Origin of the sequence: Stenotrophomonas sp. S49, assembly GCF_016624905.1 — a bacterium.
In the GTDB taxonomy this organism is placed as follows: Bacteria; Pseudomonadota; Gammaproteobacteria; order Xanthomonadales; family Xanthomonadaceae; genus Stenotrophomonas.
The window spans coordinates 1-47,923 of sequence record NZ_JACVUD010000027.1 but is presented as its reverse complement, the minus strand read 5'-3'; the positions used below and the strand labels follow the sequence as shown (position 1 = coordinate 47,923).

Sequence of the window (47,923 nt, the reverse complement as noted above, 5' to 3'; positions counted from 1 at the left end):
TCGCCGCCCCCCCCCCCCCCCCCCCCCCCCCCCCGCCATCCCAGGGATACCCAGCTTTTGCCGTTGCCGTTGCATTGAGCAGGTGCAGGGCTGCAAGCCCTGCAAACAAACTCCCCCCTGAGCATTGCGCGCACTGCTTTGAGCGCATCGCGCGCCGCCCGCACGGCACGCTGCCCAGCGACGGAATCCTCCGCCTCACCCAGGACACCCCATGACCCCGCGTCACCTGCCGCTGTGCGGCGCCCTGCTGCTGGCCATTGCCGGCCTGCCCACCGCTGCGCTGGCCGAAGCCACCTCCCCCGCCCCCACCCAGCAGGTGCCCGGCGTCTACCACCAGCGCATCGGCAACCTGCAGGTCACCGCGCTGTTCGACGGCGTAGTGGCACTGGGTCGACAGGAAGTGGTGGACGTACCGCCCACCCTGGTCAGCCGCCTGCTGGAAGGCCGCTACGTCCCCGAAGACAGCAAAGGTCTGCAGACCGCGGTGAACGCCTACCTGGTGCGCCAGGGCAACCACCTCACCCTGGTCGATACCGGCACCGCGCAGTGCTTCGGCCCCGGCCTGGGCCAGGTGCTGGCCAACCTGCGCGCCGCCGGCGTCGACCCGGCGCAGGTGGATGACATCCTGCTCACCCACGCCCACCCCGACCACATGTGCGGCGTGCTCGATGCGCAGGGCCAGCCGGCCTACCCCAATGCCACCGTGTGGCTCACCCAGGCCGATGCCGATTACTGGCTGGACCCGGCCAGCGCGGCCAGCGCGCCCGAAGGCGTGCGCTTCGCCTTCCCGCTGGCCCGCACTGCGGTGGCACCGTACCAGGCCGCCGGGCGCCTGCGCACCTTCCAGCCCGGCGACGCGCTGCCCGGTGGCGCGGTGGCCATGGACACCCACGGCCATACCCCTGGCCATGTCTCCTACCGGTTCGACAGCCAGGGCCAGTCACTGCTGGTGTGGGGCGATGTGCTGCACTTCCACGCGGTGCAGTTCGCGCACCCGGAAGCGGCGTTCGAAGCCGATGCCGATCGCCCGGCGGCCACCGCCAGCCGGCGCAGCGTGCTGCAGCAGGCCACCGCCAAGGGCTGGTGGGTGGCCGGCGCGCACCTGCCGTTCCCCGGCCTGGGCCACGTGCGCAGCGAAGGCCAGGCCTATGCCTGGGTACCGGCGGAATATTCGCCGCTGAAATGAGGTGACGCCGGGCATGGCCCGGCCCTACCGGTACCCTTCAGCAGGTGCCGCCAACGGGTAGCGGCCGGGCCGGGCCCGGGGCCCCCACCCCCCCCGCGGTTTTCAACCCCCCCGTCCCGCGGGCCCCCCCCGGGCGCGCGGGGGCCCCCCCCCCGGCGAACGCAACGACAGCCTCTTATTCCAGCCCCAGCCAGCCGCCGATCACCCCGCGCGCTTCTTCCACGCCGGTACGGTCTTCGCCGGAAAACACCTGCACGCTCACCGTATCGCCATAGGCCGAATGCAGTTCCTTGCGCACCTTCTGCAGGGTCTGCATCTGCTGGCTGCGGCTGAGCTTGTCGGCCTTGGTCAGCAGTGCATGCGCCGGCAGGCCACGCTGCACGGCATAGGCCAGCATCTGCCGGTCGTAGTCCTTCAGCGGGTGGCGGATATCCATCACCACCACCAGGCCACGCAGTGCCTCGCGGGTGCGGAAGTACTTGTCGATGAAGGCCTGCCAGTGCGCCTGCAGCTCCAGCGGCACCTTGGCATAGCCGTAACCGGGCAGATCGACCAGGCTGGCTTCCGGGGTGATCTGGAAGAACACCAGCTGCTGGGTGCGGCCGGGCGTCTTGGACACGCGGGCCAGCGCGTTCTGCCGGGTCAGCGCGTTGAGGGCACTGGACTTGCCAGCGTTGGAGCGGCCGGCAAAGGCCACTTCGGCCCCTTCATCGGGCGGCAGCTGCCGCGCGTTGTGGGCCGAGAGGTGGTAGCGGGCGCGTTCGATGAGCAATGACATGTACGTAGGATCGCATGTTGCGGCGCCGCGCGCCCGCCCGGGGCACCGTGGGTCCGGAAAATGCTGCGCTGCTTCGTTGACCGTGCGCGGAAACGGCGTTGATAATCCGGGCGATGCCGGTCGCTGCCGCCCGGCCCGGTCCAAACGGAGCTTCAGCATGCGCCACGCTCGCGTTCTTGCCGTATCCGCCCTTGCCATGGCCGTGGTGGTTGCCGCCGCTGCCTTTGCGCAGACCACCCTGGTCCCGCTGCCCGACAATGGCCCGATCCAGACCGCCTCGCTCGAGGTGGATTTCAGCAAGACCACCTGGGGCAACGCCAAGGAAGGCCAGGGCAAGGCGGCCGCCTGCGCGGCCTGCCACGGCGCCGACGGCAATTCCACGGTCGAGATGTACCCGTCCATCGCCGGCCAGAGCGAACGCTACGTGGCCCAGCAGATGGCGCTGATCGCCAACGGCCAGCGCAGTTCCGGCGCCGCCGTGGCCATGGTGCCGTTCGTGCAGAACCTCACCCCGCAGGACATGCGCGACATCGGCGCGTTCTTCGCCACCCAGAAGGCCACCGCCGGCATTGCCGATGACACGCCGGTGGCCGACGGCCCCTACAAGGGCATGAAGTTCTACGAAATCGGCCAGCAGCTGTACCGCGGCGGCGATGCCCAGCGCGGCCTGCCGGCCTGCATGGCCTGCCACGGCCCCAGCGGCGCCGGCAATCCGGGCCCGGCCTATCCGCATATCGGCGGCCAGCACGCCAGCTATGTCGCCCGGCGCCTGCAGGAATACCAGGCCGGGCAGACCCACGAAGCAGACAAGGCGCACTTCCAGATCATGGCGGCCATCGCCCAGAAGCTGACCGAACAGGAAGTCCAGGCCCTGTCCAGCTACCTGCAGGGCCTGCACAACCGCGCCGACGACGTGGCCGCGCAGACCACCGCCATGCCACCGGCCGCCGCCCCCTGACGGCCATTGGTCGGCGCGGGTCGCCACGGCGGCCCGCTGCTGCGGTATGTTTCCTTCACGCCGGCGGCTGCGCCGGCGTTGTTATTTTCAATGGAGATGCACGTCGATGAGGTTGATGTCCCGCCTGTTGCTGTCCCTGCTGGTGCTGCTGCCGCTGGCGGCCTGCGCCGCCACCCCCGCCAACGCCCCGCTGGTGGAAGGCAAAGATTACGAGCGCATCGCCCAGCCCGGCCCGTTCCAGCCGCTGGCTGGCAAGATCGAAGTGGTGGAAGTGTTCGGCTACACCTGCCCGCACTGCGCCCACTTCGAGCCGCAGCTGGCCGCCTGGGCCGCCAAGCTGCCGGCCGACGTGCGCTTTACCCCGGTCCCGGCCGCCTTCGGGGGTCCGTGGGATGCCTGGGCCCTGGCCTATTACGCCGCCGATGAAGTAGGCGTCGCCAAGCGCAGCCATGCAGCGGTGTTCAAGGCCCTGCACGAAGACGGCTCGCTGCCCATGCAGAACGTGTCGGCCGATGAATTGGCCACCTTCTACAAGGCCTACGGCGTGGCCCCGGACCGCTACAAGCAGGCCCTGCGCGGTGAAGCCGTGCAGCAGAAGGTCGCCGCCGCCCGTGCCTTCGCCAAGCGCACCCAGGTGCCGGGCACCCCGGCCATCATCATCAATGGCCAGTACCTGGTGCGCGGCAACAGCTTCGAAGACCAGCTGCGCATTGCCTCGGCGCTGATCGCCCAGGCCCGCGCCAGCCGCGGCCGCTGAACCAATCCCGACCCTGCACACGGCGCATCCGCCGCCGCGTGTCATCATTTCCCCCTGGCCGGCGTTCACCCGCCGGCCCCACCATTCCAGATGCTGGAGACGTTTCCATGAAGACCCGTTACGCCGCCCTCGCACTTGCAGCGCTGCTGCCGATCCTGGCCGCCTGCAAGGCCGACGACGGCACCGCCAACACCACCGCGCCGGCTGAACCGGCAGCGACCCCGGCCGCCACCGAGACCCCGGCCCCGGCCGCCGGCAGCGAAGGCGCCGCCCCCGCCGCTGAAGGCAGCACCGCACCGGCCGACGCCGCACCGGCGGCCGCACCGGCCCCGACCACCACCGCGCTGACCGGCCCGGCCCCGGTGGAAGGCGCCGACTACCAGCTGATCCCGAACGGCCAACCGTTCCAGCCGGCTGCCGGCAAGGTGGAAGTGGTGGAAATCTTCGGTTACGTCTGCCCGGCCTGTGCCGCCTTCCAGCCGCTGGTGGGCCCGTGGAAGGCTGGCCTGCCCAGCGACGTGAACTTCGTCTACGTGCCGGCCATGTTCGGCGGCACCTGGGATAACTACGCCCGCGCCTTCTACGCCGCGCAGACCCTGGGCGTGCAGGAAAAGTCGCACGAAGCGCTGTACCAGGCCATCCACGTGCAGAAGACCCTGAAGGGCGAGCGCGGTGCTGACTCGGTGGAAGATATCGCCAAGTTCTACGGTGCCTACGGCGTTGACCCCAAGCAGTTCGCCGCCACCATGGGCAGCTTCGCAGTGAACGCCAAGACCAATTCGGCCAAGCAGTTCGCCCAGCGCAGCCAGATCTCCGGCACTCCGTCGATCATCGTCAACGGCAAGTACCTGGTGAAGGGCAAGGGCTTCCCGGACATGCTGCGTATTGCCGACCACCTGATCGCCCGCGAGCGCGCGGCCGCCCAGGCGCATTGATTCCAGAGACGTTTCCCCGGCCGTGACTTCCCCCCACACACGGACCCTGCGCTTGCTGACGGCCAATATCCAGGCCGGCTCAAGCACCCGCCGCTACAGCGACTATGTGACCCGCAGCTGGTCACATGCGCTGCCGGCGGGGCGCAAGCGCAGCAGCCTGGATGCGATCGCCACCCTGGCCCGCAACCATGACATCGTCGGCCTGCAGGAGGCCGACCCGGGCAGCCTGCGCTCCGGTTTCACCAACCAGACCCACTACCTGGCCCAGCGCGCCGGCTTCAATTACTGGAGCCACCAGCCGAACCGGCGCATGGGCGGCGTGGCCTCCAGTGCCAACGGCCTGCTGAGCAAGCTGGAACCGGTGGAAGTCCAGGACCACGCCCTGCCCGGCCGCATCGGCGGGCGCGGCGTGCTGCTGGCCAAGTTCGGCGATGGTGCCGACGGCCTGGCCGTAGCGGTGGCCCATCTGTCGCTGGGCGCAGGTTCGCGCATGTCGCAGCTGGGCTTCATTGCCGAACTGCTGTCCGACCACCCCAACGCGGTGCTGATGGGCGACTTCAACTGCCTGGCCGAACGCCCGGAAATGCAGGTGCTGTACCAGAAGACCCAGCTGCAACCGCCCGGCTGCGCGGTGCCCACCTTCCCCAGCTGGCGCCCGGACCGGGCGATCGACCACATCCTGGTCAGCAGCAACCTGCAGACCCGCAGCGTGGAAGCCGTTCCCGCCGCGTTTTCCGATCACCTGGCCCTGGCCATGGCGATCGACGTGCCGGTCGACGCCCTGCGCTGACCGGCTTTCGGTAGAGTCGAGCTTGCTCGACTGACCTTCGCGCCATGCAATGCAGTCGAGCAAGCTCGACTCTACACTCGGTGGCATGAGCACTCCGCCCTCCCCCGCCCGACGCCTGCGCCGCTGGTTGCTGCGCGGCCTGCTGCTGCTGATCGCCCTCATCGCCGCACTCGCCGTCTGGAACAGCCCCTGGGCCGCCGCACCGAAGCTGCTGTGGTCGCTGTCGCGCATGCCGCCGGCGCAGCAGCTGCCGGTGCCCGTGGACGGCGTACGCCCCCGGCAGATTGCCGATACCTTCGGCGCCCCGCGTGGGCGCGACCGTACCCACGCCGGCATCGACATTTTCGCCAAGCGCGGCACGCCGGTGCGCAGCGTCACCGCCGGGGTGATCGCCGATGTGCGCGACGGCGGCCTGGGCGGGCGCCAGGTCTGGGTGATCGGCCCCGCACGCGAGCGCTACTACTACGCCCACCTGGACAGCTGGGCCGAGGGCCTGGCGCGGGGCCAGATCGTGCAGGCCGGCGACCTGCTGGGCCAGGTGGGTGACAGCGGCAACGCCCAAGGCACCCCGCCGCACCTGCACTGGGGCATCTACGGCGCCGACGGCGCACGCGACCCGCTGCCCCTGCTGCGCTGAGCACCAGCGCCTGGCCTGACCTCGTCTCGCCTGGCCTCCCTTTCGTAGAGTCGAGCTTGCTCGACTGATCGCAAACGGCAGTCGAGCAAGCTCGACTCTACCGCCGGGCAGGCCACGACCGGCCCATTTGTAAATAGAAACAATTCCCATTACGATATTTGCGTTTTCCGGGCGGCCAGGACGGTCGTCCACCATCACAATGCCCAGCCCCCGTCCTGCCCGCAGGACCGGGCCAGCGGCGTGAGAACCCCACCAGCCGCGGCGCCAGACCATCCGGGAAGCCGGTCGGACGCACGCACGTGCCCGTCCAGGAACCCCCATGATCCGTTCAACCCCTGTCCTGCTGCCGCATCGCTTGTCCGCGGCGGTGCTTTCCGCCCTGTGCCTGGCCGCCGCGCCGGCCGCCTTCGCCCAGACCGCCGCTGCCGACCCCACCACCCTGGACAAGATCGTGGTGAAGGGCGAGCGCGCCGAAGGCTATTCCGTGCGCCGCACCTCGGCCGCTACCCGCTTCGACCTGGCACCGCGCGAGATTCCGCAGTCGGTCAGCATCATCAGCCACCAGCGCATCGAAGATCAGAACCTGGATGACATCATCGACGTGCTGGCCAACACCACCGGCGTCAGCAGTACCCAGTCCGATACCGAGCGCACCGAGTTCTACTCGCGCGGCTTCTACATCGACAGCTACCAGTTCGACGGCCTGCCCACGCAGATGGTGCAGAACTGGAGCTACGGCGATTCCGGCCTGGACCTGGCCCTGTACGACCGCGTGGAAGTGGTGCGCGGCGCCACCGGCCTGCTGACCGGTGCCGGCAACCCGTCGGCGTCGGTGAACCTGGTGCGCAAGCACGCCGACAGCGCCGAACTGACCGGCAGCGTGTCGGTGAACGTGGGCAGCTGGGGCCGCACCCGCAGCACCGTGGACGTGACCACCCCGCTGAACAAGAGCGGTTCGGTGCGCGCCCGCGTGATCGGCAGCTACCTGGACACCGACGCACAGATGGACCGCTACAACCAGCACAAGACGCTGGGCTACGCCGTCATCGATGCCGACCTGACCCCGGACACCCAGCTGAGCGTGGGCTACGACTACCAGCAGAAGCGCGCCAACGGCGCCACCTGGGGGGGTTTCCCGATGCTGTTCTCCGATGGCACCAGCACCGGCTACGACGAATCGTTCAACGCCAGCCCGAACTGGACCTACTGGGACACCACCAGCAAGCGTGCCTTCGCCACGTTGGAACATGCCTTCAACGAAGACTGGAAAATCCGCATCGGCGCGACCCATGACGAGACCAAGGCCGACGACAAGCTGTTCTACCCGGCCTACAACGACTGGGTCACCGGCGCTTCGTACTTCGACAAGAACACCGGTGCCGGCATCTCGCCGTCGGCCGGCTTCTACAACACCGAACGCAAGGTCAATGCGGTGGACGGCTACTTCAGTGGCGCGTTCGAGCTGTTTGGCCTGAAGCACGAAGTGATGGGTGGCCTGAGCTACAACAAGCGCGAGTACGCCAACTACGGCGACTACCAGATCGGCGGTGCAGGTCTCGCCTGGGATCCCTTCTCCAGCTACCTGAACTGGAACGGCAACATCAGCGAACCGAACTGGAATCCGCTGGCGCTGGCCAGCGAAGGCACCATCACCCAGAAGGCCGCCTATGCCGCTGCACGCCTGTCGCTGGCTGATCCGCTGAAGCTGATCGTGGGCGCGCGCTACACCGACTGGAAGAGCGAAGGCGAAGGCGCCGACCGTTCGCACAAGGTCACCACCCCGTATGCCGGCCTGGTGTTCGACATCAACGACACCTACTCCACCTATGCCTCGTACACCGAGATCTTCCAGCCGCAGATGCTGAAGGACCGCAACGGCAGCTACCTGGACCCGGTGGACGGCAAGAGCTACGAAGTGGGCGTGAAGGGTGCCTGGTTCGACAACCGACTGAATGCTTCGGTGGCCGTGTTCCGCATCGAGCAGGACAACGTCGGCCAGTCCACCGGTGAGCCGGTCATCGGCGGTACCGGTGGTGAAACCGCCTACGTGGCCGCACGCGGCACCGTCAGCCGTGGCTTCGAATTCGAACTGAACGGCGAACTGGCCCCGGGCTGGAATGCCACCTTCGGTGCCTCGCGCTACGTGGCCAAGGACATCAACGACGCCGACATCAACACCAACCTGCCGCAGACCGCGCTGAAGCTGTTCACCAGCTACACCCCGCAGTCGCTGCAGGAACTGACCGTCGGCGGTGGTGCCAACTGGCAGAACCGCATCTACTACGCGGTGCCGGCCTACGGTCGCATCGAACAGAGCGGCTACGCCCTGGTCAGCGCGTTCGTGCGCTACCGCCTGTCGCCGGAATGGAGCGTGCAGGCCAACCTGAACAACCTGCTGGACAAGAAGTACTTCTCGCAGATCAACGGCTACGGTGCCTACGGCGACGGCCGCAACGGCTCGATCACCTTCACCTGGTCGTTCTGATGCAGACGCGGCGCCGGCTCAACCCGGCGCCGCCATTGCGCAGCGTCGAGCCATGCTCGACCGCCCTGCCCTTGTAGAGTCGAGCTTGCTCGACCGCCCTGCCCTTGTAGAGTCGAGCTTGCTCGACTGCCCTGCTCTTGTAGAGTCGAGCTTGCTCGACTGCCTTGCTCTTGTAGAGTCGAGCTTGCTCGACTGCCTTGCTCTCGTAGAGTCGAGCCATGCTCGACTGAACGGCGAAAAGCAGTCGAGCATGGCTCGACTCTACCAAAGCGCCACAAGCACCGCGCCGGGATGATCCCGGCGCGGTGCCCTCCCATCAGAACCGCAGATCCGCGCGCAGGTACCAGTAGCGCCCACGCGGAATGTCATACGTCGAGGCGTCGTAGCCGTTCAACGAGCACGACAGGCAGATCGGCGGATCCTTGTCGAACACGTTGTTCAGGCCAGCGGTCAGCTGCAGCCCCTTCATCCATTCAATCCGGTAGCCCACCTGCGCATCGTGGAAGGTGGTGGCCGCCAGCGTGTTGGTGCCCGCTGCCTGGTCGCTGCACACCGCGAACGCCACCGCATCGCCACAGTCTTCGGTCAGCTCGGAAATGTGGCGCATCGTCCAGTTCGCGCTCCAGTTGCCCAGCGTCCAGCCCAGCGACAGATTGCTGGTCCATTCGGGAATGGAGCTGTCAGCCACTTCAATGCCCGGCCCCTGCGGCTGCTTCTGCCCGGCCGCACCGGTAGCCTCGTAACGGCCCACGAAGGTGTTCTGCCAGCCGATCTTGAACTGGCCGGCCGCGCTCTGCGGCAGCGTCCAGTGCAGGTCCACGTCCCAGCCATCGGTCTTGATCGAGCCCAGGTTGGTCAGGCGGTTGTTGAAGCCGTTGATGCCGCCGGTGCTGGCGCGGGTGATGCCATCGCAGTACAGCGGGTCCAGGGTATCCACGCACAGGTCCAGCTGGGTCTGCGCATTGATGGCCTGGATCGCGCCGTCGATGGTGTGCCGGTAGAAGGTCACGTCCACGTCGAAGCGCTCGGACCAGCTGGCGTTGTTGCCGAACCACGGGCTCCACACGAAGCCGGCGCTGAAGCTGCGCGAACGTTCCGGGTCCAGCTCGCGGTTGCCGCCGGTGGTTACCGAGATCTGCGAATTGGCCTGCTGGAAACCGGTCGGCACGCCCAGCGCGGCACAGTTGGCCGCACTGCCACGCGGTGCGGTGCCACCCAGGCCGATCGAGCACGGGTCGAAGATCTGCAGGTCGGCACGCGCGGCCGAACCATACAGTTCACCGATCGACGGTGCGCGGAACCCCTCGGCATAGGTGGTGCGTAGCACGAAGTCGTTGGTCACCTGCCAGCGCAGGCCGTACTTGGGCGTGAACTCGCCACCGAAGGTGGAGTAATCCGAATAGCGGCCGGCCACGCTCAGGTCCAGCTTGCCGCCATAGGACGGGGCGGCGAACAGCGGCACGTTCAATTCCAGGTACGCTTCATTCACATCGTACGAACCGGACGTCGGCTGCGACGGCACGCCGTTGTAATGGCCGATCACCGTCAGCGGATCCGGCTGGTACCAGCCTTCGTATTTGCGGTGTTCCAGACCGGTGGCGAAGGACACCGCACCTGCCGGCAGGTTGAATAGCTCGCTGGACAGATTGGCGGTGAACAGGGTCAGCTCGTTCTGGCTGCGGTCGCGCACCACCGGCTGGATCCACTGCAGCATGGCCGGGGTGATCGAGCCGGCGCCACCGAAGATATCCAGCGGCACGCAGCCCGGCGTGGCCGCGCAGACGGCCGGATCACCCAGCGCCAGATTGATGTTGTAGATGTTGTAGCTGCCGTAGTTGGTCTGGGTGGCCTTGTTCTTGCTGTACATGCCGTTCACGTCCCAGTACCACTGGCGGTCGGCCGCCTGGAAATTACCCTCCAGGCCGGTAGCGAAGTACTGCGTATCCACCTTCTGCTCGAACACGCGCGCGCCGCCTTCCAGCGGGCGCCGGCCGATCATGATCAGGTTGTCCGACGAATCCAGGGTGAATCCGAACGGGTTGTAGGGGTTCAGTGCGGAAATGACGATGTTGTCGGCCAGCGGATTACCCGTGCCGGCTTCGGGGCCGAAGAACAACGGCTCTGGCGCGGCCTGGTTGGTCGATTCGCGGCGGTTGCCCAGCGCCTTCACGTACCACTGCACGTTGTCGCTGAAGTCGAAACGGAACTGGCCGAAGATGCCTTTGCGCTCCGACGGCGTCAGCACCATGTTGTATTCGGCGAAGTTGAAGCGATCGGCCGTGCCGAAGCAGTGGTAACCATCGGTGCGGTCGCAGCCGTCGCCGCCGTTGTAGGTGGGCCGCGTGCCGGCGTTCGGGGTCAGGTCGTGGGTGGTGCCGGTGTTGGGGTCGGTGAAGATGAAGCGGCCATCGGGCGTGGCCGAACTGCCCAGCGCCAGGCCGGTGCCTGGTACCGGGAAGCGCGACTGCTCGCGGTCACGCGCATACACCGCGTCCTGCTTGGTCCAGCTGCCGCCGACGAACAGGCTGTAGCGGTCACCGCGCGTGCCCCAGGCCAGGTCCACGCCCTTCTGCGTGCCATCGCCCTTGCTGTACTCGCCGTAGTTCAAGGTGACCTGGCCACCGTCGAAATCGCGACGGGTGATGATGTTGACCACGCCGGCAATCGCATCGGAGCCGTACAGCGACGAGGCGCCGTCTTCCAGCACTTCGATGCGCTCAACAATCGCCAGCGGAATGCTGTTCAGATCGGTGGCCGCGCCCACGCCGGAAGCAGACGATTCATTCACCCAGCGGATGCCATCGACCAGCACCAGCACGCGCTTGGCGCCCAGGTGGCGCAGATCGACCTGCGCCGAACCGGCGCCCACACCGCTGCCGTCGGGCGGGAAGCCGAAGTTGCCGGAAGAATTGAACTTGGCGTTCAGCGCCGAACCGGAACCGGTCAGCTGCTGCAGCACCTCGCCGATGGAGTTCAGGCCGGTGCGTTCGATCTCGGTGCGGGTCAGGGTCTGGATCGGCACCTGGCCTTCCACTTCGGCGCGCTTGATGCGCGTGCCGGTTACTTCAACGCGATCCAGATCGGTGGTGGATTGGGCCGCGGCACTCATCGGTGCCAGAGCCGTCACGCACAGGGCGACGGCAACCGCCAAGGGGCGGTGATGCAGGTACTTCATTCGCTCTCTCTCCAAAGGAATGTCGGGACAGTGACTGCCGCGCTCCCTCCTGCATGGCGGCAGCGTCTCCTTTGTAAACAACCTGTAAAAATGACGACGTGATGAAGAACACTCTTTCACGCGCTTTTGACGAATGAACCAACCGTATCCGCAGCGCTGGCGAACGATTAGGAATTGTTTGAAATTCAAGTGCCCCAGCAAACTTGCGTGCAGCTTCATCACAGACTGAGGCTTCAGACGCTAAACGCGAGGTCTCATCGTGAAAGCACTCAGTGCCGTGCTGTTGCCCGCAGCGCTCCTTGCAATTGCCCTGCTGTCATTGCCCACCAACGCCCGCGCGGGCGGGCTGGTCGAATGCAACAACTGTGCGTCCCCCCGGGATGCAGCGCTGCCATCGGGCGCTGGCCTGACGGTGGTCATGGACTTCGAGCGAGCACGACTTACTGCATTCAACGTCGAATACGATCGCGAGTTCAGAAAATGGCGGGCCCTTCCCACCTCGGTGCCCAATCAGATCCAGATGGCGTTCCTGCGCATCCTGGATGGCACCTCAGCGTTCGCAAAAGAACCGAACCATGCCTCGCCAAACGCCGGCGGAGGGACCGTTGTTACACTGCACCCGGATAATCCCGGAAATTCGAACGGTGTGAAATTTCCGGATTCCTATAAATCATCCACCACGTTCGATATCGTCAACTCAGCCACAATGCGAACGCGACTTGGACAGTATCTGGCCACAGAACTTGCCGGCGCGAATACCGGCAGCCCGACCTGGAACGGCATTGCACTTTCGATTCAACAGGCCGCATTGAACTGGTCGAGCATGAAGGGCGGCGGATCGATCACCATCATCATTACGTGGCGGGACGGATCGAAGACGCTCTATCGAATCACGCCCGACAATGTCGGTGAAGCCAAGTATCAGAAGGGAGAGAGCCGCGACGGCACCGGAAACATGGTTCCTGACGAGTCCATTGCTGACCGGATCACCGCTCCATCGTATGCCGGCGAGTATTATTTTGGTCGAGAGGGCGATCTCGACAGGTGGGCGCGATCTGCCCAGATGTATGGCGTACCAGTGCAGCGTGGCGACAGCAGCCGCATGTCCTGTAGCTGGGACGGCCGGACGGTCTACTGCCGCCAGTACTGAGCGCCGACCGGCGTTGAGTAGGCAGAACCCCTCAACGCCGGTCGTACCGTGTCAACGCACGAACGCGATCCGCTGCATGCCCGTGGCCTCGGCCGCGGCCAGAATCCGCGCCATGCCTTCATACTCGGCCGAAGGATCGCTGCTGATGCGCAGCTCCGGCAGGTTGCCGGCGTGCTCGCCCGCCTGTGCACGCAGGCGCTGCTGCAGATCACCGATGGCCATTGGCTGCCCGTTCCAGCTCAACTGGCTGGCCGCATCCAGGCGCAGCTCGATGGGCGGCGGCGGGTCCGGTCGCTGTACCACCCTGTCGGTGGCCTGCGGCAGATCCACCGTGATCGGCCGCGCCACGATCGGTGCGGTCACGATGAAGATGATCAACAACACCAGCATCACATCTACCAGTGGCGTTACGTTGATCTCAGCCAATGGTCCGCTTCGTCCTGCGCTACTGAATGCCATGTGCCGCTCCCTGCAGCAGGGCCGCTTGCCCTGTGGCCGAAATTACCCGGCCCATTGTCCACAGTGGCAGTGCTGCGCACGCAGTCGTTCAGCCGCCGTTTGCCAGCACCACACGTGCACGCTGCGCGAAACTGAATTCAGCCACGGCCCGCTATGCTGGGGCCATGACCCGACGCTCTTCGACCGCCCTGTCCCTGTTCCCGCTGGCCACCACGCTGCTGATCGGCTGCGCCAGCGCCCAATCACTCGACGCACAGAGTGGCCAGCTCAAGGCCGCCATCGATGCGGCCGAACGCGGCCAACTGGTGCCGTCGCAGGCCGCCGCGCTCAGCCGCCATCCGGCCTATGGCTGGGTCGAGTTCGCCCAACTGCGGCGCAACATCGACAGCGTGGACACCGGCCAGGCGCAGGCCTTCCTGAAGCGCTATGACGGCCAGGCCGTGGCCAACAGCTTCCGCAGCGTGTGGCTGCCCTCGGTGGCCCGTCGCCAGGACTGGCCCACCCTGCTGGCCAACTGGGCGCCGACCGAAAACCTGGGCCTGCGCTGCGCGCGGCTGACCGCCCGCCAGGCCACCGGCAAGGTGGACGCGCAGTGGACCAGCGAAGCGCAGGACCTGTGGCGCAAGAACGGCAAGTCGCTGCCCGATGCCTGCGATGCGGTGTTCGCCGTGCTGCAGGCCCAGGGCGGCATGAGCGATGCCCTGCGCTGGGAACGCGTCGATGCCGCCGCCGATGCACAGGAGCCGGCGGTGATGCGCAGCGCCGCGCGCGGCCTGCCCGCAGCCGACCTGGTCCTGGCCAACACCTACGCCGCCTTCGTCGACAAGCCCAATGCCAGCGCGCTGAACTGGCCGCGCAACGAGCGCAGCCGGCGCATCGCCACCGACGGCCTGGAAAAGCTGGCCAAGGCCGACCCCGGTGCCACCGAACAGCAGCTGCCGCAGTACGCGCAGGCACTTGGCCTGAGCGCCGACCAGCAGGCCCAGGTGCGCTACCAGATCGCGCTGTGGACGGTGGCCTCCTACCTGCCCGACTCCGCGCGCCGGCTCAACGCCGTGCCCGAATCAGCCTACGACGAGCGCCTGCACGAATGGCGTGTGCGTGAGGCGATGTCGCGCGGTGACTGGGCGGCCGCGCTGACCGCCATCCGCAAGATGGGCAGCAAGCAGCGCAACGATTCGCGCTGGGCCTATTTCGAAGGGCGCATGCTGGAAAAGACCGGGCAGGCGCAGCAGGCGCAGCCGCTGTTCCGCGATGCCGCTCGCGCCCCCACCTTCCACGGCTTCCTGGCCGCCGACAAGCTGCAGCAGGCGTACACGCTGTGCCCGTGGAAGCCCAACGACAGTGCCCAGGCGCAGGCCGCGGTCGCTCGCGATCCGGCCATCCAGCGCGCCATGGCGCTGTACCAGATCGACCGCACCGGCTGGGCCGTGGCCGAATGGAACAGCGCGCTGTCGCGCTTCGATGACACCCAGCGCCGCCTGGCCGTGCGCGTGGCGCAGGACAACGGCTGGTTCGACCGCGCCGTGTTTGCGCTGGGCAAGCAGCCGCAGGAACAGCGCCTGTACGACCTGCGCTTCCCGCTGCACCACGACAGCACCATCCGCCGCGAATCGGCGCGCAACGCCATCGATCCGGCCTGGGTGGCTGCCGAGATCCGCGCCGAGAGCACCTTCACCCCGCGCGCGCGCTCGCCTGCCAATGCCATGGGCCTGATGCAGGTGCTGCCCACCACCGGTGCCAGCGTGGCCAAGTCGATCGGCCTGACCGGCTACGGCGGCGCCGACAGCCTGTACGACCCGGACACCAACATCGCCATCGGCACTGCGTACCTGCGCCAGCTGATGAACAAGTACGACGGCCTGCCCTACGTGACCATCGCTGCCTACAACGCCGGGCCGACCCCGACCGCGCGTTGGCAGACCCAGCGCCCGGGCTTCGACCCGGACCTGTGGATCGAGACCATCAGCTACAAGGAAACGCGCGAATACGTGGCCCGCGTGCTGGCCTTCAGCGTGATCTACGACTGGCGCCTCAACGGCAATGCGCTGCCGCTCAGCGACCGCCTGATGGGCCGCCTGGTGGACAAGCGCAAGGCCTTCACCTGCGCCACCAATGCCGAGCAGGGCGGGGATTGATCGACGCGGCGGGTGCCGCCGGGCATCGCCCGGCGCTGCCCCGCAATGCCGTCCGAACCGGTAGCGCCGGGCCATGCCCGGCGAGCGCAGCGCGGCAAACCACGCCCATGCGATCATCCCCACCATGAAGATCTATCTTGTCGGCGGCGCCGTGCGCGACCGCCTGCTGCAGCGCCCCCCCGGCGACCGTGACTGGGTGGTGGTCGGCGCCACCCCCGCGCAGATGGAAGCGCAGGGCTACACCGCCGTGGGCCGCGATTTCCCGGTGTTCCTGCATCCGAAAACGGGTGAGGAATACGCACTGGCGCGCACCGAACGCAAATCCGGCCGCGGCTATCGCGGCTTCGTGGTCGATGCCGATCCGGCAGTCACGCTGGAAGAGGATCTGCAGCGACGCGATTTCACCATCAACGCTATTGCCTGCGACGAAGACACCGGCACCCTGGTCGACCCCTACGGTGGTGCGCGCGATCTGCAGCAGCGCGTGCTGCGGCATGTCGGCCCGGCATTCGTGGAAGACCCGCTGCGCGTGCTGCGCGCGGCGCGCTTCATGGCGCGCTTCGCGCCGCTGGGCTTTACCGTCGCCAGCGAAACCATGGCGCTGATGCGCGAGGTCGCCGCCAGTGGCGAACTGGATGCGCTGGTGCCCGAACGTGTCTGGCAGGAACTGCGCAAAGCGCTGGTCTGCGAACGCCCGTCCGCCTTCCTGCGCACGCTGCACGACGCGCAAGCGTTGGGCCCCATCCTGCCGGAACTGGAAGCCCTGTACGGCGTGCCGCAACGCGCCGAATTCCATCCGGAAGTCGACACCGGCATCCACCAGGAAATGGTCAGCGACATGGCCGCACGCCTGGCGCCGGGCGATGATCTTGTGGGCTTCGCCGCCCTCACCCACGACCTCGGCAAGGGCCTGACCCCGCAGGACGAATGGCCGCGCCACATCATGCACGAGCAGCGTGGCGTGACGCCGCTGAAGGAACTGTGCGCACGGCTGAAGATTCCCACCGAGCACCAGCAGCTGGCTGAGGCGGTCTGCCGCGAACACTTGAACGTGCACCGCATCGACGAACTGCGCGATGCCACCGTGCTGGAACTGCTGGGCCGATGCGATGCGCTGCGTCGGCCCGAGCGGGTGGCGCGCATCGCGCTGTGCTGCGAGGCCGACAAGCGCGGCCGGCTGGGTTTCGAAGACAGCGACTACCCGCAGGGCGAAACGCTCAAGCGCCTGCACCAGGCCGCGCTTTCAGTGCAGGCGCGCGATCTGGATACCACCCACCTGAAAGGCCCCGCCATTGGCGAAGCCCTGGCCAGGGCGCGGGTGAAGGCGATCGCGGCGGCGCGATGAGCGCGGTCAGTGCGCCATGCCGCGGGTAATGGCCGCGGCGCGCTCCTTCAGCTGGGCCACGGCATCGGGAATCATCTCCATGCCCACGTCCAGGCCGGGGTTCAGCACCAGGCCAACGCCCTCGCCGATGCCCGACAGCAGCGCGTGCACGGCAATCGGCATGGCATGGGCGAACTGCGGCAGCTGTTCGTGCCACAGCTCGGCGCGCTCCGGCGCGGTGAACACCGCAAACATCGGCTCGCCGCTTTCGCTGGTCAGCACCAGCGGTGAAATGCTCTCGTCCCAGGCGCCATCTTCGCCAATGGCCTTGTCCAGCAGCACGAACACCGGCGCGGTCAACAGGCCGTCCAGGAACTGCGCGGCGGTCAGCGTGCCGTCCTGTGCCTGCAGCAGGCGGACCTCCAGGTCGTTGGTGGGTTCAAACGGCGTGTCGTGGTCCATGGTCGCTTCCGGTACGTGATTGCTGGACTCCACTTTAGCAGGCCGGGAGCTCAGGCCAGATAGCCTTGCCGCCACATCCACCCCGCCACCGCCAGCCCAGCCACCACCCCCAGCATCAGCGGCAGTCCAAAGCGGTGCCGGAACGGAATCGGCACCCTGCCCAGCTGCTGGTCCAAGGTCTCGGTGTCCAGCACCCAGCCATGGCCGCAGCCGGTGCAGGCCAGTTCGTAGCGGCGCTGGTAGACGAAGCCGAACAGCAGGTCGATGCGCGCCATGCGGTAGCGCAACTGCGGGGCGAAGTCGGTTTCTGTCTGGCAGCGCAGGCAGTGGTGCGCCTCGGTCGGGCCGACCACCACCACCCGTTCCTGCTGGCCGATCAGCAGCATCCTTCAGCCTCCCTTGCACGCCGGTTGCGCCAGCAGCCACGCCTGGGCGGCGGCAACGGTGGCTGCAGCGCCGCGGGTATGCTCGTCAGGCACGATCTTCCGCCCATCGCCGCGACCGTGGCGGTCCTGCATCACGCTGGTAGTCAACACCAGGGAACTGCCGTCGGCCAGCGGCCGCACCACGTTGGCGGTGGACACACCGCGGGTGGGCTCGCCGAAACTGCGCGCCTGCGCGCGACCACGGAACGCCAGCGCCGTCGCTTCGCCGGCACTGGCGGTCTGCGGCCCGGTCAGCACAGCCACGGGCGCTGCGGCATGCTTCAGCTGATAGCCCGGCTTACCCAGATCGACGATGGCGCCCGCGCCCAGACGCAGGCCAGACGGTGTGGACTGCCAGGCGGAAGGGCCGTCGGCGGTGACGAACGCGCCCACGGTCTCGTCATCGCCGGCGGTCATCCGCAGCAACGGGGCAACGCCCAGCAGCATGGGCCACATGTTCCCGCCGGTGTTGCCGCGCAGATCCACGATCCAGCCGCAGCGCGCGCCGTTGTCCTGCTCACCGATGGTCGCCTGCCAGCGCGCGGCGCGTTGCTGCATCTTCTGCTGCAGCTCCGGGCCGGGAACAATGGAAAACGCGCCGATCTCGACCCAGCCGATGCGTGGGTCAACAGGCGGCATATCGGTCGACGTGGCTGTCATGCCTGTACCGGTGGCGTTGGCGGCGCCAGCGGTGTTGGCCCCTCCTGGCCGCTGCGCTTCCGCGCCCATCCGCTTCGGGCTGAGCCACGCACCGTGCCCGCCCGAGCTGCGGCCAATGGCTTCCTTCAGTACGTCGCGTATCTTTTCCGGGTTGCCCTGCGCTGCACTCATGCGTGCACGGATCTCCGGCCAATCCACGCGATCACGGTAGAGCGCCTCGCGCTCCAGCAGGTCCACCAGTTCGATCTGGGCCTGCCGTGTGGGCAGTTCGATGGCGTGGGCAGGTGCCGCCATTGCGGCGGTCAGTGCCAGAATCGTGGTGCGGAAACCCATGGGCATTCGACGTTCCTTCGCCGGAAGATGGAGGAACGAGGATACGCCCTTGGACGTCGCGCGACGTGTCGTGTTTCGCACTCCTGGGCCACCACACGATTTGCAACTTTGCTCATGGCTGCGCTGCAGTGAAAGCGCGAAGGTGGCTTTGCCAACGCATCCAGCGTTGGCCGGGATTGGCGTCCTGAATCAAACATTCAAGCGATCGACTTGCCGACTCAGCGGCAATTACGACAATGCATCGGCTCGCCCATGGCGGGCGGTGCGTGGGGATCCTCGCGATCCGTCGGCTTTTTCGCTTGGATTTTGACCGGCACGCCAACCCGCACCGCCCGCCACCTTGCACGCCGCAGGTGGCCTTGCCTTGTGAGGTTGCCGCCATGACCACGCTCTACCCCACCCATCCCCGTCTGCATGCCCTGCTGGGCAATGCGCTGCCCGGGTTGGCGTTGCCCAATGCCGTGGCCGAGGCCTTGGAAGATGCGTTGATTGAAGCCGCGGAAGCTACACCGCCATCGGCATTCTTCGCCCGGTTACGCGGCGTGGCACAGGAGTCTGACGATGCACGCGGGCGCGGTCTGGCGGAGGCTACGCGCTGTCTTGCCGCGCTTTCGGCCTGCGGTGATGTGCTGCTGGCGGCGCAGTCGGCGCGGGAGCTGGATGATGTGGCCGCGCAGTGCCCGGCGCAGGTGGAAGAAGGGTTGCTGCAGGCGGTAGTGGTGCTGGCCGAGCATGCCGGCGCGCTGGTTCATGACGTTGTCGATAGCCGCCGGTAGGGTCGAGCTTGCTCGAGTGCCTTGCCAACAGCCGTCGAGCAAGCTCGACGCTACGGGGTCATGGCGTGTCGACCAAGGTCGACACCTGCCAAGGGGGTTGCCCGCCGGGCATGGCCCGGCGCTACCAGTCTGCGCGCAGGCCGATGTTGCCTTGGATCACGCGCCGTTCTTCGTTGCGGCTGCCGCCCACTTCACGGGTGTAGTCGGCCACGGCATACGCGCTGACGGTGCGGTTGAAGCGCCCCGCCACGCCGATGCCGGCTTCCAGCGCGCGCGAGCGTTGCGCGCTGGTAATCACGTCGGTGTCGAACTGGATGCGGTCCTCGCCCGCGCGGCCGTGCCAGTAGTTCACCTTGAAATACGGCTGCCAGCCGTTGTCGGCCAGCTGGTAGTCGCCGGCCAGGCGCAGGCCCACGCGGCCGGTCCAGGCGTTGTCACTGTCGAACGACACCGCCGACACCGCGTCGCGCTGGTCATCCAGCGAACTGCGTTGCCAGATCACCTGTACCTGCGGTTCCAGCCACCATGCCGATTGCCCGAACTGCAGCAGGGGCTTGCCGGCTTCCAGCGACAGGCTGGTGCCGTCACCGCGCACATCGATGCCCAGCCCGCGCGACGAGCGCATGCGGCCGTCATAGCGGCTCTGCATCGCCACCGCGTCCAGGTAGCCGCCTTCGCTTCCGGTCAGCGTCCAGTACAGGCCTACGTGCTTTTCGTCCAGGCGGCTCTGGCCGACCTGCACGTTCTCCCAGCCCAGCGCCAGCCCGGTGGTCCTGCCCTGCGCACGGGTGCGGCCGACGAACACGCCCACCTGGTTGCGATGGTCATCAGCGGCGGCCGCCCACACATCCAGACCGGCCTGCACGCCCATCACATCGCCATCGAAGCCCGGCTGTGCGTCGCCCTTCCAATGGATCTCGCTGCTCTGCCCCACCAGTCGCGCCCAAGCGGTGCGGAAGGCGCCGACGCTGTAGAGCAGGCGCTGTTCGCCCTGGCGCTCGTGGAAGGTACCGAGGCTGGCCAGCGAGGTCTCGCGCAGCAGCGGCGGCACCACCGCGTAGGCAGCGGTTTCCAGGCGATACAGCGGCACCACGTCGCCCTGCGCCGGTCGTGCACCCGGGCTGGGCGGGGTCGAGCCTGCACCGGGCAGGCTGCTGCCGGCCACCGGCACATCGGGTACGGCCGGGTCGCTGGGCGGTGCCACGGGTGCCGGCTCCGGCGGTGGCGGTGGCGGTGCGGTCTCGCCAGCGGTCAGATCGGGATCAATCGGATCCTCCGGCGGCGGTGGCGGTGCCGGCGTGATCGGCGGCGGCGGTGCGACGTCGGGGCTGGGCGGCGGCGGCATGGCGTTGACGCTGCCATTCGGTGCCGGCGTCGGGCCCGCGACCAGGGTCGAACGCAGGTACCAGTTCTCGCCGGTGCCGGCGCTGACGCCACCCTTGAACAGGAAGTACTCATAGGCACCGGCCGATACCGGTGCGAACAGGGAGAACGCATTCGTCGCGGTGGTACCGCCATTCAAGGCCTGCACCACCAGGATGCCGTCGGCCAGCGTCGCCGCGCCACCGCCGCCGGCGTTGAGGATGCCGATGCCGGTCGTGCCGCTGGCCGTGCCGCCGTCAATGACCAACCGGTCGCTGTTGGAGCCATCCCCCGCCAGCACCGTGCGCAGGTACAGGCCGCCGCCCTCGCCGCGGTAATTGCCGCGGATGCTGAAGACATCGCCTGCGCCCGTGCCGGTGAGATCGATGCGCCCGGCGTTGATCACATCGACCAGTGCGCCCGCAGCGAACGGCCGCAGCGCATGCGCGCCGTTGCCGGCGTAGAGCGTGCTGGTGTCGTCCAAGGTAAGCGTGCCGGTGCCCGTCCCGCTGTCGCCGAGCACGAGGTCACCGTCGAAGGTCAGCTCGGTGCTGCTGCCCAGGCTGATCGCCTCCCAGTTCTGGAAGCGGGCCACGCCGGTGGTCTTGACGTTGTTGAAGTTGAGCCGGTCATTACCGCTGCCACCGCCAAACAGCGGCACTGCACCCAGGTTGGCCTGGTTGAGGTTGCTGAGATTGGCCACGTCATTGTCCGGCCCGCCATCAATGGCCCCGTAGACGATGCCACCGCCATTCCAGTTGAAGGTGTCGTTGCCGGTGCTCAGCAGCACCTGCCCGCGCACGGTGCCATCGGTGATGGTCACGCTGTCATTGCCGCCGCTGACGCTGATGTTGCCGCCGATGTAGGCCGTGCCGGAGATGATGATGGTATCGGTGTCGAAGCCGGTGACCACGTTGCCGTCGACCGTGCCGCCGGACTGGTCCCACAGGTTCTTGTCCAGCTTCATGTTGACCCGGCCGATGCGGCCGCCGGTCATCCACGCCAGGTCGCCATCTTCGAAGGCACCGATGATGCGGCCGCCGCTCATGCGGAAGGTGTCGATGTTGTCGCCCTGCTGCAGCGCGCCGATGGTGCCGCCGGTCATGACGAAATCATCGGCACCACTGCCCTGCGTCACCAGGCCGGTGATGGTGCCGCCGCTGACCGTCATCCGGTCATCGCCGTTGCCCTGGTCGACGCTGTCGAGCGTGCCGCCGCTGATCAGCAGAACGTCGTTGCCATCGCCCTGCAGCACACCGCCGCTGACGCTGCCGTCCAGCATCTCCAGGCGATCGTTTCCGGCGCCGAACTGCACGCCGGAGCGCCCGCTGATGGTGCCGCGGTTGACCAGCACGCTGTCGCCTGCACCGACGAACTGCAACGCGGTGTTGTTGCCGGTGCTGATGCTGCCGAGATTGTCGACGCGGCTGCCGCCGCCCAGCTGCACGGCAATGCCACCGACCGAACTGATCACCCCCTGGTTGCCGAGCTGGTGACCGCCGGCGCCGACCAGGCTGACGGCGCTGCCGCCACCGCCCTGCTGCAACTGTGCGCCACTGGCGACGTTGAGAGTGATGCCGGCCTCGCCGTTGGCGCTGACCGCCACGGTCTGCGGGTTGGGCGCTGCGGCACTGCAGGTGATGGTCTGCCCGGCGAGCGGGGCGACGTTGTCACAGCCCGCCCACGCGATGGGCACGGTGGAAGCCAATGCGGCAGGGATGGCGAGGACCTGCAGCAGGCAGCGGGTCAAGCGGTGATGGCGCGGTGCGCGCATAGCGGCAACGGACATATGGCACTCCTGGGTCGGGGGATTCAGGAATTGCGGATATGGACAGTGCGGGCGCCGCAGCGGCGCCGGAGGCTTCAGGCCTGCCGTTATGCCGGATGCAGCACGCTTTGCGTGTGAAGTAATCCATGCATCACGCCGAGTGCATGTGCATAAAAGCGTTCATCCCAACCAAGGTAGGTGCCAACCTTGGTTGGCACAAAGGGCCCCGGCCCGGTTCAGATCTTCAGGTAGATGCGACGCCGGTCCAGCCACCACGCCACGCCCCACCACAGCGCAACAAAGGCGATCGCCTGCAGCATCGAGGCCAGTTCTAGTGCGCCCGGCATCGCCGTGGCCAGCTGCTGCCACACCCAACCCCATGCACCAATGGCCAGCAGCACCACCGACATCACCGAGGCGCCAAGGTAGGCGGTGATGGCATTGACGCCGAAGCGGCGGCCCAGCGCGGGCCAGCCCCTGCGGTCGATCAGCAGGTGCCCGAGCCACAGCGCCAGCGCCGCCAGCCCGCCGGTCCACAGCACGTAGCTCGGCGTCCACAGCTGCTTGTTGAGCGGCAGCACCGTGGCCAGCAGCAGCCCCAGCACGGCACAGGCCACGCCCACCCCGGCCAGTGCAGCGCTACGGCCAGCGCGCAGCAGGCCACCGGCCAGCAGACCGAGCACAGTGGTGGCCAGCGCCCCCAGGCTGCTCAGCAGGCCTTCCGGGTCGTGGCCCAGGCCGGTTTCCGGCTGCCATTGGTAGATCCACGGTGCGAACCACGCGGTATCCAAGCGGCTGGCCGGATTGGTAAACGGTGCCAGATCGCCGCTGCCCAGCAGCAGCACCGCGTAGCCCACGAGCAGACCGACCAGCAGCGCCAGCTGCGTGCGTGGCCGCGCGTACACCGCCAGCACGCCCACCAGCGCCGCGCAAAGCGCGATACGCTGCAGCACCCCCCAGATGCGGAAGTGATGCGTGTGCAGCGCCCACCACACCAGCAGGTGCAGCAGCACACCGGCAATGGCGATGCGCAGCGCCCGCTCCAGCACGCCCTTGGCCAACGCCGGGCGCGCGGCACGGTCCTGCGCACGCGGGGCCACGCTGAAGGCCATCGATACGCCCACCAGGAACAGGAAGAACGGAAACACCAGGTCGGTGGGCGTGCAGCCATGCCACTCGGCATGGCGCAACGGCGCAAACACCGCGCCCCAGTCGCCGGGATTGTTGACCAGCAGCATGCCGGCCACGGTCAGGCCACGCAGCGCATCGATCGAGCCCAGCCGTGCCGACGCCGCCACGCCCATCACGCGGCCTCGTACTGCCCGGCAATCCAGGTGCCACGCACCTGCAATGCATCGTCCAGCAGCACCAGGTCGGCCTGGTAGCCCTCGGCGATGTGGCCCAGGCGATCATCCACGTTGAGGAACTGCGCCGGGTAGGTCGAGGCCATGCGCGCGGCCTCGGCCAGCGGCTGGCCGAGCAGCTGCACGGTGTTGCGCACGGCCGTGGCCATGTCCAGCGCCGAACCGGCCAGCGCACCGGCGGCGTTGCGCACCACGCCATCCACCGCGGTGATGGTTTCGCCGTATAGCACATAGCTGGGGTCGTCGGCACCGACCGGCGGCATCGCGTCGGTCACCAGCAGCAGACGACCGCGCGGCTTGGCGGCCAGCGCCACGCGCAGGCTGGCCGGGTGCACGTGCACGCCATCGACAATGATGCCGATCCAGCTGTCACGGTCTTCCAGCGCGGCACCCACTGCACCTGGCTCGCGCCCCTGCAGCGGCGACATCGCGTTGTACAGATGGGTGAAGCCGCGCACGCCGGCATCCAGGCCGGCGCGGATCTCTTCATAACTGCCGGCGGTATGCCCGGCGGCCACGATCACCCCGCGCTCCACCAGTGCACGGATCGACTCCAGCGGCACGCGTTCCGGCGCCAGGGTCAGCAGGGTCACGCCGTTGTCCAGCGACGCGGCCAGTGCGATTTCATCGGCATCGGGCACGCGGAACTTGCTGGCATCGTGGGTGCCCTTGCGCGCCGGGGCGATGTACGGGCCTTCCAGATGGATGCCGATGATGCCCGGCACCTGCTGCGCGATCGCCTCGCGCATCGCACCGATCGCCTCGCGCATCACGTCAACGTCGTCGCTGATCAGGGTCGGCAACATCGCAGTGGTGCCGAAGCGCCGGTGGGCCTGCGCGATGGTGCGCAGCGAGGCGACATCCGGCGTGTTGTTGAACAGCGCACCGCCACCGCCGTTGACCTGCACGTCGATGAAGCCCGGCAGCAGCCAGCCGCCGCCCAGGTCCACCTGTTCGTCAGCCTGGCCCAGCTGCGGCGCGGCGTCGGGCAGCAGCGCGATGATGCGGCCGTCTTCGATCACCACCGCCAGGTCGTCGCGGAAGTCATCGCCGGTGAGGATGCGGGCGTTGCGCAGGACCGTGGCCATCAGACCGTCTCCGTGACCTTGTTCAGGTGCGGCGGCAGGTCGGGATTGAAGCCACGGCGGATCGCCAGTGCGTTGATGGCGCGGTAGAAGCTCTGCACGGTCAGCAGAGGGGCGCACAGCGGGTGCGGCGCGACCGCCACCGGCAGGTTGCCACCGGCGCCGGCCATCCACACCTGGGCGCCGCGCGCACTGAATTCCTCGACCACCGCACGGGTGCCGGCACCGGTTTCATCGGGCTGGGCGAAGGCCAGCACCGGGAAGCCGCGGCCGACCAGCGCCATCGGACCATGCTTGACCTCGGCCGAGCTGTACGCTTCGGCGTGCAGGCTGCAGGTTTCCTTGAACTTCAGTGCGGCTTCCTGCGCTGCGCCCAGGCCCAGGCCGCGGCCGAGCACGAACAGGTTGGTGGCATCGACCAGGCCATCGGTGACTGCACCCCAGTCGCACTGCCACGCGCTGCGCATCGCGTCAGGCAGCAGATCCAGCGCATTGCGCAGGCTGCTGTCCTGCTTCCAGTACGCGGCCAGCTGCAGCAGCGCGGCCAGCGAGGCCAGGTAGCTCTTGGTTGCGGCCACGCTCTTTTCAGCACCGGCGTGCAGCGGAATGACCGTGTCGGCCAGCTGCGCCAGCGGCGAATCTTCCACGTTCACCAGCGCCACCACGCGTGCGCCGGCGGCCTTGGCAGCCTCGGCATTGCGCAGCAGGTCCGGGCTCTTGCCCGACTGCGAGATGACGATGAACAGCGCACCGCGCAGCTGCAGTGGTGCAGCGTAGACCGAGCCCACCGACGGCGAGGCCGAGGCGACCACCAGGCCCAGCTGGGTTTCCAGCAGGTACTTGCCGTAGGTAGCGGCGTGGTCGGAGCTGCCGCGTGCACAGGTCACCACGAACGGCGGCGGTGCCGCACGCAGGCTGGCGGCCAGCGTTTCCATCGTGGCGTGGTTGCGGGCGAACTGGCGTGCGACCACATCGGCCGCTTCGGCGGCTTCGGCAAACATCAGGGTGGCGGTGGGGTCTGACAGCGACATGGCGGGCTCAGGCAGGTTCGGAAGGAAGGGGACGGGCGCCGGACGGGCGCATCGGTGCGGTGGAACCGCGCACCACCAGCTGCGGCACAAAGCCCTGGTTGTGCAGCGACGCGGGCGCCTCATCGTAGGCATCGCTGCGCAGCTGGCCGATCAGCAGGCGCGCGGCGTGGCGGGCGATGTCTTCGGTGGCCTGCTTGGCGGTGGTCAGTGGCGGCCACGACTGGCGCGAGAACGGGCTGTCCTCGAAACCGGCGATGGACAGGTCGTAGGGCACGCTCATGCCGGCCGACTTCGCCGCGGCCAGCACGCCGGCGGCGATTTCATCGTTGGAACCGAAAATGGCGGTGGGCGGTTCGCGCAGCGCCAGCAGGCGGCGCGCACCGCGGAAACCGTCGTCGAAGGTGTAATCGCCCTGCACCACCAGGTGCTTGTCCACGGTCATGCCGTAGTCCTTCAGCGCAGCCTCGTAACCAGCGTAACGTTCGCCGGAGGAACGGTGCGAGGTGCCGCCCCACAGGAAGCCGATGCGCTGGTGGCCGAGCTGGATCAGGTGCTCGGTGATCTCGTAGGCGGCCTCGCGGTCGTCCACGAACACACAGGCACCGTCGGCCGGATCTTCGGTGGCCGCAATGATGCGCACCAGCTTGATGCCGCGCGCGGTCAGCGCCTGGATCAGGTCGCGGCGCTCGGACATCGGGGCGGTCAGCACCAGCCCGGCCAGGCGCGAACGCTGCACCCAGTCGGCCAGCTCGTCGGCCAGCAGTGGCGAGCTGGAATCGCAGGGGTGGATCTGCAGGCCGAAGCCGGTTTCGCGGCAGGCCGCCAGCACACCGTTCTGCACGCCGATGATGTGGTACGGGTTGGGGTTGTCATACACCAGCCCGATCACGAAGGTGGTGCCGCTGCGCAGGTTGCGCGCGGACGGATCGGGTTCGTAGTCCAGCTCGGCGATGGCACGCAGCACCCGCGCGCGGGTGGCCTGCATCACCGAGGGCTCGTTGTTGATCACCCGCGATACCGTCTTCAGCGAGACCTTGGCCTTTTCGGCAACGTCCTTGATGGTCGCTCTGCGCATCGGTTTTTCCTGGGGTTGGCTGCCGTCCATCATCGCCGATCAGCCCCGGTCCTGCGGCAGGCCCACCCGGTGGCCCACCACCGAATAGAACAGGATGTACAGGTAGCAGGGGACCATCAGCAGCACGAAGGTGAGCTGGAAATCGATGTGCTGCTTGAGCAGGGCGAACAGCTGCGGAATGATCGCGCCACCGGCAATACCCATCACCAGCAGGGCCGAACCGGTTTCGGTGAAGCGCCCCAGGCCGCGGATGGCCAGCGGGAAGATGGCCGGCCACATCATGGCGTTGGCAAAGCCCAGCAGGGCCACGAAGGCCACCGACACATAGCCGTGCGTTGCCCACGCGCCCAGGCAGAACACCACGCCCAGCACCGCCGACAGGGTCAGGTAGCGCGACTGCGACACCACCCGCGGAATCACCAGCAGGCCGACCACGTAACCGACCAGCATCGCGCCCAGGGTGAAGGCGGTGAACATCTTGGTCTCGTCCAGCGGCAGGTTGAAGCCATGGCCGTAGGTGCCGATGGCATCGCCGGCCATCACTTCCACGCCCACGTACACGAACAGGCACAGCACGCCCAGCCACAGGTGCGGGAACTGGAAGATGCTGCGGCGCTCGACCGCACCGGCGGCCACCGGCGTGGCGTTGGCTTCGGACGATTTGATTTCCGGCAACGGCGAGAACAGGATCGCCACCGCCAGCACCACCAGCAGCGCCGCCATGGCCAGGTACGGGGCGTGGATCTTGGCGGCGAACTGATTCAACAGCACGGCCTTGGTCGCGGCATCGGCCGCCTGCACCTGCACGTCCAGATCGCCAATGCCATGCAGCACCACCGTGCCGATCAGGATCGGCGCCAGGATGCCGGCGATCTTGTTGCAGATGCCCATCAACGCGATGCGCCGCGCCGCCGTTTCAATCGGCCCCAGGATGGAGATGTACGGGTTGATGGCCGTCTGCAGCAACGCCAGGCCGCTGCCGATCACGAACAGGCCGCCCAGTGCGCCGGGGTACCAGCGCTGGGTGGCGAATTCGCCGAACAGTGCCGCGCCACCGGCCATCACCAGCAGGCTCAGGCTCAGGCCCTTCTTCATGCCCGTGCGGCGCAGGATCCACGACGAGGGCAGCGCCAGGAAGAAGTAGGACAGGTAGAACACCATCAGCACCAGGAAGGCGCCGACTTCGCTCAGCTCGAAGGCGAGCTTGACGAAGGTGATCAACGGGCCGTTGAGCCAGGTGAAGAAGCCGATCAGGAAGAACAACACGCCGACGATGGCGATGGAGGTGGCCACGTTCGGGCGCGCGCTTGCAGCGGGGACGGCGGACATCAGGAGGGCTCCTGCGGCGACGGCCGCAGAACGCGGCGTCGGAGAGTGGCTGGGAACAACGTTGTCACATTCTTTCGATGGACGGCGGCGGTTTGTCAACTTCCAATCTGCACCGGTTCGCGCGGGTGCTGCACTGCGCAAGGACACCCGAGGCAATGCCGCTGAATGCGCGACAGGCCTTGACGCCTGTGGCACAACGGCCTGCGGGACCGAAGGACCATCACGCGGTGTAAACGTTTACCCGGCACTTGATTCGTTGCGCCGCAGCAACGAAAGTGTCACGAACTCGTTGACATCGTTGTCAGCGCAGTTACAGACTCCGCCCCATCGCCGGGTCTTTCGTGGGCCCGGTACCCACCTGCAGCAGGAGCCCGCGTGACCGCCAGCCATCCCGCCCCGGCCCATGTGCTTTCCCGTCACGCGCCCTCGTTCCTGGCCGCTGACGTTGGTGGCACCCATGTGCGCGTGGCCCGGGTGCAGGCCAGCGGCGATGCCGCCCATCCGGTGCAGGTGCTGGACTACCGCAAGTACCGCAACGCCGACCATGCCGGCCTGGCCGCCATCCTTTCCGACTTCCTGGGCCAAGACGCCCGCCCCGCGCACTGCGTGGTGGCCACCGCCGGCTACGCCCGCGAAGACGGCACGGTGATCACCGCCAACGTGCCGTGGCCGTTGTCGGCGCGGCAGATCGAAGCCGAGGTGGGCGTGCAGCGCGTGCACATCGTCAACGACTTCGAAGCAGTGGCCTATGCCGCCGCGCAGGTCGATGCCAGCGGCGTGCTGCACCTGTGCGGGCCCGAAAGCGCCGCGCGCGGCCCGACCCTGGTGGTCGGCCCCGGCACCGGCCTGGGCGCGGCGTTGTGGATTCCCACCGCGAACGGCCCGGTGGTCCTGGCCACCGAAGCCGGCCAGCCCACTCTGGCGGCCAGCACCGCGCTGGAAATGGACATCGTGCGCCACATGCAGCGCGAGCGTGCGCATGTGTCGATCGAACACGCGCTGTCCGGCCCCGGCCTGATGAACCTGTACCACGCCGTCTGCGCCCAGCAGGGCGATGCCCCGCAGCTGGCCAGCCCCGACGCGGTGACCGCGGCGGCCATGTCCGGCAGCGACGCACACGCACGGCAGGCGCTGGATGTGTTCTGCGGCCTGCTGGGCAGCACCATCGGTGACATGGCGCTGTTCTACGGCGCCCACGGTGGCGTCTACCTGGCCGGCGGCATCCTGCCGCAGATCCGCGAATACCTGCGCGCCAGCACCTTCGTCGAACGCTACCTGCAAAAGGGGCCGATGGGCGAAGCGCTGGCACGCATCCCGGTGAAGGTGGTCGAGCATGGGCAGCTGGGCGTGATCGGCGCCGCCAGCTGGTTCCTGCTGCACCACCCCGCCTGATCGGCAATACGCAGTACGCAACACGCTGTACGCGCTGTATCCGCACCACCGCGCAGGTTGCTGCAGAGGCAGCCGTGCGCGTTCCTACCTACCGCACGCCGCCGACACCGCAACCCAGTGATGAGGAGAGACATCATGAACACCCGCAAGACTCTGCTTTCGGCAGCCATCGTCGGCTGCCTCGCCTTCTCGGCGCATGCACAGCAAACTACCCCGCAGGACCTGGACACCGTGCAGGTGGTGGGTATCCGTGCCAGCCTGGAAAAGTCGCTGGACACCAAGCGCAACAACGTCGGTGTGTCTGAAGCGATCACCGCCGAAGACATCGGCAAGTTTCCCAGCACCAACGTGGCCGAAGCGCTTTCGCAGATTCCGGGCGTCACCCTGGACCGCCGCTTCGGCCAGGGCGAACGTGTCAGCATCGACGGCACCGACCCCAGCCTCAACCTGTCCTTCCTGGACAACCACCCGGTGGCGCAGGCCATCTGGCTGTATGGCGAACAGCCCAACCGCGGCTTCGACTACACCCTGCTGGCGCCGCAGATCCTGGGCCGCGCTGAAATCATCAAGTCCTCCGAAGCACGCCTGACCGAAGGCAGCCTGGGCGGCACCGTGCTGATGCACACCCGCCAGCCGCTGGACATGAAGCAGAACGAAGTGGCCGCCTCGGTGGGCTACAGCTACAGCGAGCAGGCCAGCGAAGGCAAGCCGAACGCGGCCGTGCTGTACAGCTGGAAGAACGATGCCGAGACCTTCGGCGTGGCCGTGTCGGCGCAGCACTATGAAGAAGCGGTGGACCGCCAGGGCAAGGAAGTGTTCGGCTACGTAAAGGCCAGCACCTTCGCCAACGCCACCGGCGTGGCCGCCGACGTGGACGTGCCGAACTCGTTCAACGCCGCCTGGTTCCAGCAGGAACGCAAGCGTGACAGCGCCGTGGTCAACCTGCAGTTCAAGCCGACCGACGAACTGGAGTTCAACCTGAGCGGCCTGTACATCAAGGAAAAGTTCGACAACTACAACCAGTCGCTCTACTCCTTCCTGACCTGGAACCCGGGCACCGTGAACGCGGTGGACCAGCTGGGCACCGTGCGCAACGGCGTGGCCACCAGCGGCCATTCCGATGCCAGCGCCACCGCCAACAGCGGCACGCTGATCTATGACAACAACGTGCGCCTGTCCGAGGTGACCACCAAGGGCGTGGACCTGCGCGGCGCGTGGAAGAGCGAATCGTGGGGCGTCAGCGGCCAGGTCGGCCAGAGCAAGTCGGAAAACAAGGACCTGGCGCAGTACTTCATCGAACCGTTCTACAACGGTGGCTACAGCTGGAACATGGACAAGGGCATCACCTTCGATGACCCGGCCGGTGCCCGCGATCCGGCCAACTGGGGTTCGGCCGGTGGCTGGTTCGGCAACAACGGCGTGTTCTCCACCGAGAGCAAGGACACCTACGCCCAGCTCGACTTCAACGTGCAGTTCGACAGCATCTTCAACCAGCTGCAGTTCGGCGTGCGCCATGGCAAGCACGATGAAGCCTTCACCCTGAACGTGTACGGCGGCGTGACCCCGGGCACCCTGGCCGACGTCGGCACCATCGGCCTGACCGATATCCAGGGCTTCACCGACGACCAGGGCCGCCACGTGCAGGCCGGCCGTGACAACGTGCTGAACTGGGTGCGCAACAGCCCGATCGACTACAGCAACCCCGATCCGGCCAGCTACCTCAACAACAGCTGGGCGCTCACCCAGACCAACAACGCCGCCTACGCGCAGTTGAACTTCTCCAACGGCCCGCTGCGCGGCAACCTGGGCGTGCGCTACGTCGATTCCAAGACCGAAGGCAGCGGCTTCGTCTACGGTGGCACCCCCACCCTGACCGACCTGGACAGCAAGTGGCAGACCCGCACCAAGAAGGAAGACTTCGTGCTGCCGTCGCTGAGCCTGGCCTGGGACACCGACAATGACTGGGTGTTCCGCTTCGCCGCGGCGAAGGTGATCGCCTGGGCGCCGTACAACCAGATGGTCAACAACACCTTCCTGAACGACACCACCCTGACCGGCTCGGGCGGCAACGCCGATCTGTCGCCGTACGAGTCGTGGAACTTCAACGCGTCGGCCGAGTACTACTACGCACCGCAGTCGGTGGTGGCCTGGTCGGTGTTCTACAAGAAGATCGACAACTACATCGACACCTCGGCCACCATCGAGCGCCAGTACAACTCGATCCGCGATACCTCGCCGGCCACCTGGGCGAACATCGTCGGTACCAACGGCTGCACCGCCGACGGCTACTGCGATTACAGCATCCAGCGCCCGCGCAATGCCGGCAGCGGCCACGTGAAGGGCTTCAACATCAGCCTGCAGCAGCCCTTCGGTGAAAGCGGCTTCGGCCTGACCGCCAACTACACCTATGCCAACGGTGAGAACAACACCGGCGATCCGCTGCCCTACCAGTCGCGCAACGCCATCGCGCTCAGCCCGTACTTCGAAAAGGGCCCGGTGAATGCCCGCCTGACCTACAACTGGCGCGACAGCTACCTGGCCGGTGGCTACGTGGCCGGTGCGGCCCCGGCCAGCGTGGATGACTACGCTGAACTGGGTGCCAGCTTCGGCTACACCTTCAACGACAACTGGTCGTTGAACATCGACGCGCAGAACCTGCTGGACGAGACCTACTTCCAGTACCTGGGCGACAAGGAACACCTGGCCGGCAAGTACAAGAGTGGCCGCCGCTACATGGCCACCGTGCACTTCAAGTTCTAAGCCAGCGCAGTGCAACACGCGCGACGGGCCCGGTCTTCCGGGCCCGTCGTACGATGGGATACCGGTGGGCGCCTGCACAGGCGCCTGCGCGGCGGCCACTGCAGGCCGCCCACCACAGGAGTGACACGATGCGATTTTCCCCGCTTGCCCCGCTGCTGCTGGGCACCCTGTTCGCGGCCCTGCCGGCGCTAGCCGCCGATGCGCCGGACCTGGATTCGGGCCCGGGCCCGCAACTGCGTGCCGGCAGCCTGATGCTGATTCCCGTCCCGGCGCGGGTACAGCGCGGCACCGGTGCGGGCATCACCGTGCGTGCCGACACCCCGCTGCTGGCCGACGGCGAAGCCGCACAGCGCGTGGCCGCGCAGTTTGCCGACCTGCTGGCGCGCAGCGGTGGCCCGCGCCTGGCCGCAGCGCGTGAGGGCGCAGTGGCGAACACGGGCAGCGTCCAGTTCCAGATCGTGCCGACCTTCCGCGACAGCGGCGAAAGCTACACGCTGGAAAGCGACGCACAGGGCGTGCGGGTGCAGGCCGGCAACGAAACCGGCCTGTTCTACGGCGCCACCACCCTGGCCCAGCTGGCCACCGGCGGCAGCAACGGCGTACTGCCGGCCGTGCACATTTCCGACGAACCGCGCTTCAGCTGGCGCGGTTTCATGCTCGATTCGGCGCGCCATTTCCAGAGCCTGGACGATATCAAGCGCGTGCTCGATGCGATGGCCGCGCACAAGCTCAACACCTTCCATTGGCACCTGACCGACGACCAGGGCTGGCGCATGGAAATCAAGCGCTACCCGAAGCTGACCAGCGTCGGCAGCTGCCGCCTGCCCGCCGGCGATGGCGGCATCGATCCGGTCAGCGGCAAGCAGTACCCGTACTGCGGCTACTACACCCAGGACCAGATCCGCGAAGTGATTGCCTATGCGGCCAAGCTGCATATCCAGGTGATTCCGGAAATCGACGTGCCCGGCCACGCCACCGCCGCCATTGCCGCCTATCCCGAACTGGGCTCGATCAGCACCCCGCTGCAGCCGATCAGCGAATGGGGCGTGTTCCCCAACCTGTTCAATACCGAAGACAGCACGGTGCAGTTCCTGGAAAACGTGCTGGAAGAAGTGATCGCGCTGTTCCCCGCGCGCTACGTGCACGTGGGTGGCGACGAAGCAGTGAAAGACCAGTGGATCGCCTCGGCGCGCGTGCAGCAGCGCATGCGCCAGCTGGGCATCAAGGATGAGATGGCCATGCAGAGCCACATCATCAAGCGCCTGGAAACCTTCCTGGAAGACCACGACCGCCGCCTGATCGGTTGGGACGAGATCCTGGAAGGCGGGCTGCCGCCGCAGGCCACGGTGATGTCCTGGCGCGGTACCGAAGGCGGCCTGGCCGCGGCCAGCGCCGGCCACGACGTGATCATGTCGCCGGTCACGCACCTGTACCTGGATTACCTGCAGACCGCTTCGCCGAACGAACCGCCGGGCCGCCCGGCGCAGGTGAACCTGGCCAAGCTGTACGCCTTCGAGCCGGTGCCGGCCGAACTGGCCGCCGACAAGCGCGGGCATATCCTGGGCCTGCAGGCGAACATGTTCACCGAGCACACGCGCAGCTACGCGCGCCTGCAGCACAACCTGTTCCCGCGCCTGGCAGCGGTGGCCGAAACCGGCTGGAGCCCGGTCGCGCAGCGTGATTTCCGCGATTTCCTGGCCCGCCTGCCGGCGCAGCTGCAGCGCTACCGTGCCTGGGGCCTGGCCTACGCCCAGACGCCGTTCCAGGTGGCCGTGGGCCAGACCGACAACCGCGCCGCCAACACGGTAACGGTGTCGCTGTCCAACCCGCTGGGCTACGAGGTGCGTTACCGCACCGATGGCAAGCCGGTCACCGCGCAGTCGCCGCTGTACACCACGCCGCTGACCGAAACGCTGCCGGCCACCGTGCAGGCGGCCGCGTTCTACCAGGGCCAGATGCTGGCCGCTGCGCCCACCGTGGTGGACTACAGCGCGCAGTCGCTGTTGAGTCGCCGCAGCCAGCAGCTGCTCAGCTGCGTGGGCGAAAAGGGCCTGGTGCTGCGCCTGGAAGATGACGGCCCGCGCGAAGGCGCGCGTGCCGTGTTCAACGTGGATATCTTCCAGCCGTGCTGGCGCTGGGCCGATGCACAGCTGGCCGGTATCAGCCGCATCGACGTGCGTGCTGGGCGCATTCCGTACTACTTCCAGCTGGCCCACGACGAACCGGCGCGCAAGTTCGAAAAGGCCACGCGCGCGAACGGTGAGATGCGCATCCGCCGCGGCGACTGCAGCGGCCCGGTGCTGGCCGAAGTGCCGCTGCCGGAAAAGCCCGATGCCGATGGCTTCGTGACCCTGCACGCCACACTGCCGGCCGGCCTGACCGGTACCGATGATCTGTGCATCAACTTCACCGGCGACACCCGCCCGGCGATGTGGGTGCTGGACGAAGCCACGCTGCGGTAAGCGCCCCCGGTCCTGGGGTCGGATCCCTTTCCGCAGGAAAGGGCTCTGACCCCGATCGGAGCCCTCACCCGCGCCAGCGCAGCAGCAGGTCGCGCAGCGGGGTGAACGTGGTGCCCATGCCCGCCAGCACGCCGATCGTGTTGGCGATGGCATCCATCGCGTCGGCACTGCGGTTGCTGGTCAGCGCGCCCTGCGCGAACTCGATGCACACGCCCATCAGCACCAGGCCCACACCCGCCCACAGCAGTGGGCGGCCACGGCGGAACAACTGCACGGCGCTGCCGGCCAGGATGAAATAGGCCAGGACATGCTCGACCTTGTCGCTGTTCTTCGGCAAGTCCAGCGGCGGCGGTGGGATCAGGCAGACCACGATCACCACCAGCACCGCCAGCGCCCACAGCGCCGCCCACAGCCGCCGCCGGCGCAGCGGCTTGAGCAGCGGCAGCGCCGCACTCACAGGCGCCAGCTCAGGTCACCCAGTTCGAAGGCTGGCTCGAAATCCACATCGCGCTGCAGGCCGATCACCTGGAAGCGCTCGCCCATCTCGGTCGGCAGGGTCAGCTTCTTCACCTGGTCGCGCAGCTGGATGCGGCCCACCTCATCGGTGCGCTCTTCGGCCAGTACCAGCACCTGGTCCAGGCCGTTGCCCAGCAGGAAGCTGGCCTGGCTGCAGTACCCGGCCAGATCGAAGCCGGCGTGCAGGCCGGCCTCGGCCATCGCGGTGAAATCCACCGACGCGGTGATGTCCTGCAGGCCCGGCCAGCGGTACACCTCGTTGTGCACGTGGTGGCGGTAGAACGCGCGCACCGTGCCGTCATCGCGGTCGTGCTGGTAGAACTCGGCGCGGCTGTAGCCGTAATCGACGAACAGCATCGCACCGCGCTGCAGGCCCCCGGCCACCGCCTGCAGCCAGTACGGCAGCTGCGGCAGCACCTCGGAGCGATAGCCCTCGGCGAAGGGTTTTTCCAGATAGCGCTCGATATGGCGCACCGCGCCGTTCAGCAGCACATCGGCCGGCTGTGCGCCACGCATGAAGTTGCCCTGGCCATCCAGCTCCACGGTTTCCTCATAGACCTCGCCGTCCTTTACCAGGAAGCGAGGCGTGGGCAGCGCGTCGATCACCTCGTTGGCGAACACCACGCCTTCCCAGTCATCGTCGAACGGGCGGTCCACCCACTCCACACGCGCGGCCAGCTCGGCCGGCAGGTTCTGCTGCAGGCGCTGCTGCTGGCGCTGGCGCAGGTCGGCACTGGGTTCCAGGATCGCGTAGCGCGCCGGCAGGGCGTCCAGCTCGGCCAAGCGCAGCAGCACGGCTTCGGCGAATGCACCGGTGCCGCCGCCCAGTTCCAGCAGGCGGGCGTGCGCGCCCAGCTGGCCGAACACCGGCGCCAGCGCGTTGGCCACGCTGCCGGCGAACAGGCCGCCCAGTTCCGGCGCGGTAGTGAAATCGCCACTGCCGCCGAACTTGCTGGCACCGGCGCTGTAATAGCCCCAGCCCGGCGCGTACAGGCACAGCTCCATGAAGCGGGAGAACGGCATCGCCCCACCCTGCGCAAGGATTTCAGCGCGCAGGGCGGCGGCCAGCTGGTCGCTGTGGGCCAGGGCATCGGCTTCGGGCAGGGGGAAGGTGGGCTGCATGGCGTCTTCGAATGCGGTGACAATGGTGCACAGGATAGCCGAGCCTTGGAGGACCCTCATGAGCGACACCGCCCCCGTGGCCCTGATCACCGGCAGCGCACGCCGGATCGGCGCGGCCATTGCCCGCCAGTTCCACGCCTGTGGCTGGTCGGTGGTGCTGCACGCGCATACATCCAGCGCCGAACTGCAGCAGGCCGCCTTCGATCTGGAGAACGTCCGCCCCGGCAGCGTGCTGGCCCTGCAGGCCGACCTGCGTGACGCCGCCGCCCTGCCCGACCTGGTGGACCAGGCGGTGGCCCACTTCGGCCGCCTGGATGCGCTGGTCAACAATGCCTCCAACTTCTTCGCCACCCCGCTGGGCCAGGTCACCGCCGAGGCCATGGACGAACTGTATGCGGTGAACGCGCGCGCGCCGCTGCTGCTGGCCCAGGCGGCCGCCCCGCACCTGCGCCGCCAGCACGGCAGCATCGTGAACCTGACCGACCTGCACGGCACCGATCCGATGCGCGACCACGTGGCCTACACGATGGCCAAGGCCGCGCTGGAAATGGCCACCCGTTCGCTGGCGCTGGAGCTGGCCCCGAAGGTGCGGGTGAACGCGGTCGCCCCCGGCGCGATCCTGTGGCCGGAACAAGGCAAGGACGATTTCGCCCGCGAAGCGCTGCTGGCGCGCACGCCGCTGGCGCGCATCGGCACCGTGGAAGAGATTGCCGAGGCCGTCTATTGGCTGGTGGCCGATGCGCAGTTCGTGACCGGCCACACGCTACGCGTGGATGGCGGCCGCACCGTCAGTTGAGCGTTCCGCCGGGGGGGGGCGCCGGCGGGCCCCGGGGGGGGGGGGGCGCGGCCGCGGCGGCCGCCCCGGCCGCTCTTGTCCCCCACTGGGGGGGGGCCGGGGGGGCCCCGCCCCGGCGAGCGCAGCGGGAACGCCATTACGCGAGATCGACCACCTCGAACGCCTCGCCATGCTGCCGGTGCGCCCGCCATAGCGTGGCCAGGTCCTGGCCACTGACCGGGTCGATGAAATCCGCGGCGATATCGGCCAACGGCTTCAGCACGAAGGCGTGCTTCAGTTCCGGGCGCGGAATGCGCAGGTGGCCGGGGCCTTCCACGATCAGATCGCCGTAGAACACCACGTCGATGTCCAGCGTACGGTCGGAAAAACGCGGCCCGCTGCGATCGCGCCCATGCGCGTCTTCCAGCGCATGCAGCCAGTCGTCCAGTTCCTGCAGCGGCAGGTCGGTCTCGATCGCCACGGCGTTGTTGAGGAAGGCCGGGCCTTCGAAGCCGACGGCGGCGGTCTGGTAGGCCGGCGACACCCGCACGGCGCCGAAACGCTCGCGCAGGGCCGCCACCGCGGCGTGGAGGTAGCGGCGGGGCTGGACGTTGCTGCCCAGGCTCAGGAGCACGGTAGTCATGCGATTCCGGTGGCGGCGTTCTGGGGGGACGTGGGCATGCCGTCATCACGGCGGCCTGCCTACACTCCGGGACGCACATGATAGGGCACCGACATGACCTATTGCGTTGGAATCGAGGTGGATGAAGGCCTGGTCTTCGCCGCCGACACCCGCACCAATGCCTCGCTGGACGACGTGCGCGTGCACCGCAAGCTGCACGTGTTCGACTACCCCGGCGAGGCCGCCTTCGTGCTGATGGCCGCCGGCAACCTGGCCACCACCCAGCTGCTGGTCTCGCGCCTGACCCGCGATGCCGCCGAACGGCGCACGCCGAACCTGCGCGACATGCCCCACCTGTTCGAGGCCGCGGCCTACGTGGGCCAGCTGCTGGTGGACAGCCAGGTGAAGTGCAAGCACAGCGAACACGGCCACGACGGGGTGAACACCCAGGCCACGCTGATCTTCGGCGGCCAAGTGGCCGGCGAGCGGCCCGGCCTGTACATGGTGTACCCGCTGGGCAACGCCATTGCCGCCTCACCGGAAACGCCGTACCTGCAGATCGGCGAATCGAAATACGGCAAACCGATCCTGGACCGCATCCTCAGCCCCGCCACGCGCCTGGGCGATGCCGCGCGCACGGCCATCGTCTCTCTCGATTCCACCATCCGTTCGAACCTGTCGGTGGGCCTGCCGATCGATCTGGCGCTGATCCGCGATGGCGAGCTGCGGGTCGGCCAGCAGCTGCGGCTGGGGGCCGATTCGGCGCTGTACGCCGACATCCACCAGAACTGGTCGCGGCGGCTGGAACAGGCGGTGGAAAGCCTGCCCAGGTTCCCGTGGGAAACCTCGCGCGACGAAGCGGGGTAGCGCCGGGTCATGCCCGGCGGCCTGCGCTCAGGCCAATGCTTCGGCCACGGCGCGGAACACCTGCTGCATCTGCAGCGGCTTGCGCAGCACGTGCACCTGGATGCCGTCCGGAATATCGTCGGCGGGCATGTCCACCTGCGCCTCTTCCAGCACCAGCGCCGGGCCGCGATAACCCAACGCCGCCATTTCGCCCAGCAACTGGCTGGCCGGCAACAACCGCGATCCCGCATCGGCAATCACCAGCGCCGGCATCGCCTCCTGCTGCATCCAGCGCAGCGCCGCCGGGCCGTCCGAGGCCAGCTGCAACTGGTAGCCCTGGCTGGACAGCGCATTGCCGAGCAGCGACAGCCGCGTGGCTTCTCCATCCACCACCAGGATCGATTGGCCACTGCCCAGCGCCACCAGCTGTTCCACCGGCTCGCTGCGGTCGGCGCGGTCGTGCATGGGCAGGTGCAGCTCGAAACAGCTGCCGTGCCCCGGCTGGCTGCTGACCTGGATGCTGCCGCCGGCGCCTTCGACGATGCGCTTGCACGACATCAGGCCCAGCCCGGTGCCCTCGGCCTTGGTGGTGAAGAAGGGATTGAACAGGTGCGACAGCGTATCTGCGTCCATGCCGATGCCTTCGTCGGCCACGGCAATGCGCATCCAGTCCACGCCCTCGCGCTGGCCATCGTGGCGCGCCACCAGGCTCAGGCGGCCGCCATCGGGCATCGCCTGGATCGCATTCAACGCCAGGTTCAACAGCACCTGCTGCAGCTCGGTGGAATTGGCGTCCACGGCCAGGCCTTCGTCCTGCACCTGTACATCCAGGGTGACCGCATCGGGCACACTGCTGCGCAACAACAGCGCCACCGCCTGGAACAGGTCATCGATGCGGATGTGTTCGCTGGGCTTGCGCGAGCCGCGCACGAACGACAGCATCGATTCGGCCATCTCATGGCCGCGGCGCCCGCATTCGGCAATCACATCAGCCAGGTGGTGCAGTTGCGGGTCCTGGGTACGCGCCTTCAACAGGTCCGGCATGATCAGCAAGGGCTGCAGGATGTTGCGCAGGTCGTGGCTCAACCCCGCCGCCAGCAGCGACAGGCTTTCCAAGCGCTGCGCGCGCATCAGTTCGGTTTCCACGCGCATGCGTTCCACCGCGCTGCGTGCCTCGCGTACCGCACGCGCCACCGCCGACGGCAGGCGCGCCGGCTGATGCTTGATGATGTAATCGTTGGCGCCCTTCTGCAGCGCTTCCACTGCGTTGTCTTCGCCCATCGTGCCCGAGACGAAGATGAAGGGCACATCCGGCGCGCTCTCGCGCACGATGCGCAGCGCTTCATCACCGGAAAAGCCCGGCATGCTCAGGTCGGACAGCACGATGTCAGGCAGGAAACCGGCCAGCGCCTGGCGCAGCTCGCCCGCGCTTTCCACGCGTTCGAAGCGGGCCTCCAGGCCTGCGTCCAGAATCTGTTCGGACATCAGCTCGGCATCTTCCGGCGAATCTTCCACCAGCAGGATGCGCAGCGGGCCGAGCGCGTGGGCGGTCAGGACCATGGGTTTACTCGCGCTCCGGCGCCTGGTTGATCAGCGCCCAGAACTTGCCCAGGGTCTGCACGGCACCGAAGAACTGGTCCACGTCCACCGGCTTGACCACGTAGGCATTCACGCCCATGTCCCAGCTGCGCGCCAGATCGCTTTCCTCGCGCGAGGAGGACAGGATGACCACTGGCAGGCGCTTGAGTTCTTCGTGTTCGCGGATCTGCCGCAGCACTTCCAGGCCATCCATGCGCGGCATCTTGATGTCCAGCAGCAGCACCGCCGGCAGGCCCTCCTCGCGATCGGCGAAGGCACCGCGGCGCAGCAGGTAATCCATCACTTCCACGCCGTCTTCCACGTGCACGATGGGGTTGGCCAGGCGCGCTTCCTGCAGCGCGTCGATGGCCATTTCAGCGTCGGCCGGGCTGTCTTCGGCCAGCAGGATGGTACGCAGAGTCGTCATGCGGAAGGACCTTGGTTGACCGCGTCCAGCGCGGGAGGCAGGTAGAAGTGGAAGGTGGCGCCGGCATCCGGCTCGGCTTCGGCCCAGATACGGCCACCATGGCGGGTCAGCACGCGGCGCACGCTGGCCAGGCCGATACCGGTACCGGGGTAGTCGCTGGCCTTGTGCAGGCGCTGGAACACCCCGAACAGCTTGGCGGCGTAGGCCATGTCGAAGCCTGCACCATTGTCGCTGACTGTGAACTGATGACCGCCATCGGGCTGCGCCTGGTGGTCCACGCGGATCTTCGCTGGATCACGGTTACCTGAATACTTCACCGCGTTGCCCAGCAGGTTCAGCCACACCTGGCGCATCATGTTTTCATCGGCCACCACGATCGGCAGCGGTGCAATGGACCACTCCACGCTGTGCGCGGGCGCGCCGGCTTCGGCATCGGTCTTCAGGTTGGCATCGAGCATGGCGCGGGTGTCGGCCACCAGCGACTGCATGTCCACGGCCTGCTGGCGCATGGCCGCGCGGCCCAGCCGCGAGTAGACCAGCAGATCGTCGATCAATGCGGCCATGCGCCGCGCCGAACTGGAAATGACTTCCAGGTAGTGGCGGCTCTTCTCGTCCGCGTCGTCACCCAGGTGGCGCGTCAGTTTGTCCGAGAAACCGGCGACGTGGCGCAGCGGCGCGCGCAGATCGTGCGAGACCGAATAGCTGAAGGCTTCCAGTTCGCGGTTGACCTCGGACACCTGCGCGACCTTGCCTTCCAGCTGGCGGTTCAGTTCTTCCACGCGCCACTGCACGGCACGTTGCACGGTCACATCGCTGATGGTCAGCAGCACCACTTCATCGTCGCTGTCGGGCAGCGGCATGCGCCGTGCGTTCAACAGCATGTAGCGCACCATGCCATCGGCGGTGCGCTGTTCGTGTTCGAAATCCCACAGCTCGCGGCCGCGCAGCAGCACGTCGGCCAAGCGCTGGCGCACCACCGGGTCCTTCCACGCACCGTCGCCGACATCACCCAGCAGCATGCCGTCGGCACGTTCATCCTGCAGGTCGTACAGCTCGGAAAAGGCCGGGTTGTGCAGCTGCACGCGCAGTTCGCGGTCCAGCAGCACGATCGGTTCACGCACGGTCTGCAGCACCGACGCGGCGCGACCGGCTGCACGCAGCGACTGCCGCTCGGCCTGCAGGCGGCGCCCGATCTGCCGTTGCAGCAGCCACAGCACCAGGCCCAGCAGGCCCAACTGCACCACCAGCGAACTCCACGAAATGAACTCGGTCTGGCGGCGCTGGCGGCTGGCCTGCTCGGCGCGCTGGGCCAGCAGTCTCTGCTCGTTGGCCTGCAGCTCTTCCACCAGGCCACGGATCGGATAGCGGGTGCTCAGGTCCTGCACCAGCTCGCGCTGGTCGGTATTGGGCTCGGCACGGGCCAGTTCGCGCGCCAGCGCCATGCGCCCGTCCAGCATCGCTTCGATGCGACCAATACGGATCAGCTGTTCGGGGTTGTCGCGGGTCAGGCGGCCCAGTCCGGCCAGGCGACCGGGAATGTCCTGCGCCTTGGCCATGCGCTCGCGCAGGCCCGGCGCATCCACCCCCTTGGACAGGGTCAGCGCCGCCGATTCCACATCGCGCACGTCGGCCTGCAGCTGCTGCAGGGCCACGCCCACAGACTGGGTATGGGTCACCCAGGCCATCGCCGCCTCGTTGTCCTGCTGCAGTTTGCGCAGGGTCAGCCACGGCACCACGATGATCGCGGCCGCCGCCAGGGCCAAGGCCGGCAATCGCCAGCGGTCCCAGACATCATCACTGAACACCAGCGCCATAGTCCCTCGTCAGCACCGCAGCGGAACCGGCAATATAGCGCAGACGGTCACGCGGTTTCCCGGGCGTGGCAAAAACGGGGGCGCCCGTTGGACGCCCCCGTCGTATTGCAGCGTGTGGCGCTGGCCTCAGCGCTTGGCGGCGGCATTCACCTTCAGCGCCGCCGCATCCACGCGGGTCACGCCCTTGATGCCCTTGGCCGTGGTCACCGCCTTGTCATGCTCGGCCTGGGTGGCCACCGTGCCGCTCAGGCTGACCACGCCGTTCACCGTTTCCACCTTCACTTCGGTGCCCGGCACATTGCTGCTGGCCAGCAGGTCCGCCTTCACCTTGGTAGTGATCCAGCTGTCGGTCACCGGCTCGTTGGAATCGTGGCGATCTGCATGGGTCATCGCCGAATGGTCGGCCTTCGGCGGGCTCTTGGCGGCCGGATCCTTGGCAAATGCAGCAGAGGAGGACAGGGCCAAGCCCAGGGTGAGGGCCGAAGCAATCATCGTGCGGGTCAGGGTGCTCATCGTGCGGTGCTCCTTCTGTGTGTGGCGCCAGTGTGCGCACCGGCATGTATGGCAGGCGTGGCGCCACGGTCATGCCGCCGTGAATCAGCGTACTTGCACGGCAAACCGTTCAGTTTTGCGCAGCGCGCGTGCTCGTTTACCCTGCCCTTCCCGCCCCCACGGAGCCCTGCCATGCGCCCCGATCTGCAACTGGCCCTGATCGGCTACGGCCTGGCCGGCCGTGTGTTCCATGCACCGCTGATCCAGCACACGCCCGGCCTGGCCCTGCACAGCATCGTCAGTTCGCAGCGCGACACGCTGCTGCGCAGCTTCAGCGATGTGCACGTGCGCGACACGCCGCAACAGGTGTTCGATGACCCCGCCGTGGATGCGGTGGTGATCGCGACCCCGAACGCGCAGCATGCACCGCTGGCGCTGGCCGCGCTGGCGGCAGGCAAGCACGTACTGGTGGACAAGCCCTTCGCGCTGGACATGGCCGAAGCCAACGCGGTGGCAGCCGCGGCCCGCGATGCCGGGCGCATCGTCAGCGTGTTCCAGAATCGGCGCTTCGATGCCGACTTCCTCACCCTGCAGGCACTGCTGGCGCAGGGCGTGCTGGGCGAGGTGGCCGAATGCCATGCGCACTTCGACCGCTACCGGCCGCAGGTGCGCGATCGCTGGCGCGAGCAGGATGGGCCCGGCAGCGGCCTGTGGTACGACCTGGGGCCGCACCTGCTGGACCAGATGCTGGTGCTGTTCGGCTGGCCGCAGGCAATCGATGCCGACCTGGCCGTGCAACGCAGCGGCGGCAGTGGCGTGGATTATTTCCACGCGGTGCTGCACTACCCGCGCCATCGGGCCATCGTGCATGCCGGTTCGCTGGTGGCCGCACCGACGCCGCGTTTCGCCGTGCACGGTGAATTGGCGAGCTGGGTGAAATACGGTCTGGATGTGCAGGAAGCGCAGTTGCGCCGTGGCGTGGCGCCGGGCGCGCCGGGCTGGGGCATCGACCCACGGCATGGCGAACTGCTGCGCTGCGAGGCCGACGACAGCGTGCAGCGCAGCACCGTGGACAACGTGCCAGGTGATTATCGGCACCTGTACGCGCAGTTCGCCGCCGCGCTGCATGGCGACGGTGAGCCGACGGTCAGCCTGGCGCAGGCGCTGCAGGTGATGCAGTTGCTGCAGGCGGGCATGGACAGCGCCCAGCAAGGGCGGCGGATCGAACTGGGGTGACCGGCAGGGCCGCGCCCTGCACCCGCTCAATGCAACGGCAACTTCAACTTCAACGTCAAAAGCGGGCATTCCGGGATGGCGGGGTGGGTCCGGTTGCGAGGGACGCCGCAAGTACGTCCCTGTAGGCTTGGCCGCGGCTTGCTCGTGTGCGCTTTCCTGCGCACACGGCAAGACCGGGGTTGGGCGTCCTGCCCAACCCGCCCGAGGCATGCCTCGGGCCCATGCCGCGGACACCCCCTCAACCGGACCCACCCCGCCTTCGACACTTCCCACCGATCTGCCAGTAGATCCACGCCATGCGTGGATGACGTGGAAACAATCGGAACACGCTCTTGGGCGCCATGGGGTCGGACCCCTTTCCTGCGGAAAGGGCTCCGCCCCCGGTTGCTTACGACTTCTTGATGGCGTGGCCGCCGAACTCGTTGCGCATGGCCGACAGCAAACGGTCGGTGAACGAGTTGGATTCGCGCGAGCGCAGGCGTTCCAGCAGCGACAGGGTGATCACCGGCGCCGGCACATCCAGGGCAATGGCCTCGGCCACCGTCCAGCGGCCTTCGCCGGAATCTTCCACGTACGGGGCAATGCCATCCAGCGACGGATTGCGCTTCAGCGCTTCGGTGCTCAGGTCCAGCAGCCACGAACGCACCACGCTGCCGTGGCGCCAGACTTCGGCCACCTGGGCCAGGTCCAGCTGCAGCTCGTCCTTGCGCTCCATCAGCGCGAAGCCTTCGGCATAGGCCTGCATCATTCCGTACTCGATGCCGTTGTGGACCATCTTGGTGAAGTGGCCCGCACCGGACGGGCCGACACGGCCCCAGCCACGGTCTTCGGCCGGCGCCAGCGTGCGCAGCAGCGGCGCGATCTGCTCGACCACCGCTTCATCGCCGCCCACCATCAGGCTGTAGCCTTCCTGCAGGCCCCACACGCCACCGCTGGTGCCGCAGTCCACGTAGCCCAGATCGTCCTCGGCCAGCGCCATGGCGCGGCGCATCGAGTCCTGGTAATTGGAATTACCACCGTCAATCACGATATCGCCCTCGGCCAGGTGCGGGGTCAGCTGGCCCAGCGTCTGGTCCACGGTTTCACCGGCCGGCACCATCAGCCACACCACGCGCGGCACCGGCAGCGCGGCCACTGCAGCGGCCAGCGAATCGACCACCTGCAGGCCGGCCTCGGCCGCACGCTGGCGCGCGCCTTCGCCGGGGTCGTAACCCACCACGCGGTGGCCGCCGCGATGCAGGCGCTGGGCCATGTTGGCGCCCATGCGGCCCAGGCCGATCATTGCAATATCCATTGTTTCACCTTCAGTTGTTGTCGGAAGTCAGGCTGCCTGGCCGGCCGGTCGTCGCGCAGGCACGCAGTTGCGCCTGGCGCCAACGCCGGTAGAGCGTGGTATGCAGATTGTGCAACGCCAGGTCGATGGAAAACGCGGTACGCGGGTTCCGGTCGAGCAGGCGCACGATGTGGTAGCCGATGGGACGTATACCGCGTGGGTGCACATAGATCACGAACTGCTGGTAGAACGGATCGTCCAGCAACTGGTCCATGCGTTCCAGGGTGGCACGGTAGCGCGGTGCCAGCTGCGCCCGCAGCGCCGGATCGCGTTCGTACAGCAGCCGCTCGAAGTAGCGCCGGCCGACCCGCGGAATGCCCTGCGCCAACCGCCACAGCTGCGCATTGCGCTGGTCGTACCAGGCAAACCCGGCGTGCGCGGCCAGCGCCTGCGCGGCGTCGGCGCCCACATCCACCACCACGAAGTTCTCGGCCTGGTTGTTCAGATCGTCCAGCAGCGCCTTGTCGCCCACGTGTTCAATGAAGCCGGGCAGGCCCACGAACGCCTGCCGCCCCTGCGCCGACGCGCGCACCGCCTTGCCGTCAGCCACGAAGTCGCCGGCGTGTGCGCCCAGCAGGATGCTGTCGGTGGCGTGCAGGCCGAGGAAGGTGCCGATCGACAGCTCGGCCCGGCTGAACTCCGCATCGAAGGCCGCATCGCCATACAGCGCGCGCTGGCTGGCCAGCTGCGCCACCTGCCGGCCCACCCCGCATTCGGCGCGCACGCGGCCGCTCTGGAACGCCTGCAGCGCTGCGCTGTTGCTGCCCTGGGGCACGTAGCCGCGACCGAAGCTGCGCGTGCGTTGCCAGCCCTGCGCCGCAGCACCGCCTGCGCCGAAGCCGATCCAGCCCAGTTGCAGGCCGGAAAACCGGAAACCGGGGTTGTCCTGCAGTGCCTGGGTGGCGCTGCGCGTGGCCGCGCCCAGCAGGAAGCTGTACGCGCAGACCGTGGCGGGGTTGTCCAGCAACTGCTGCAGCAGCGCCTGCCGCACGCTGTCGGGCAGATCCGCCGGCCAGCGCACGCGCAGATCACCGGCGGCCTGCGCATCGGCCAGCGATGCACGCTGGCACACCGGGCCGCCGTGGATGTCGGGCGCCGGCAGCGCGCTGGTTTCAAAGCGCCAGCCCAGCCGTTGCAGCAGCCCCTGCGTGCAGTCCACCGCGGGCGCCGCGTGGCTGCCCAGCGGACCGGCCAGCAGCAGGCCCAGCAGCAGCGCCCGCCCCCGCACGTTCAGCCCTGCGCCGCCGCCGGGGCCGGCACGTCGGCCGGAGTGGGTTCGGGGGGCGCAGGCTCGCTGGGCAACGGCGCGGTTGGCAAGGGTGTCGGCTGCGGCGCGCTGGCCGCCGGTGGCGCAGGCTTGGCCGCGGCCGCCGGCAGATACTGCTGCAGGCGCTGGAAGAAGCGCCGGTAGAAATCGGCATCAGTAATGGTGCTGCTGGCCACTTTCACCAGCGAATCGTCGTTGCTGCCGAACGGCAGCGACACCGAGCCCAGCGCGCCCACGCCCACGCTGGCCGAGGTCGGGCTCTTCTTCAGTGCGTAGCGGTCCTGCACCGCGCTGACGAACACCAGCGCCTGGTCGGCGCCGCGCGGGGCGCAGGAAATGCGCAGCACCAGCTGCTCGTGGTCGTCTTCGCGCGGCTGGAAGTTCTTGTTGCCTTCCACCTGGCCATCGTCGGCGCGGGCAATCGCATAGCCCTGGCTGAGCAGGGTACGGCGGGCGGCTTCGCAGGCTTCGGCCGGGCGGCCATCGACGGTGCGCGAGAAGGTATCGCCCGAATCGAAGGATTCGCGCAGCAGCGCGTTGTCGGCGGCTCGGCCGCCACAGCCGGCCAGAGCCAGGGTGCCAGCCATGGCCAGCAGGGGAAAACGGATGCGCGGGGCCCGCATGGGTGCTCCTGCGAGAACGGAAGCCCCAAGGGTAGACCCGGCACCGTGTGCGGCGGGTCGAGGACGGCCGGCCCGTTGCTGCCGGTTCATGCGCCGGGTCCGATGGCCGCTGCGCTCGCCGGGCATGGCCCGGCGCTACCGTCAGGGCGCCGATGCGCGACCGCCAAACGAAACGGGGGGGGGCAAGTCGGCGCCGGCCGGGGTTAAAATGAGGGG

39 protein-coding genes are annotated in these 47,923 nt (G+C 67.8%); 17 read left to right on the top strand and 22 right to left on the bottom strand.

The features are described from left to right. Window positions 1–211 precede the first annotated feature (211 nt). Window positions 212–1,186 carry an MBL fold metallo-hydrolase gene (locus IAE58_RS08255; protein ID WP_199934798.1) on the top strand — a complete coding sequence of 325 codons (975 nt, stop codon included), beginning with the start codon at window positions 212–214 and terminating at the stop codon, window positions 1,184–1,186. 175 nt (window positions 1,187–1,361) lie between these two features. Here IAE58_RS08255 and yihA read toward each other — a convergent pair whose 3' ends face one another. Beyond that, window positions 1,362–1,964, bottom strand: a complete 603-nt coding sequence (gene yihA, locus IAE58_RS08250; protein WP_108750547.1) for a ribosome biogenesis GTP-binding protein YihA/YsxC — start codon at window positions 1,962–1,964, stop codon at window positions 1,362–1,364. A 157-nt stretch (window positions 1,965–2,121) separates the two neighbouring features. On the opposite strand from yihA, the gene IAE58_RS08245 reads away from it, so the two are divergent. From IAE58_RS08245 to fhuE, 6 genes are all read left to right on the top strand, one after another. After that, window positions 2,122–2,922, top strand: a complete 801-nt coding sequence (locus tag IAE58_RS08245) for a c-type cytochrome (protein ID WP_199934766.1) — start codon at window positions 2,122–2,124, stop codon at window positions 2,920–2,922. Between the two features lie 106 nt (window positions 2,923–3,028). Further along, window positions 3,029–3,679: a thiol:disulfide interchange protein DsbA/DsbL gene (locus IAE58_RS08240; protein ID WP_108754143.1), complete on the top strand. Its 651-nt coding sequence runs from the start codon at window positions 3,029–3,031 to the stop codon at window positions 3,677–3,679. Between the two features lie 107 nt (window positions 3,680–3,786). Then, entirely contained in the window at window positions 3,787–4,614 is an 828-nt protein-coding gene (locus tag IAE58_RS08235; RefSeq protein ID WP_199934765.1) for a thiol:disulfide interchange protein DsbA/DsbL, read from the top strand. A 52-nt stretch (window positions 4,615–4,666) separates the two neighbouring features. Further along, window positions 4,667–5,404, top strand: coding sequence for an endonuclease/exonuclease/phosphatase family protein (locus IAE58_RS08230; protein ID WP_233615086.1), 738 nt, complete (start codon window positions 4,667–4,669; stop codon window positions 5,402–5,404). 85 nt (window positions 5,405–5,489) lie between these two features. Continuing rightward, entirely contained in the window at window positions 5,490–6,041 is a 552-nt protein-coding gene (locus IAE58_RS08225) for a M23 family metallopeptidase (RefSeq protein WP_199934764.1), read from the top strand. 319 nt (window positions 6,042–6,360) lie between these two features. Further along, window positions 6,361–8,526: a ferric-rhodotorulic acid/ferric-coprogen receptor FhuE gene (gene fhuE / locus IAE58_RS08220; RefSeq protein WP_199934470.1), complete on the top strand. Its 2,166-nt coding sequence runs from the start codon at window positions 6,361–6,363 to the stop codon at window positions 8,524–8,526. Between the two features lie 316 nt (window positions 8,527–8,842). On the opposite strand, the gene IAE58_RS08215 is transcribed toward fhuE, so the two are convergent. Continuing rightward, on the bottom strand, window positions 8,843–11,701 hold the full coding sequence (locus IAE58_RS08215) for a TonB-dependent receptor (RefSeq protein ID WP_199934469.1): 2,859 nt from the start codon (window positions 11,699–11,701) through the stop codon (window positions 8,843–8,845). A 259-nt stretch (window positions 11,702–11,960) separates the two neighbouring features. Here IAE58_RS08215 and IAE58_RS08210 point away from each other — a divergent pair, with 259 nt between their 5' ends. Beyond that, on the top strand, window positions 11,961–12,851 hold the full coding sequence (locus IAE58_RS08210; protein WP_199934468.1) for a hypothetical protein: 891 nt from the start codon (window positions 11,961–11,963) through the stop codon (window positions 12,849–12,851). A gap of 51 nt (window positions 12,852–12,902) precedes the next feature. Here the strand turns inward: IAE58_RS08210 and IAE58_RS08205 are convergent, their stop codons facing one another. Continuing rightward, window positions 12,903–13,310: a biopolymer transporter ExbD gene (locus IAE58_RS08205; protein WP_108750536.1), complete on the bottom strand. Its 408-nt coding sequence runs from the start codon at window positions 13,308–13,310 to the stop codon at window positions 12,903–12,905. Window positions 13,311–13,474: 164 nt separating this feature from the next. Between IAE58_RS08205 and IAE58_RS08200 the strand changes: the two genes are divergently transcribed. Beyond that, complete coding sequence (locus IAE58_RS08200; protein WP_199934467.1) at window positions 13,475–15,448, top strand: transglycosylase SLT domain-containing protein; 1,974 nt, start codon at window positions 13,475–13,477, stop codon at window positions 15,446–15,448. Between the two features lie 124 nt (window positions 15,449–15,572). Further along, window positions 15,573–16,793 (top strand): multifunctional CCA addition/repair protein, encoded by a 1,221-nt coding sequence (locus IAE58_RS08195; protein ID WP_199934466.1) that lies wholly within the window; start codon window positions 15,573–15,575, stop codon window positions 16,791–16,793. A gap of 6 nt (window positions 16,794–16,799) precedes the next feature. On the opposite strand, the gene IAE58_RS08190 is transcribed toward IAE58_RS08195, so the two are convergent. The 3 genes from IAE58_RS08190 to IAE58_RS08180 are packed head-to-tail and all read right to left on the bottom strand — an operon-like array spanning window position 16,800 to window position 18,658. Then, complete coding sequence (locus IAE58_RS08190; protein WP_108750534.1) at window positions 16,800–17,234, bottom strand: SseB family protein; 435 nt, start codon at window positions 17,232–17,234, stop codon at window positions 16,800–16,802. Window positions 17,235–17,284: 50 nt separating this feature from the next. Then, window positions 17,285–17,620 (bottom strand): hypothetical protein, encoded by a 336-nt coding sequence (locus IAE58_RS08185; RefSeq protein ID WP_199934465.1) that lies wholly within the window; start codon window positions 17,618–17,620, stop codon window positions 17,285–17,287. A 3-nt stretch (window positions 17,621–17,623) separates the two neighbouring features. Beyond that, complete coding sequence (locus IAE58_RS08180) at window positions 17,624–18,658, bottom strand: S41 family peptidase (protein ID WP_199934464.1); 1,035 nt, start codon at window positions 18,656–18,658, stop codon at window positions 17,624–17,626. A 374-nt stretch (window positions 18,659–19,032) separates the two neighbouring features. On the opposite strand from IAE58_RS08180, the gene IAE58_RS08175 reads away from it, so the two are divergent. Then, window positions 19,033–19,428 carry a hypothetical protein gene (locus IAE58_RS08175; RefSeq protein WP_199934463.1) on the top strand — a complete coding sequence of 132 codons (396 nt, stop codon included), beginning with the start codon at window positions 19,033–19,035 and terminating at the stop codon, window positions 19,426–19,428. 121 nt (window positions 19,429–19,549) lie between these two features. Here the strand turns inward: IAE58_RS08175 and IAE58_RS08170 are convergent, their stop codons facing one another. The 6 genes from IAE58_RS08170 to IAE58_RS08145 form a co-directional block, all read right to left on the bottom strand. Beyond that, window positions 19,550–22,579 (bottom strand): autotransporter outer membrane beta-barrel domain-containing protein, encoded by a 3,030-nt coding sequence (locus IAE58_RS08170; protein ID WP_199934213.1) that lies wholly within the window; start codon window positions 22,577–22,579, stop codon window positions 19,550–19,552. 215 nt (window positions 22,580–22,794) lie between these two features. After that, window positions 22,795–23,862 carry a heparan-alpha-glucosaminide N-acetyltransferase domain-containing protein gene (locus IAE58_RS08165; protein WP_199934212.1) on the bottom strand — a complete coding sequence of 356 codons (1,068 nt, stop codon included), beginning with the start codon at window positions 23,860–23,862 and terminating at the stop codon, window positions 22,795–22,797. Beyond that, window positions 23,862–25,010: an N-acetylglucosamine-6-phosphate deacetylase gene (nagA, locus tag IAE58_RS08160; protein ID WP_199934211.1), complete on the bottom strand. Its 1,149-nt coding sequence runs from the start codon at window positions 25,008–25,010 to the stop codon at window positions 23,862–23,864. The genes IAE58_RS08165 and nagA overlap by 1 nt, the downstream gene beginning before the upstream one ends. Continuing rightward, window positions 25,010–26,038 carry an SIS domain-containing protein gene (locus tag IAE58_RS08155; RefSeq protein ID WP_199934210.1) on the bottom strand — a complete coding sequence of 343 codons (1,029 nt, stop codon included), beginning with the start codon at window positions 26,036–26,038 and terminating at the stop codon, window positions 25,010–25,012. Before IAE58_RS08155 ends, nagA begins: the two co-directional genes overlap by 1 nt. A 7-nt stretch (window positions 26,039–26,045) precedes the next feature. After that, window positions 26,046–27,113 carry a LacI family DNA-binding transcriptional regulator gene (locus IAE58_RS08150; protein WP_108757167.1) on the bottom strand — a complete coding sequence of 356 codons (1,068 nt, stop codon included), beginning with the start codon at window positions 27,111–27,113 and terminating at the stop codon, window positions 26,046–26,048. 39 nt (window positions 27,114–27,152) lie between these two features. Next, a complete protein-coding gene (locus tag IAE58_RS08145; protein WP_108762900.1) occupies window positions 27,153–28,442 on the bottom strand; it encodes a sugar MFS transporter in 1,290 nt (429 codons plus the stop codon). A 375-nt stretch (window positions 28,443–28,817) separates the two neighbouring features. Between IAE58_RS08145 and IAE58_RS08140 the strand changes: the two genes are divergently transcribed. The 3 genes from IAE58_RS08140 to IAE58_RS08130 all read left to right on the top strand — a co-directional run bounded on the left by IAE58_RS08140 (window position 28,818) and on the right by IAE58_RS08130 (window position 35,056). Further along, on the top strand, window positions 28,818–29,834 hold the full coding sequence (locus IAE58_RS08140; protein WP_199934209.1) for a glucokinase family protein: 1,017 nt from the start codon (window positions 28,818–28,820) through the stop codon (window positions 29,832–29,834). Between the two features lie 135 nt (window positions 29,835–29,969). Further along, window positions 29,970–32,594: a TonB-dependent receptor gene (locus IAE58_RS08135; protein WP_164272043.1), complete on the top strand. Its 2,625-nt coding sequence runs from the start codon at window positions 29,970–29,972 to the stop codon at window positions 32,592–32,594. A 128-nt stretch (window positions 32,595–32,722) separates the two neighbouring features. Then, complete coding sequence (locus IAE58_RS08130) at window positions 32,723–35,056, top strand: family 20 glycosylhydrolase (RefSeq protein WP_199934208.1); 2,334 nt, start codon at window positions 32,723–32,725, stop codon at window positions 35,054–35,056. A gap of 64 nt (window positions 35,057–35,120) precedes the next feature. On the opposite strand, the gene IAE58_RS08125 is transcribed toward IAE58_RS08130, so the two are convergent. Next, entirely contained in the window at window positions 35,121–35,513 is a 393-nt protein-coding gene (locus IAE58_RS08125; RefSeq protein WP_199934207.1) for a VanZ family protein, read from the bottom strand. Then, window positions 35,510–36,694 carry an SAM-dependent methyltransferase gene (locus IAE58_RS08120; RefSeq protein ID WP_108762904.1) on the bottom strand — a complete coding sequence of 395 codons (1,185 nt, stop codon included), beginning with the start codon at window positions 36,692–36,694 and terminating at the stop codon, window positions 35,510–35,512. Before IAE58_RS08120 ends, IAE58_RS08125 begins: the two co-directional genes overlap by 4 nt. A gap of 58 nt (window positions 36,695–36,752) precedes the next feature. Here IAE58_RS08120 and IAE58_RS08115 point away from each other — a divergent pair, with 58 nt between their 5' ends. After that, complete coding sequence (locus IAE58_RS08115; protein WP_199934206.1) at window positions 36,753–37,490, top strand: pteridine reductase; 738 nt, start codon at window positions 36,753–36,755, stop codon at window positions 37,488–37,490. A gap of 136 nt (window positions 37,491–37,626) precedes the next feature. Here the strand turns inward: IAE58_RS08115 and folK are convergent, their stop codons facing one another. Then, window positions 37,627–38,112 (bottom strand): 2-amino-4-hydroxy-6-hydroxymethyldihydropteridine diphosphokinase, encoded by a 486-nt coding sequence (gene folK, locus IAE58_RS08110; protein WP_199934260.1) that lies wholly within the window; start codon window positions 38,110–38,112, stop codon window positions 37,627–37,629. 93 nt (window positions 38,113–38,205) lie between these two features. Between folK and IAE58_RS08105 the strand changes: the two genes are divergently transcribed. Next, on the top strand, window positions 38,206–38,958 hold the full coding sequence (locus IAE58_RS08105; protein ID WP_199934259.1) for a 20S proteasome subunit A/B: 753 nt from the start codon (window positions 38,206–38,208) through the stop codon (window positions 38,956–38,958). 27 nt (window positions 38,959–38,985) lie between these two features. Here IAE58_RS08105 and IAE58_RS08100 read toward each other — a convergent pair whose 3' ends face one another. From IAE58_RS08100 to IAE58_RS08085, 4 genes are all read right to left on the bottom strand, one after another. Further along, window positions 38,986–40,497: an ATP-binding protein gene (locus tag IAE58_RS08100; protein WP_199934258.1), complete on the bottom strand. Its 1,512-nt coding sequence runs from the start codon at window positions 40,495–40,497 to the stop codon at window positions 38,986–38,988. A 4-nt stretch (window positions 40,498–40,501) separates the two neighbouring features. Next, complete coding sequence (locus IAE58_RS08095; RefSeq protein ID WP_108750515.1) at window positions 40,502–40,942, bottom strand: response regulator; 441 nt, start codon at window positions 40,940–40,942, stop codon at window positions 40,502–40,504. After that, window positions 40,939–42,756, bottom strand: a complete 1,818-nt coding sequence (locus tag IAE58_RS08090; protein WP_199934257.1) for an ATP-binding protein — start codon at window positions 42,754–42,756, stop codon at window positions 40,939–40,941. Before IAE58_RS08090 ends, IAE58_RS08095 begins: the two co-directional genes overlap by 4 nt. A 126-nt stretch (window positions 42,757–42,882) precedes the next feature. Further along, on the bottom strand, window positions 42,883–43,269 hold the full coding sequence (locus tag IAE58_RS08085; protein WP_108750513.1) for a BON domain-containing protein: 387 nt from the start codon (window positions 43,267–43,269) through the stop codon (window positions 42,883–42,885). A gap of 171 nt (window positions 43,270–43,440) precedes the next feature. On the opposite strand from IAE58_RS08085, the gene IAE58_RS08080 reads away from it, so the two are divergent. Then, entirely contained in the window at window positions 43,441–44,484 is a 1,044-nt protein-coding gene (locus IAE58_RS08080; RefSeq protein ID WP_199934256.1) for an oxidoreductase, read from the top strand. Between the two features lie 388 nt (window positions 44,485–44,872). Here the strand turns inward: IAE58_RS08080 and gnd are convergent, their stop codons facing one another. Genes gnd through IAE58_RS08065 form a run of 3 tightly spaced genes read right to left on the bottom strand, consistent with a single transcriptional unit; the run spans window position 44,873 to window position 47,707 of the window. Continuing rightward, window positions 44,873–45,778, bottom strand: a complete 906-nt coding sequence (gnd, locus tag IAE58_RS08075; protein WP_199934255.1) for a phosphogluconate dehydrogenase (NAD(+)-dependent, decarboxylating) — start codon at window positions 45,776–45,778, stop codon at window positions 44,873–44,875. Window positions 45,779–45,788: 10 nt separating this feature from the next. Beyond that, window positions 45,789–47,045, bottom strand: a complete 1,257-nt coding sequence (locus tag IAE58_RS08070) for a hypothetical protein (RefSeq protein WP_199934254.1) — start codon at window positions 47,043–47,045, stop codon at window positions 45,789–45,791. 2 nt (window positions 47,046–47,047) lie between these two features. After that, window positions 47,048–47,707 (bottom strand): DUF2242 domain-containing protein, encoded by a 660-nt coding sequence (locus tag IAE58_RS08065; RefSeq protein WP_199934253.1) that lies wholly within the window; start codon window positions 47,705–47,707, stop codon window positions 47,048–47,050. Between the last annotated feature and the right edge of the window lie 216 nt (window positions 47,708–47,923).

Coding starts and splice junctions, on each gene's coding strand:
- folK (WP_199934260.1), bottom strand. CDS start 38,112: ATGACTACCGTGCTCCTGAGCCTGGGCAGCAACGTCCAGCCCCGCCGC.
- IAE58_RS08085 (WP_108750513.1), bottom strand. CDS start 43,269: ATGAGCACCCTGACCCGCACGATGATTGCTTCGGCCCTCACCCTGGGC.
- IAE58_RS08155 (WP_199934210.1), bottom strand. CDS start 26,038: ATGTCGCTGTCAGACCCCACCGCCACCCTGATGTTTGCCGAAGCCGCC.
- IAE58_RS08240 (WP_108754143.1), top strand. CDS start 3,029: ATGAGGTTGATGTCCCGCCTGTTGCTGTCCCTGCTGGTGCTGCTGCCG.
- IAE58_RS08175 (WP_199934463.1), top strand. CDS start 19,033: ATGACCACGCTCTACCCCACCCATCCCCGTCTGCATGCCCTGCTGGGC.
- IAE58_RS08180 (WP_199934464.1), bottom strand. CDS start 18,658: ATGCCCATGGGTTTCCGCACCACGATTCTGGCACTGACCGCCGCAATG.
- IAE58_RS08190 (WP_108750534.1), bottom strand. CDS start 17,234: ATGGACCACGACACGCCGTTTGAACCCACCAACGACCTGGAGGTCCGC.
- IAE58_RS08170 (WP_199934213.1), bottom strand. CDS start 22,579: ATGTCCGTTGCCGCTATGCGCGCACCGCGCCATCACCGCTTGACCCGC.
- IAE58_RS08225 (WP_199934764.1), top strand. CDS start 5,490: ATGAGCACTCCGCCCTCCCCCGCCCGACGCCTGCGCCGCTGGTTGCTG.
- IAE58_RS08145 (WP_108762900.1), bottom strand. CDS start 28,442: ATGTCCGCCGTCCCCGCTGCAAGCGCGCGCCCGAACGTGGCCACCTCC.
- IAE58_RS08215 (WP_199934469.1), bottom strand. CDS start 11,701: ATGAAGTACCTGCATCACCGCCCCTTGGCGGTTGCCGTCGCCCTGTGC.
- gnd (WP_199934255.1), bottom strand. CDS start 45,778: ATGGATATTGCAATGATCGGCCTGGGCCGCATGGGCGCCAACATGGCC.
- IAE58_RS08185 (WP_199934465.1), bottom strand. CDS start 17,620: ATGCTGCTGATCGGCCAGCAGGAACGGGTGGTGGTGGTCGGCCCGACC.
- fhuE (WP_199934470.1), top strand. CDS start 6,361: ATGATCCGTTCAACCCCTGTCCTGCTGCCGCATCGCTTGTCCGCGGCG.
- IAE58_RS08200 (WP_199934467.1), top strand. CDS start 13,475: ATGACCCGACGCTCTTCGACCGCCCTGTCCCTGTTCCCGCTGGCCACC.
- IAE58_RS08195 (WP_199934466.1), top strand. CDS start 15,573: ATGAAGATCTATCTTGTCGGCGGCGCCGTGCGCGACCGCCTGCTGCAG.
- IAE58_RS08235 (WP_199934765.1), top strand. CDS start 3,787: ATGAAGACCCGTTACGCCGCCCTCGCACTTGCAGCGCTGCTGCCGATC.
- IAE58_RS08135 (WP_164272043.1), top strand. CDS start 29,970: ATGAACACCCGCAAGACTCTGCTTTCGGCAGCCATCGTCGGCTGCCTC.
- IAE58_RS08255 (WP_199934798.1), top strand. CDS start 212: ATGACCCCGCGTCACCTGCCGCTGTGCGGCGCCCTGCTGCTGGCCATT.
- IAE58_RS08120 (WP_108762904.1), bottom strand. CDS start 36,694: ATGCAGCCCACCTTCCCCCTGCCCGAAGCCGATGCCCTGGCCCACAGC.
- IAE58_RS08080 (WP_199934256.1), top strand. CDS start 43,441: ATGCGCCCCGATCTGCAACTGGCCCTGATCGGCTACGGCCTGGCCGGC.
- IAE58_RS08095 (WP_108750515.1), bottom strand. CDS start 40,942: ATGACGACTCTGCGTACCATCCTGCTGGCCGAAGACAGCCCGGCCGAC.
- IAE58_RS08205 (WP_108750536.1), bottom strand. CDS start 13,310: ATGGCATTCAGTAGCGCAGGACGAAGCGGACCATTGGCTGAGATCAAC.
- IAE58_RS08100 (WP_199934258.1), bottom strand. CDS start 40,497: ATGGTCCTGACCGCCCACGCGCTCGGCCCGCTGCGCATCCTGCTGGTG.
- IAE58_RS08245 (WP_199934766.1), top strand. CDS start 2,122: ATGCGCCACGCTCGCGTTCTTGCCGTATCCGCCCTTGCCATGGCCGTG.
- IAE58_RS08090 (WP_199934257.1), bottom strand. CDS start 42,756: ATGGCGCTGGTGTTCAGTGATGATGTCTGGGACCGCTGGCGATTGCCG.
- nagA (WP_199934211.1), bottom strand. CDS start 25,010: ATGGCCACGGTCCTGCGCAACGCCCGCATCCTCACCGGCGATGACTTC.
- IAE58_RS08065 (WP_199934253.1), bottom strand. CDS start 47,707: ATGCGGGCCCCGCGCATCCGTTTTCCCCTGCTGGCCATGGCTGGCACC.
- yihA (WP_108750547.1), bottom strand. CDS start 1,964: ATGTCATTGCTCATCGAACGCGCCCGCTACCACCTCTCGGCCCACAAC.
- IAE58_RS08105 (WP_199934259.1), top strand. CDS start 38,206: ATGACCTATTGCGTTGGAATCGAGGTGGATGAAGGCCTGGTCTTCGCC.
- IAE58_RS08115 (WP_199934206.1), top strand. CDS start 36,753: ATGAGCGACACCGCCCCCGTGGCCCTGATCACCGGCAGCGCACGCCGG.
- IAE58_RS08150 (WP_108757167.1), bottom strand. CDS start 27,113: ATGCGCAGAGCGACCATCAAGGACGTTGCCGAAAAGGCCAAGGTCTCG.
- IAE58_RS08165 (WP_199934212.1), bottom strand. CDS start 23,862: ATGGGCGTGGCGGCGTCGGCACGGCTGGGCTCGATCGATGCGCTGCGT.
- IAE58_RS08130 (WP_199934208.1), top strand. CDS start 32,723: ATGCGATTTTCCCCGCTTGCCCCGCTGCTGCTGGGCACCCTGTTCGCG.